This is a genomic window from Algoriphagus alkaliphilus (assembly GCF_900103735.1).
Classification (GTDB): domain Bacteria; phylum Bacteroidota; class Bacteroidia; order Cytophagales; family Cyclobacteriaceae; genus Algoriphagus; species Algoriphagus alkaliphilus.
The window spans coordinates 1-57,671 of the sequence record NZ_FMXE01000024.1 but is presented as its reverse complement, the minus strand read 5'-3'; the positions used below and the strand labels follow the sequence as shown (position 1 = coordinate 57,671).

47 protein-coding genes and 1 tRNA gene are annotated in these 57,671 nt (G+C 43.7%); 24 read left to right on the top strand and 24 right to left on the bottom strand.

Annotation, left to right across the window (positions count from 1 at the left end; all coding sequences use genetic code 11):
* Positions 1-325: 325 nt before the first annotated feature.
* The 4 genes from BLQ81_RS15475 to BLQ81_RS15465 form a co-directional block, all read right to left on the bottom strand.
* Positions 326-1,630 carry an APC family permease gene (locus tag BLQ81_RS15475; RefSeq protein ID WP_092731699.1) on the bottom strand — a complete coding sequence of 435 codons (1,305 nt, stop codon included), beginning with the start codon at positions 1,628-1,630 and terminating at the stop codon, positions 326-328.
* 122 nt (positions 1,631-1,752) lie between these two features.
* On the bottom strand, positions 1,753-1,938 hold the full coding sequence (locus BLQ81_RS22770) for a hypothetical protein (protein WP_245693278.1): 186 nt from the start codon (positions 1,936-1,938) through the stop codon (positions 1,753-1,755).
* A 118-nt stretch (positions 1,939-2,056) separates the two neighbouring features.
* On the bottom strand, positions 2,057-2,284 hold the full coding sequence (locus BLQ81_RS22765) for a hypothetical protein (protein WP_245693277.1): 228 nt from the start codon (positions 2,282-2,284) through the stop codon (positions 2,057-2,059).
* 61 nt (positions 2,285-2,345) lie between these two features.
* Positions 2,346-2,885, bottom strand: coding sequence for a DUF4924 family protein (locus tag BLQ81_RS15465; RefSeq protein ID WP_092731696.1), 540 nt, complete (start codon positions 2,883-2,885; stop codon positions 2,346-2,348).
* Between the two features lie 400 nt (positions 2,886-3,285).
* Between BLQ81_RS15465 and lepA the strand changes: the two genes are divergently transcribed.
* The 6 genes from lepA to BLQ81_RS15435 all read left to right on the top strand — a co-directional run bounded on the left by lepA (position 3,286) and on the right by BLQ81_RS15435 (position 9,819).
* Complete coding sequence (lepA, locus tag BLQ81_RS15460) at positions 3,286-5,073, top strand: translation elongation factor 4 (protein WP_175454245.1); 1,788 nt, start codon at positions 3,286-3,288, stop codon at positions 5,071-5,073.
* A gap of 85 nt (positions 5,074-5,158) precedes the next feature.
* On the top strand, positions 5,159-5,521 hold the full coding sequence (locus BLQ81_RS15455; protein WP_092731690.1) for a four helix bundle protein: 363 nt from the start codon (positions 5,159-5,161) through the stop codon (positions 5,519-5,521).
* Positions 5,522-5,593: 72 nt separating this feature from the next.
* On the top strand, positions 5,594-6,478 hold the full coding sequence (gene folD, locus BLQ81_RS15450) for a bifunctional methylenetetrahydrofolate dehydrogenase/methenyltetrahydrofolate cyclohydrolase FolD (RefSeq protein WP_092731687.1): 885 nt from the start codon (positions 5,594-5,596) through the stop codon (positions 6,476-6,478).
* Between the two features lie 78 nt (positions 6,479-6,556).
* Positions 6,557-6,640, top strand: a tRNA-Leu gene (locus tag BLQ81_RS15445).
* A gap of 90 nt (positions 6,641-6,730) precedes the next feature.
* Entirely contained in the window at positions 6,731-7,273 is a 543-nt protein-coding gene (locus tag BLQ81_RS15440) for a DsrE family protein (protein ID WP_092731684.1), read from the top strand.
* Positions 7,274-7,320: 47 nt separating this feature from the next.
* Positions 7,321-9,819, top strand: coding sequence for an ATP-binding response regulator (locus tag BLQ81_RS15435; RefSeq protein ID WP_092731681.1), 2,499 nt, complete (start codon positions 7,321-7,323; stop codon positions 9,817-9,819).
* Between the two features lie 2 nt (positions 9,820-9,821).
* On the opposite strand, the gene BLQ81_RS15430 is transcribed toward BLQ81_RS15435, so the two are convergent.
* Positions 9,822-11,240 (bottom strand): sigma-54-dependent transcriptional regulator, encoded by a 1,419-nt coding sequence (locus BLQ81_RS15430; RefSeq protein ID WP_092731678.1) that lies wholly within the window; start codon positions 11,238-11,240, stop codon positions 9,822-9,824.
* Positions 11,241-11,321: 81 nt separating this feature from the next.
* Positions 11,322-11,639: a hypothetical protein gene (locus tag BLQ81_RS15425; protein WP_092731673.1), complete on the bottom strand. Its 318-nt coding sequence runs from the start codon at positions 11,637-11,639 to the stop codon at positions 11,322-11,324.
* A gap of 328 nt (positions 11,640-11,967) precedes the next feature.
* On the opposite strand from BLQ81_RS15425, the gene BLQ81_RS15420 reads away from it, so the two are divergent.
* The 4 genes from BLQ81_RS15420 (at position 11,968) to BLQ81_RS15405 (ending at position 16,818) form a co-directional block, all read left to right on the top strand.
* Positions 11,968-13,851 carry an amidophosphoribosyltransferase gene (locus BLQ81_RS15420; RefSeq protein WP_092731670.1) on the top strand — a complete coding sequence of 628 codons (1,884 nt, stop codon included), beginning with the start codon at positions 11,968-11,970 and terminating at the stop codon, positions 13,849-13,851.
* A 156-nt stretch (positions 13,852-14,007) separates the two neighbouring features.
* Positions 14,008-15,060: a M42 family metallopeptidase gene (locus BLQ81_RS15415; protein WP_092731667.1), complete on the top strand. Its 1,053-nt coding sequence runs from the start codon at positions 14,008-14,010 to the stop codon at positions 15,058-15,060.
* 165 nt (positions 15,061-15,225) lie between these two features.
* Positions 15,226-16,011, top strand: a complete 786-nt coding sequence (locus BLQ81_RS15410) for a 3-keto-disaccharide hydrolase (RefSeq protein WP_092731664.1) — start codon at positions 15,226-15,228, stop codon at positions 16,009-16,011.
* A 282-nt stretch (positions 16,012-16,293) separates the two neighbouring features.
* Entirely contained in the window at positions 16,294-16,818 is a 525-nt protein-coding gene (locus BLQ81_RS15405) for a PRC-barrel domain-containing protein (RefSeq protein ID WP_092731661.1), read from the top strand.
* Positions 16,819-17,044: 226 nt separating this feature from the next.
* Here the strand turns inward: BLQ81_RS15405 and BLQ81_RS15400 are convergent, their stop codons facing one another.
* The 4 genes from BLQ81_RS15400 to BLQ81_RS15385 form a co-directional block, all read right to left on the bottom strand.
* Positions 17,045-19,678, bottom strand: coding sequence for a valine--tRNA ligase (locus BLQ81_RS15400; RefSeq protein WP_092731658.1), 2,634 nt, complete (start codon positions 19,676-19,678; stop codon positions 17,045-17,047).
* Between the two features lie 125 nt (positions 19,679-19,803).
* A complete protein-coding gene (locus BLQ81_RS15395) occupies positions 19,804-21,183 on the bottom strand; it encodes a RagB/SusD family nutrient uptake outer membrane protein (RefSeq protein WP_092731655.1) in 1,380 nt (459 codons plus the stop codon).
* 12 nt (positions 21,184-21,195) lie between these two features.
* Complete coding sequence (locus tag BLQ81_RS15390) at positions 21,196-24,174, bottom strand: SusC/RagA family TonB-linked outer membrane protein (protein ID WP_092731652.1); 2,979 nt, start codon at positions 24,172-24,174, stop codon at positions 21,196-21,198.
* Between the two features lie 291 nt (positions 24,175-24,465).
* On the bottom strand, positions 24,466-26,349 hold the full coding sequence (locus BLQ81_RS15385; RefSeq protein ID WP_092731649.1) for a CocE/NonD family hydrolase: 1,884 nt from the start codon (positions 26,347-26,349) through the stop codon (positions 24,466-24,468).
* A gap of 414 nt (positions 26,350-26,763) precedes the next feature.
* On the opposite strand from BLQ81_RS15385, the gene fahA reads away from it, so the two are divergent.
* The 3 genes from fahA (at position 26,764) to BLQ81_RS15370 (ending at position 30,754) form a co-directional block, all read left to right on the top strand.
* Positions 26,764-28,032 (top strand): fumarylacetoacetase, encoded by a 1,269-nt coding sequence (fahA, locus tag BLQ81_RS15380; protein WP_175454244.1) that lies wholly within the window; start codon positions 26,764-26,766, stop codon positions 28,030-28,032.
* A gap of 269 nt (positions 28,033-28,301) precedes the next feature.
* Complete coding sequence (locus tag BLQ81_RS15375) at positions 28,302-29,807, top strand: hypothetical protein (RefSeq protein ID WP_092731646.1); 1,506 nt, start codon at positions 28,302-28,304, stop codon at positions 29,805-29,807.
* A gap of 206 nt (positions 29,808-30,013) precedes the next feature.
* Complete coding sequence (locus BLQ81_RS15370; RefSeq protein WP_092731643.1) at positions 30,014-30,754, top strand: Dph6-related ATP pyrophosphatase; 741 nt, start codon at positions 30,014-30,016, stop codon at positions 30,752-30,754.
* 3 nt (positions 30,755-30,757) lie between these two features.
* Here BLQ81_RS15370 and BLQ81_RS15365 read toward each other — a convergent pair whose 3' ends face one another.
* The 7 genes from BLQ81_RS15365 to BLQ81_RS15335 form a co-directional block, all read right to left on the bottom strand.
* Complete coding sequence (locus tag BLQ81_RS15365) at positions 30,758-31,162, bottom strand: sulfatase family protein (protein ID WP_175454243.1); 405 nt, start codon at positions 31,160-31,162, stop codon at positions 30,758-30,760.
* Between the two features lie 36 nt (positions 31,163-31,198).
* On the bottom strand, positions 31,199-31,528 hold the full coding sequence (locus tag BLQ81_RS15360) for a sulfatase-like hydrolase/transferase (RefSeq protein WP_092731637.1): 330 nt from the start codon (positions 31,526-31,528) through the stop codon (positions 31,199-31,201).
* 133 nt (positions 31,529-31,661) lie between these two features.
* Positions 31,662-32,558, bottom strand: a complete 897-nt coding sequence (locus BLQ81_RS15355; protein WP_092731634.1) for a sugar phosphate isomerase/epimerase family protein — start codon at positions 32,556-32,558, stop codon at positions 31,662-31,664.
* 99 nt (positions 32,559-32,657) lie between these two features.
* Positions 32,658-33,437: a glycerophosphodiester phosphodiesterase gene (locus BLQ81_RS15350; protein ID WP_092731631.1), complete on the bottom strand. Its 780-nt coding sequence runs from the start codon at positions 33,435-33,437 to the stop codon at positions 32,658-32,660.
* Between the two features lie 149 nt (positions 33,438-33,586).
* Complete coding sequence (locus BLQ81_RS15345) at positions 33,587-34,831, bottom strand: DUF4153 domain-containing protein (RefSeq protein WP_092731628.1); 1,245 nt, start codon at positions 34,829-34,831, stop codon at positions 33,587-33,589.
* A gap of 152 nt (positions 34,832-34,983) precedes the next feature.
* The gene (locus BLQ81_RS15340) at positions 34,984-35,289 is read right to left on the bottom strand and encodes a winged helix-turn-helix domain-containing protein (protein WP_092731625.1); all 306 of its coding nucleotides are present in this window, start codon (positions 35,287-35,289) and stop codon (positions 34,984-34,986) included.
* Positions 35,279-35,893 carry a hypothetical protein gene (locus tag BLQ81_RS15335; RefSeq protein WP_092731622.1) on the bottom strand — a complete coding sequence of 205 codons (615 nt, stop codon included), beginning with the start codon at positions 35,891-35,893 and terminating at the stop codon, positions 35,279-35,281. The genes BLQ81_RS15340 and BLQ81_RS15335 overlap by 11 nt, the downstream gene beginning before the upstream one ends.
* A gap of 111 nt (positions 35,894-36,004) precedes the next feature.
* On the opposite strand from BLQ81_RS15335, the gene BLQ81_RS15330 reads away from it, so the two are divergent.
* Together BLQ81_RS15330 and BLQ81_RS15325 are read left to right on the top strand one after the other, a co-directional pair.
* Positions 36,005-37,696: a GMC oxidoreductase gene (locus BLQ81_RS15330; RefSeq protein WP_092731619.1), complete on the top strand. Its 1,692-nt coding sequence runs from the start codon at positions 36,005-36,007 to the stop codon at positions 37,694-37,696.
* Between the two features lie 122 nt (positions 37,697-37,818).
* Positions 37,819-38,478: a hypothetical protein gene (locus BLQ81_RS15325; protein WP_092731616.1), complete on the top strand. Its 660-nt coding sequence runs from the start codon at positions 37,819-37,821 to the stop codon at positions 38,476-38,478.
* A 239-nt stretch (positions 38,479-38,717) separates the two neighbouring features.
* Here the strand turns inward: BLQ81_RS15325 and BLQ81_RS15315 are convergent, their stop codons facing one another.
* The 6 genes from BLQ81_RS15315 to BLQ81_RS15285 all read right to left on the bottom strand — a co-directional run bounded on the left by BLQ81_RS15315 (position 38,718) and on the right by BLQ81_RS15285 (position 46,858).
* Positions 38,718-39,875 (bottom strand): esterase, encoded by a 1,158-nt coding sequence (locus BLQ81_RS15315; RefSeq protein WP_092731610.1) that lies wholly within the window; start codon positions 39,873-39,875, stop codon positions 38,718-38,720.
* A gap of 18 nt (positions 39,876-39,893) precedes the next feature.
* Entirely contained in the window at positions 39,894-41,087 is a 1,194-nt protein-coding gene (locus BLQ81_RS15310) for an esterase (RefSeq protein ID WP_092731607.1), read from the bottom strand.
* 178 nt (positions 41,088-41,265) lie between these two features.
* Positions 41,266-42,084 carry a tetratricopeptide repeat protein gene (locus BLQ81_RS15305; RefSeq protein ID WP_092731604.1) on the bottom strand — a complete coding sequence of 273 codons (819 nt, stop codon included), beginning with the start codon at positions 42,082-42,084 and terminating at the stop codon, positions 41,266-41,268.
* A 106-nt stretch (positions 42,085-42,190) separates the two neighbouring features.
* Complete coding sequence (locus BLQ81_RS15300; protein ID WP_092731601.1) at positions 42,191-43,618, bottom strand: M20 family peptidase; 1,428 nt, start codon at positions 43,616-43,618, stop codon at positions 42,191-42,193.
* 788 nt (positions 43,619-44,406) lie between these two features.
* On the bottom strand, positions 44,407-46,242 hold the full coding sequence (locus tag BLQ81_RS15295; RefSeq protein WP_092731598.1) for an alpha/beta hydrolase-fold protein: 1,836 nt from the start codon (positions 46,240-46,242) through the stop codon (positions 44,407-44,409).
* A gap of 385 nt (positions 46,243-46,627) precedes the next feature.
* Positions 46,628-46,858, bottom strand: a complete 231-nt coding sequence (locus BLQ81_RS15285) for a hypothetical protein (protein ID WP_092731592.1) — start codon at positions 46,856-46,858, stop codon at positions 46,628-46,630.
* A 335-nt stretch (positions 46,859-47,193) separates the two neighbouring features.
* Here BLQ81_RS15285 and BLQ81_RS15280 point away from each other — a divergent pair, with 335 nt between their 5' ends.
* Positions 47,194-48,648: a hypothetical protein gene (locus tag BLQ81_RS15280; protein ID WP_139183646.1), complete on the top strand. Its 1,455-nt coding sequence runs from the start codon at positions 47,194-47,196 to the stop codon at positions 48,646-48,648.
* Between the two features lie 113 nt (positions 48,649-48,761).
* Here the strand turns inward: BLQ81_RS15280 and BLQ81_RS15275 are convergent, their stop codons facing one another.
* Positions 48,762-49,313, bottom strand: coding sequence for a glutaminase (locus BLQ81_RS15275; RefSeq protein WP_092731586.1), 552 nt, complete (start codon positions 49,311-49,313; stop codon positions 48,762-48,764).
* 178 nt (positions 49,314-49,491) lie between these two features.
* Between BLQ81_RS15275 and BLQ81_RS15270 the strand changes: the two genes are divergently transcribed.
* The 8 genes from BLQ81_RS15270 (at position 49,492) to BLQ81_RS15225 (ending at position 57,426) form a co-directional block, all read left to right on the top strand.
* A complete protein-coding gene (locus tag BLQ81_RS15270) occupies positions 49,492-49,749 on the top strand; it encodes a type II toxin-antitoxin system ParD family antitoxin (RefSeq protein ID WP_092731583.1) in 258 nt (85 codons plus the stop codon).
* A complete protein-coding gene (locus BLQ81_RS23155; protein WP_092731579.1) occupies positions 49,736-50,026 on the top strand; it encodes a type II toxin-antitoxin system RelE/ParE family toxin in 291 nt (96 codons plus the stop codon). Before BLQ81_RS15270 ends, BLQ81_RS23155 begins: the two co-directional genes overlap by 14 nt.
* Positions 50,027-50,632: 606 nt before the next feature.
* The gene (locus BLQ81_RS15255; RefSeq protein ID WP_092731573.1) at positions 50,633-51,430 is read left to right on the top strand and encodes a WD40/YVTN/BNR-like repeat-containing protein; all 798 of its coding nucleotides are present in this window, start codon (positions 50,633-50,635) and stop codon (positions 51,428-51,430) included.
* Positions 51,431-51,783: 353 nt separating this feature from the next.
* Positions 51,784-54,138: an ABC transporter permease gene (locus BLQ81_RS15245; protein ID WP_092731567.1), complete on the top strand. Its 2,355-nt coding sequence runs from the start codon at positions 51,784-51,786 to the stop codon at positions 54,136-54,138.
* Positions 54,139-54,450: 312 nt separating this feature from the next.
* Positions 54,451-54,636: a type II toxin-antitoxin system HicA family toxin gene (locus BLQ81_RS15240; protein ID WP_092731564.1), complete on the top strand. Its 186-nt coding sequence runs from the start codon at positions 54,451-54,453 to the stop codon at positions 54,634-54,636.
* Between the two features lie 28 nt (positions 54,637-54,664).
* Positions 54,665-55,099, top strand: coding sequence for a type II toxin-antitoxin system HicB family antitoxin (locus tag BLQ81_RS15235; protein WP_092731561.1), 435 nt, complete (start codon positions 54,665-54,667; stop codon positions 55,097-55,099).
* A gap of 399 nt (positions 55,100-55,498) precedes the next feature.
* A complete protein-coding gene (locus BLQ81_RS15230; protein ID WP_092731732.1) occupies positions 55,499-56,347 on the top strand; it encodes a carbon-nitrogen hydrolase in 849 nt (282 codons plus the stop codon).
* A 2-nt stretch (positions 56,348-56,349) separates the two neighbouring features.
* Positions 56,350-57,426 (top strand): agmatine deiminase family protein, encoded by a 1,077-nt coding sequence (locus BLQ81_RS15225; protein ID WP_092731558.1) that lies wholly within the window; start codon positions 56,350-56,352, stop codon positions 57,424-57,426.
* Positions 57,427-57,671: the final 245 nt, after the last annotated feature.

Below are 57,671 nucleotides of genomic sequence, written 5' to 3'. Positions count from 1 at the left end.
CCTTTAAAATTTTCTAGTAAAAATCCTGAGAAAAGTTGCTTAATCACCCTGATCAAATGTACAGCGTTGACCTTTCTTAAAAATACCCAGTACTGGGTATTTTTTGTTTTTACAGAGGTAAAGTTTTCCACAAAATTGTGCTTTACCTATATTGATTTTAATCGAAACAAGAAAAAAAAATTAGGTTATTTCCATTGATTATTGAAAGTTTCAATCTTCCCTCCCTGTTCCCAGGTATCGGGATGACTTATATTCTTTGTCAAATTCTCCGACATAGCCTAAAACCAGAGAGACCTGGTTTTTAAAAATGAGCAAACAATTATGGTCAGGTATTTCTTTTTCTACCCAACCAATACAGTCCCGATCCAATTGCAATAAATAAAGCTGTCATCCAGATAGAGCGCTCACTGACTTGAAGCATCAGCCATAAGCAAGCAAAAATTCCCAAAACAGGGATAATATAACCTCCCTTAAGAATAAATCTTCCTTCCCCTTCAAATCTGGATCTCAACCTGGGAATAGCGGCGCAGCTCATAATGTACAGGAATAGCCGGGATAAAACAGTCATTGCCGCCAATACGGTAAATGAACCGAAGGCTGAAAGCAAAAAGGCTGAAACGCCAAAGAAAATCACAGAATTGGCGGGTGTCAGGAATTTGGGATGGACTTCACCAAACCATTTTGGAAGGGATTTATCCAGGGAAAGCGCGTAAGTCAGCCGTGTGGAGGAGAACATCGATCCCAGCAAATTTGCAATCACCGATGCGGCCACGCCGATCATCAAAATCACTGCTCCGGTATTTCCAAAAAGTGCTGCCGATGCATCAAGCAATGGCGTTTTGGAATCTGCCAAATTTGGAACGGCGGCCTGGGTTACCAGTTGGATTACCATGTACAAGATGGCCACAACCCCAAGTCCAAGCAATAGTCCCAAAGGCATGTCCCGCTCGGGACGCTTTGCTTCGCCAGCGGGTACCACAGCACCCTCAAACCCCACAAAAGCATAGATCAATAACAAAGCTGCACTTCCCAAATCTGAAAATGGCGGAACAGGAGTGTCAAAGCGCGGAATCACCTCAGCACCCAAAAGGATAAATCCTCCCAAGGGCAGCAGAATCAAAACCGCGAATTTGACAATGGTAAATACAGTCATCGAACGGATCGACTCAACTGATCCAAGCACATTCACCAAACTCAATGCAAGGCAAATGAGCGCCAGAGAAATCAACCGACCCAAGCTTTCGGCGGCTGCCGGAATGAAATAGGCAATGCTGTCAGTGAGTAAAACTGTATTGGCTGAAAAGGAAATCAGTCGGGCTAAATAATATAGCCACCCCCCCTGAAAACCTATAAATGAGCCAAAGGCCAAGGTCCCGTATTTGATGGGACCTCCCGTTCCTCGGAAATAACTCCCCAATTCCGCAAAACAAAGAATCACCGGAAGAATCAACAAGGCGCAAAAACCATAGACTAAAATGCTGTATTCTCCGGCCAGTGCTGCTGCTCCGCTGGGAAGCCCAAAAATCCCGGCTCCGATCAATCCATTCACGACCAACATCCAGATTCCCCACAGTCCCAGATTTCTGGGTAATTTTTCTTGGATATTTTCTGTAGTAGAACTCGTGATCATGAAGGGTTTCGAAGAAATTCAGTTGGATTGATTCAGAAAAATATAAAAATTAGTCCAAGGCCAACCAATTAATCTGATCAGGGGCAATACATTTTTCAAAAAGTCCAGGCTTCATGCCTAAGTTATACTGAGACCAAGTCTTTTGCTGCGTCCTCCTTTGCCAATAGGTAGTTGTAAATGTAAGTCACCAATAGTACCATCAAGCCTGCGATCACTGCCAAAAGTACATTGAAATAGGCAGGTGCAGACAAGGTAAGACGAAGGGAAATTGTGGCTAAAGCAAAGGATGAATACCGGAACAGATTCAAATATTTGATTGTGTAGTGTAAGGAAAAAAGCAATATAAATACATCCTTAAATATCAACAGGTTATAAAAAAGCTTGACACTGGAGATGAATGTCTGATTTTCTCAGGCGCTGAACAGGTCATAAAACCCGATCAGGACAAAGAAAAAAACCAGATATATTGACATCTCCTAAATAGTGGCCGAATTCCTTGAATGCATCCCGCAGTAAAATCAATGAAATGATTTCAAACTGCTTGCCGACAGAATCTGCCACGGAATCAGGGAAAAGAAAAATCAGACTCATTGCCTCAAAAATCAGCAAAACATTAAATGCCAATTCAATGGAAAAGAAAATGTTGATTTTCATTCCCTGAGATAGGAAACCTTTCAATTTTTTTATTTTCAAATTTTCCAATCTTACAATCACCTCAATTTGGCGACATAAAAATTCGTTGTTGGTAATGAAAATTCAATAAGCTGAGTACATCTCCAAAAGCTTCTGCAGCTTTCACTTGCTCGTTCGGTACTTTTCTGCCTAAAAGCCTACAAAGCAAAAGTCCATAGATGCCGTTGAGGCAGATCTGAATTTCGTTGCCCGGATTTTCATTGGCTGAGTTGATTATCGCTTTCAGAATATAGGGCTTTGCCTTGGAGTAGGTTTCGAAATAGGTTTTGTCCGTTTTCAGGAGTTTCCAATGGATATGGGCGAGGGTTTCCACCAAATCTTTCAGCTCATTCAAATGTCCTTGCTCCAGGGATTTCTCCGCCCGCATCTTGTTCAGAATCCCTTCAAACCAGGTTGAAATTTCATGTTTCTCTTCTTCCGACACCGGATAATGGGAAATCACATATTGTCGGATCTCATCCATATTTCCCTGATAGGAGCGAATCAAATCTTCCATTTGATACATGTAGATCAGGTATTCTCCGATGTTTTGGATTTTTTTCTTTTCGGCTATGAATTGCATGGAATTGGTTTTTTGCGAGGTAAAGGTAGAAAACAATGGAATTACGGTAGAAAAACTGTTGAAATATGATGGAAATACAATAGAGATATACCTCGCTGTACTCGGTGAAATAGGCATAGCGAAGTAGCAAGCCTAAATCCATTTGGTTCACTTTATTTCGCCGTAGGCGTATTTCTTTTGCGAAGCAAAATCTATTTCCATTGTATTTCACTTTAAGTTATTTCAGCATAGGTGTATTTCCTTCTGCGCAGCAAAAAGTATTTCCATTGTATTTGACCGAAGATCTTTCTCATTTTCCCTTTTCCCAACAAATTATTTTAACAAAGTGTATTTGATGCAAACACTGAAACGGATAGACTAATCATCCCCCTTTTTCACTACTTTTGCGACACGAATAGCTATGAAAAACATAAGAAATTTCTGTATCATCGCCCATATCGATCATGGGAAGAGTACATTGGCGGATAGGTTATTGCAGACAACAAACACGGTTTCAGACCGGGATATGCAAAACCAGTTGTTGGATAACATGGATTTGGAACGAGAGCGTGGTATCACGATTAAGTCTCATGCGATCCAAATGAAATACTCCTACGAAGGCGAGGAATACATCCTCAACCTGATTGACACGCCCGGACACGTTGATTTTTCCTATGAGGTCTCCCGGTCAATTGCAGCGTGTGAAGGCGCACTTTTGATTGTGGATGCTTCGCAAGGGGTGGAAGCCCAGACGATTTCAAATCTTTATTTGGCACTGAACCATGATTTGGAAATCATCCCTGTTTTGAATAAAATAGATTTACCCGGTGCAGATCCCGAAACTGTCGCTGATGAGGTGATTGATCTGATCGGTTGTAAAAGAGAAGATATTATTTTGGCCTCCGGCAAAGCAGGTTTGGGTATTGAGGACATTCTCAAAGCTGTGGTCAACAGAATACCGGCTCCAAAAGGTGATCCGGACGCACCACTTCAGGCGATGATTTTTGATTCAGTGTACAATCCCTTCCGCGGTGTCGAGGTGATTTTTAGGATATTCAATGGCACCTTCAGCAAAGGAGATAAAATCAAATTTGTCAACACGGGCAAGGAATACGAGGCTGATGAAATCGGGATTTTGGGATTGAACCAAATTCCGCAGCAAACCATGAGTGCCGGTAACGTAGGCTACCTGATCTCCGGAGTGAAGGTGGCTAAGGAAATCAAAGTGGGTGATACGATTACCCATGTCAAACGTCCTTGCGAGGCTGCAATTCAAGGTTTTGAAAACGTAAAACCGATGGTTTTTGCCGGGATTTACCCGGTTGAGACCACCGACTATGAGGAGCTTCGCTACTCGATGGAGAAACTCCAATTAAATGATGCATCGTTGGTTTGGGAACCTGAAACTTCCATGGCTTTGGGCTTTGGATTTCGTTGCGGATTCTTGGGAATGCTCCACATGGAGATCATTCAGGAGCGTCTGGAGCGTGAATTCGACATGACGGTGATCACCACTGTTCCCTCGGTGCAGTTCAAAGCCCTCATGACCAACGATACCTATCAGCTCATCAATGCGCCCTCTGATATGCCTGATCCTTCGCGGATGAAACATATCGAAGAGCCTTATGTAAAAGCTTCCATCATTACCGCATCAGAATATGTCGGAGCAGTGATTACTCTATGTATGGATAAGCGTGGGCTGATCAAGAATCAGGTTTATCTCACTGCTGAGCGCGTAGAACTTTCTTTTGATATGCCTTTGGCTGAGATTGTTTTTGATTTCTTTGACAAGCTGAAAACAATCTCAAGAGGCTACGCTTCGCTGGATTATGAGTTGATCGGATACCGGATTTCCAACATGGTGCGATTGGATGTGATGCTTAACGCGGAGCCGGTTGACGCCTTGTCCGCAGTAGTTCACCGGGATAAAGCATACGATTGGGGCAGAAGACTTTGTGAGAAACTGAAGGATTTGGTTCCAAGACAAATGTTTGAAATCGCCATCCAGGCGGCTATTGGTCAGAAGATCATTGCCAGAGAAACCGTAAAGGCCATGCGTAAAAACGTATTGGCAAAATGCTACGGGGGTGATATTTCGCGTAAGCGTAAACTCCTCGAAAAGCAGAAAAAAGGAAAGAAGCGAATGAGACAAGTCGGCAACGTCGAGATCCCTCAGGAGGCGTTTATGGCAGTGTTGAAGCTGGACTAATCTGAATTAAGAAATACGAAATACGAGGTACGAGATACGAGGTACGAATAACGAGATTTAAGAACTTCAGACCTGAAATTGTAAAATGAGCCAAGCATTAAAAGATCGAACCAAAAAATTCGCTATTGATGTTTGGCTTCTTTGTTCGAAAATCCCGCATTCGCGGGAGTACAATAATTATGTTAATCAGTTGCTTAGGTGCTCAAGTTCGATAGCTGCAAATTATCGAGCTGCAATGAGAGCAAAGTCAAATGCTGATTTTATAAATAAATTAAAGATTGTGGAAGAAGAGGCTGATGAAAGTCAATTTTTCTTGGAACTCCTTCAGAAATTCAATCATGACGAATCTTTGAGAATTGAATTTGATCAACTGCTCAAAGAAGTAGATGAATTGATTTCAATTTTTGTAGCAAGTTTAAAAACTGCCCGCTCCAATTTCCCGAAATGAGGTTGTAAGAGGACTTGGGCCGTATTTCGTATTTCGTACTTCGCATTTTAAATTAAAACTTAAAAGATAAATATGCCTACAATCATCGACGGAAAACAAACCGCTCAAGAAATCAAGTCAGAAATCGCAGTCCGTGTAGCTGAAATAAGAGCAGGGGGTGGAAAAACCCCACATTTGGCGGCGGTGTTGGTGGGAAGTGATGGGGCAAGCCAAACCTATGTAGGTGCAAAAGTAAAAGCCTGTGAAGAAGTGGGCTTCAAATCCACGCTAGTCCGTCTGGAATCTGATGTAACTGAGGAGGATCTCCTAAACATGGTGGAGGACATCAACAATAACCCGGATATCGACGGATTGATTGTTCAACTGCCGCTTCCCAAGCATATTTCCGTTGACAAAGTCACCAATAAAATCAGGCCAGAAAAAGATGTCGATGGGTTCACCCCGGCAAACGTTGGTCGGATGACTTTGAATTGGCCTGCCTATGTAGCTGCAACTCCCTACGGGATTGTGGAATTATTGAAAAGATATGAGATCGAAACTGCCGGCAAACACTGCGTAGTCATTGGTCGAAGCCATATTGTGGGCAGCCCGATGAGTATCTTGATGGCCAGAAATGGCTATCCCGGAAATGCCACGGTGACCCTGACTCACAGCAAAACTCAAAATCTTCCTGAAATCTGCCGATCTGCCGATATTTTAATAGTAGCGATTGGAAAGCCTGAATTTGTAACTGCGGATATGGTGAAGCCAGGTGCTGTGGTGATTGATGTGGGAATTCACCGCATCCAAGACGCTTCCAAGAAGTCAGGGTTCCGATTGATCGGAGATGTGAAATTTGATGAAGTAGCAGAAAAAGCAGCAGCAATTACACCAGTTCCCGGTGGAGTAGGACCTATGACCATCGCAGCGCTGCTTTACAACACGCTTCAATCAGCTGAAAAGAAGGTTTTTGGATAAATTGGAAAAAAAGTAAAGAAATCCCTGATTCCTGTTTGTTTCAATTGGCTTGGATTTCTACTTTTGCAGACCCTAACCGCGCACGTGGTGAAATTGGTAGACACGCCACTTTGAGGGGGTGGTGCCCTTACGGGTGTGGAAGTTCGAATCTTCTCGTGCGCACAAAGCCTAATCGTTCTTCGGTTAGGCTTTTTTTACTAACGGACTTTTTGAAGTTTGATTTTTAGTTACTTTTCGCCAAAATTCTTCCTGATGCGAACAATCCTTAAATTCACGTTATTCGTTTTTTCCCTTTTCCTTGCTGTACTATCTCAAGCCCAGACTCCCCAATTTCCTATTGTCAATGGTTTTGGAGGAATTTATGAAATAGCTGATGCAAAAGAACGGCCTGATCCATCTTTGGAATATAAAATTATTGTAGACCTTACTTCAGCCGCTGAAGACAACAAAGAGATCTCCCGCTGGGTGGACAATGTCGCACGAATGATGAATCTTCACGGACTTGCGGGAGTGCCAAAGGATAAAATGAAAGTGAAAGTCATCATTCATGGCGGCGCAATTTTCACCTTGCTCAATGATGAGAATTATCAAAAAAAGTTTGAAGTAGCCAACCCTAATCTTAAAGTTTATGAGGCTTTGAAAGAAGCTGGAGCGGATGTTTATGTCTGTGGACAATCTCTGATCGCTCGGAATCTTAAAACTGCAGACCTTTGGCCGGGAGTTACGATTGCACATTCTGCCTTGACTACCATCACTACCTACGTTCCCCAAGGGTATGTTTTATTGAAGTTTTGACAAGCTTGGAATAATTATTGAATAATTGAGGGTTCCTACCTAAATGTATGAAGCCCTTTAAATCAATTATTTCTACTGGAAAGAAAGTAGCCGCCGGATTTTTTTTGGCTACGTTTATTCTCGTTAGTGTTGCGGGCCTGACTTATTATACCCTAAATCAATTAGAGGATTCCGTCAGACAGTTGGCACAGCCCAACAAAAAGTTGGAACTCCTGAATAACCTTCAATCTGAGATTTTTAGAATCACCCGTGTTGGAGGAGATAACCTAAGGACAGATGCCCGTGTCAATGACTCCACAATCGCTCAGCTTCAGATTAAGCTTGACCAGCTTGATACCTTGGCTGTCGATACCTTGGAAAAGCAAAGTGTTCAAATCATCAGAGATAATCTCGCTGTTCTGATCAATGGCTTTGTAGACTTGTATGAAGTCAAAAGGAATCTTGACACCCGGAATTTTTCTCAGGAAGCACTCAACAAGGTGGAAATTGGAATCCGCCGCCGTGCTCAAAATCTGGAATATAGGCCATTGAGGGAATTGAACCCTAAAAAATTTATATACAACGAACTTAAGGAACAAACTAACAGCCGTCAGGAGCTGAGGAAAGGGATTATTTCCAGAGACGAGGATCGTTTGATCACCTATCTGAAAAAACTGCGGGATGAGAATGCACAAAACTTCTTGCAATCCTCGCAAACTGAAAATTTGGACAGTGTATTGTATTCCTTGCGGGGAGTGATCAACAAGATTTACAAAGAGGAGACTTTCCAGCGACAAAAATTGGCCACTTTGGAAGCCTCACTTTCCCAAAAACAAAATGAAATTGGAATCACAATCCAAACGTTGATTGCAGATCTTCAATCCAAAGCGATTTTGGCATCGAATGAGCAAAGTGAACAGGCCTCGGGGCTCGTCTTCGATGTTACTTTTTTCTTGATTATCGTGGTAATTATTGCGGTTTTAGGAACCGCTTTTCTTGTACTCTCTATTCTGAAGGAAATCAACATCAACAAAACTTACCAGGAAGATTTAGAGGTATCCCGAAGGAAGTCGGATCAATTGGCGAAATCCAAACAGGAATTTTTGGCCAACATGAGCCATGAAATCCGTAATCCATTGCACGTAATTCAGGGTTACAGAGCGATTTTGGAAAAGTCATCCCTGGAATCAAATCAGCAGTCACATTTGAAAATGATCGGTTTTGCCTCCGATACCCTGATGGAGATAGTCGATGACATTCTTGATTTTTCAAAGTTGGAAGCAGGAAAGCTAAAGTTGGAAAAATACCCATTTGACCCATTGGAGCTTTTTGGGGCAATTCAGAGTTTCTTTGAGTTGACAGCAAAAGACAAAAAGCTGGAATTTTTATGGGATTTGGAACTGCCTGATGCGCAATGGCTAGTTGGTGATGCCTTAAGAATCAAACAGGTGATGAATAACCTCCTGAGCAATGCATTCAAATTTACTCAGGAAGGAAAAGTAGAAGTTGGTGTGAAATGGGCGGAAAATCAACTGGAGATCAGCATTCAGGATTCAGGTATCGGGATGAATCCGGAGGAGCTTGTCAAAGTTTTCCGGGAATTTGATCAGGCGGATGCTTCGATTTCCAGGAAATTTGGAGGAACTGGCTTGGGCTTGGCGATCGTTCAGCGCTTGGTTACCCTGATGGAAGGGGAACTCAATGCTGAAAGCGTCCCGGGTATCGGGACCACGATGAGGATCGTAATTCCTATGGAATTGAGCCCTGTCCAGATTATCCCGGAAATCCCCGCAGAAGGCAAATTCATTGACTTGTCAGGATTGAATATTATGGTAATCGATGATGATCGGGTTGGCCTGAAGTATTTGGAGACGGTATTGCGCTATTTCGGAGCCAATGTGATTTCTTTTCCGGGAGGTCGCTTTTTTAGGGATGATTTTGAACCAATAGCTTTGGATTTGGCCATGATCGATATACAGATGCCTGAATTTTCAGGATTTGATGTGGCAAAATCAATCCGGAATTTCCCCAAATTCCTAAAATTGCCGCTGTTGGCTATGACTGCAAATGTCTTTGTGGAGGAGAAAGAGCGACTGGTTGCAGAAGGCTTTGATGAATTGATTTTGAAGCCATTTCAGGAGAAAAAGCTTATTTCGGTTCTCGGTAATTTTTTCCCGGATCGTTTGAAGGTTGCCGATCAGGAGTTAGACCAAGTGGAAATTACTGCTGAAGTTGTTAACCTTTTCGATTTGGATAAATTTTGCATGGGAGATCAAGAATTACTGGCCGATATTATCCGTGATCTTATCCGCGAGACCGAGACAGATCTACAAAAAATCACACGGGCAAGACTGAATGATCGCTGGTCTGAAATCCTCGAAATCTGCCATCAATTAGGGAGTAGACTGGGCCAAATCAAAAGCCAAGCCGGACCTATTGCGCGCAAAATCGAAAACAACCTAAAACTTAACAACCAACAGGGCATTCAGGAAATGCTCAATCAGCTGGACGCAGAAACACGGGGAACCCTGCTGGCGCTGAAGGATAAAATTTCAGAAATGGTCTGAGATCACTCCAGGCCGTATTTTTCGATTTTGCTGTATAAGGTTTTCCGATCCATGTTCAAGATTCGTGCGGTTTTGGACTTATTAAACCGTGTGTCTTGAAGCACTTTTTGAATCAGTTCCTTCTCTTGCTCTTTCCATTGAGACTTATAGTCCGTAGCTGAAGCTGGTTGATTTATAGCAGAACCCCCGGTGTTGGAGGAGAAGGTTGCGCCGGATTGTGTGGATCGTTCCGGTAAGAATGCGGAATCATAAAGCTCCAGCGGTAAAGCCTCTTTTTCTATTTTTTCACCGGTGGAGAGCAGTACTGCCCGCTTGATGATGTTTCGAAGTTCACGGAGATTTCCGGGCCAGTCATAGTTGTAAAAAATATCCCAAACAGCCGGACTCAGACTCTTTATCGATTTTTGGAGTCGCTCATTGCTTTCTTTAAGAAAATCACCTACGAAATATTCTAAATCCGCTTTTCTGTTTCGCAGAGCAATGGCATGAAGTGTGAATTCATTCAGTCTATGATACAAATCTTCTCTGAAAATGCCCTCACCGGATTGGGAGATTAGATTTTCATTGGTGGCAGCAATGATTCGCACATCGATTTCTATTTCTTTGTTTCCACCGATTTTTCGGATTTTCCGCTCCTGAATAGCTCTTAGCAACTGAATCTGAACTTCATAGCTGAGATTCCCGATTTCGTCCAGAAAAATGGTGCCTCCGTTTGCGGATTCAAAATGTCCGGTTTTATTGTCCAATGCACCGGTGAAGGCTCCTTTGACATGGCCGAATAATTCACTTCCGGCTAGTTCTTTGGGCAAAGCCCCACAGTCAATGGCTACAAAAGGTCCTTCTTTTCGGTTCGAAAATTCATGAATCCGTTTTGAGATCAACTCCTTACCTGTACCTGTTTCGCCTAATACCAACACACTCAAATCCGTCGGTGCTACAAGTTGGATGTGTTTTTCCAGTTTTTGAGCTTCTTGTGATTCTCCAAGTACATAGGGATTGTGAGATTTTGGTTTGGAGATTTTATGCGGTCTTTCAGGTACGGTTTCGCTTTTTAATTCGGTTTTTTGAGCCAGAGACTCCTTGACGGTGGCTAGCAATTCATCCGGGTTGATGGGTTTGGTGATGTATTCAAATGCCCCGAGTTTCATGGCCTTGATGGCAATACGGATATCAGAATAATGGGTAATGAGAATAACTTGCAATTGTGGGAAGTTCGCCTTTGCCCATTGAAGAAGTTCCATGCCGGTACCGTCCGGTAATCTGAAGTCAGCGATGATCAGATCGTATTTTGCAGAATTAAGGATGTTCTGCGCCTCTTTTACTTTTACAGTGGTGGTGACCTCAAAATTATTTTTTTCCAAAAAAGTCTTTACAATTCTGGAATACGTCAGGTCGTCTTCAACTAATAGTATATGAGCCATCTCTAGTATTTTTTTAGCTTATCAAACAAAAAAAGCACCAGACTGGAGTCCGGTGCTTTTTAAATTAGGGGAATTAGCAACTTACTCTTTTATCTCGTTGCCCTCTGCATCATAGGTTTTCCAAAGTAAGTCTTCAGTTCCATTATCAAAAGCGACTTTGAAATGGACGACTCCGTCGACTTTTTTTACCTGCCATGCTTCAGCAAGAGTCAATTCTTTCAATGTATCATCACCTGCAATCGTAAGTTTTACGGGAGTTGGAAGTTCATCAGGTTTGATTTGAGTTTTTTCTTCCTGCAGCGTGATTTCCATTGGGTTTGAAATCACCTTGGCAATAGTTGGTGTTACAAAAGAAGCACCTGCTACCATCATAGCTGACATTAAAATGATCTTTTTCATGGTGTTATTTAATTTGGTTTAGTATAAAAATCAGAATTTGGATTCTGATTCCGGAAACTTGTTTTCCGATTCTGATGAGCTTACTGCTAAGGCTGTGCCAAGGCTTTTTTGGGGCAAGGAAAGCCCTTTTGTGGAAACTTGACTAAGGAATTTTGGGTAGTCAATCCCCTAGCTGGGGAGAATAGAACACATTTGTTCTTGCAACTGTCACTTAATTATCAATAAATAGCCTGCCATATATTATTCTTCACAACAGAACTTTTATTCAGGAATAAATCTTTTGAAAACACCTACCTTTGACACACCAAAAGAACATTCGCCTTTCTCCATGAGTGACGCCATCAAACATGAATGCGGAATTGCCATGATTCGGCTCCGTAAGCATCCTCAATATTACATCGACAAATACGGCACGAATGCTTTTGCAGCCAAGCGCATGTATGTGCTGATGCAAAAGCAGATCAACCGGGGTCAAGATGGTGCGGGGGTAGCCAACGTCAAAATAGACACCGAGCCGGGAACCCGATACATCAGTAGGTATCGATCTGTAGAAGCCTCAGCCGTTAATTTCATCTTCGATAAGATCAACGCAAAGTATAAAAAGGCCAAAAAGATCGGTGGTAAAAAGGTTCTTGAAGATGCTGAATGGCTCAAAAAAAACATTGCATTCACCGGAGAAGTTTGGCTTGGTCACCTTCGCTACGGAACACACGGGGAAAACAGCATCGAAACTTGTCACCCCTTTTTAAAACAAAATAACTGGAGAAGCCGAAACCTCGTCATGGCAGGCAACTTCAACATGACAAACAACGAGGAACTTTTTAGCAAACTCGTCCAACTGGGACAGCACCCGAAAGAAAAAACCGATACTGTCACCGTGATGGAAAAAGTCGGTCACTTTTTGGACGAAGAAAATCAGCGGATTTTCGATAAGTACAAACACCAATTCAGCAACGAGCAAATCACTCAACTGATTGAAGATGAATTGGATGTGGTCCGTATCCTGAAAAGATCCTGCCGAGATTTTGACGGTGGATACGCAATGGCGGGAATGGTCGGAAACGGTTCATCCTTTGTCGTTAGGGATCCCTCAGGTATTCGCCCCGCCTTTTATTATGCAGATGAGGAGATAGTGGTGGTTGCTTCGGAAAAGCCGGCGATTAAGTCCGCATTTAATATTGACTTCAAAGAAATTAAGGAAATTAAGCCCGGTCACGCCATTGTAATCAACAAAGACGGTTCGTACACCGAATCGCAGATTATGCCAGCGAGAGAGAAAAAATCCTGCTCATTTGAGCGTATTTACTTTTCAAGGGGGACGGACCCGGATATTTACCAAGAACGTAAAAATCTTGGGAAGGCCCTGATTCCCCAAATTCTCAAAGAGATCGATTTCGATCTGAAAAACACCGTTTTCTCATATATTCCAAATACGGCTGAGACCGCCTTTTTGGGAATGATTGAAGGATTGGAAGACTACCTTAGTGCAAAACGAAGAGAGGTGTTTCTGGAAGGAAAGCCCCACGTCGGAGATTTAGACGACCTGCTCAATTTCCGTCCGAGGGTAGAAAAATTGGTCAGCAAGGATGTAAAGCTGAGGACCTTCATCACTAATGATACAGATCGTGATGCCATGGTGGCCAATATTTATGACACCACCTATGAGGTGATCAAGCCGGGAGTAGATACACTTGTGGTGATAGATGACAGCATTGTAAGGGGTACTACCCTGGAGAAAAGCATCTTGACGACTTTGGATAAGTTAAACCCAAAACGAATTATCATTGTGTCCTCAGCACCGCAAATCCGCTTCCCGGATTGCTATGGAATAGATATGTCACGAATGAAGGACTTTATTGCTTTCCGTGCTGCCATTGGATTGCTTCGGGATCGGAAGATTGAACAAGTTCTTGATCGGGTCTACGATTCATGTGTGCAAAACCCGATGTCATCCGAAAACTTCGTGAAGGAGGTTTATGATGCTTTTACGGATGAAGAGATATCTGATAAAATCGCCGAAATTGTAACTACGCCTGAGATCAATGCTGTGGTTAAAGTGATATTTCAAACTGTCGACAACTTGCATAAATGTATTCCCAAACACCTGGGGGACTGGTATTTTACCGGAGATTACCCAACTACAGGGGGAACCCAAGTTGTAAATCGCGCTTTCGTGAATTACATGGAGGGAAAGACTGTCAGGGCTTATTAAAGTCTGAGTCTTGATTGGATCAGTTCGTATACCGGAACATTCAAAAAAGAAAATATGGAAAGGCGCAGAGAGCAATCTTTGCGCCTTTTTGCATTTATGGAAGAATGCTTTGAAGCCAAAAGGTTTAATTTGGAGCAGAAATGAATTCAAAGAAAAATGGAAATAAATGTCGCTTTATTAAAGCAAATCTGTGAGATCCCAGGAGCACCCGGATTTGAAAAAAGAGTAAGAGATCTGGTGATTGAATTAGTCACCCCACTGGCAGACGAAGTGAGTATTGATAACCTTGGGAGTGTGATAGCCATTAAACGGGGAACCCGGAATCCTGAAGGGAAGCGCGTTATGGTTGCTGCTCACTTGGATGAAATCGGGTTCATTATTACCCATATTGATGAGCAGGGATTTTTAAGATTTCACACATTGGGAGGATTTGACCCCAAAACATTAACTGCCCAGCGGGTGATTGTGCATGGAAAAAAGGACATGGTAGGCGTGATGGGAAGTAAACCTATTCATGTGATGTCAGTGGAGGAAAGAGCTAAACTCCCCAAGACCACAGATTTTTTCATCGATATGGGTATGTCTAAAGAAGAGGTGGAAAAGTATATTTCCATCGGCGATCCGGTCACCCGTGATCGGGAACTGATTGAAATGGGAGACTGTGTCAACTGTAAATCAATCGATAACCGTGTGGCTGTTTTCATTTTGATAGAGACATTGAAACTATTGGATAAGCCTGCCTATGATGTCTATGCCACTTTCACGGTGCAGGAAGAAGTGGGTATTCGCGGCGCAAATGTGGCAGCTCATAGCATCAACCCTGACTTTGGAATTGCTTTGGATACGACGATAGCCTTCGATGTTCCCGGAGCTGCAGCACATGAAAAGATCACCGAGCTAGGCAAAGGGACAGCAATCAAAATCATGGATGCCATGACCATCTGCGATTACCGAATGGTGGAATTCATGAAGCAAACGGCTGCAAAAGAAGCCATCTCATGGCAACCCGAAATTCTGACTGCCGGAGGGACAGATACTGCCGGTGTCCAGCGAATGGGGAAGCAAGGCGCGATCGCTGGAGCCATTTCCATCCCAACCCGCCACTTGCATCAGGTGATCGAAATGGCGCACAAAAAGGATATTGCAGATTCCATTGCTTTGCTCAAGGCATGTCTGGAGCAGATGGATGGGTATAACTGGACGCATTAAGTAATCCAAACTTCGAAATTCATCATTCTGCTTTCGGTGTTCGATATTTTAAGTTTTTGAATATCGAATATCGAATGATGAACATCGAATAATGAAGGTAAGAGACCAAAGCCCTAGGCTATAGCCTCACAGACCACTATTTTCCAAACTAAACTCCAAAATTCCATGAAATCCATCCTTCCTTTCTTCGCCATCCTTCTTTTCATTTCCTGCCAAAAAGCCGAAAAAGAAGATGTCTCGGCTGGGTCCGAATGGCAAGTACTTTTTAACGGGCAAGATCTAAACGGCTGGATTCCCAAAATCCACCATCACGAGTCAGGGGAGAATTACGCCAATACATTTAAAGTTATAGATGGTGCGATCGAGGTCAATTACGACGACTATGGAGCCTTTGAGGATCGATACGGACACCTGTTTTATGAGAAGCCGTTTTCATCTTTTCATTTGAAATGGGAATACCGATTTACAGATCAATGGCTGAAAGATGCGGCGAGCTATACCTACCGCAATTCAGGGGTTATGTTTCATTCCCAATCCCCAGCATCGATTTTGAAGGAACAAGATTGGCCGATTTCTGTCGAATATCAGATGCTTGCTGAGGAAAAAGAAGGAGTCGCCCGACCTACCGGCAATATGTGTTCTCCGGGAACTGATGTGGTTTATGAGGGTAAAATAGATGAAAGGCATTGTATCAATTCTACCTCGCCAACTTTCAAATGGGATGAATGGGTGAAAGCCGAATTGATCGTATATGGTGACTCCATTGTTCATCATTTAGTCAATGGAGATACGGTATTAACGTACCGCTCACCGCAAATCGGTGGAGGAGTGGCTAATCGATTTGATCCTGTGATCAAGGTAGACGGCACACCGCTGAAGTCCGGGTATATCGGTTTGCAAAGCGAAGGACAGGGTGTGATTTTTAAGGAGATTAAGATTAGGGAGTTTTAAGAAACCTTTGAGGTTTTTAATAACCTCGAAGGTTTGAAAAATTCAAAAGAGTAAGGAGAAATTTAAATTTCTCGTCTGCCTCTGTCCATCTTGGTATTGTAGTTCCAGATTTTAAAGAAATTCTCATAAGATAAAAGGGCATTTCAGACCTCGAAGTGTGGAGCTCTTCCACTAGTGGGAACTACTGAATGAAGTCTATTAGCCATTGAGAGGCGATTTTTCCCTTGGCATACATGTGGGATACTGTGAATCAAATAAATTTTTCACTTAACTAAAATAACCATGTCACATCATTCCCAAGTAAGTTGCGGTACCGCAACTTCATGTAAAGTAAAAACTGCCCGTGATGAATCGGTAGGATCCATCAAGGAGTTTATGATCAATATTCAATCCGGCAAAGTGGATTATATCGTTCTGAAGGTTGACGAAGGATTTTTGAACTTAGGTTCAAAGCTGCTGGCTTTGCCTTTTGAAGCTTTCGAATTCAACAATGCGCAGGAGGATATCATCATCGTCAAAGAATCAAAGGAAACATTGGAAAATGCGCCCGGATTCGATAATGATAATTGGCCAAGTGGTCCGCAGTCGGAGTTCCTTCACAGTATGCGTACCTTTTACAGCCAAGAAGATCGAAGTCTTCATGGTCGATATGATCATGAGAACGAATCCTTTTTTGCACAAGATGACCGATTTGACATGGAGTCAAAAAGCATCAAAAACCGTCAATTTGGAGATGGATTCTTAGAAACGGATCATCGGGGCGATAGACAATCTGACGTTCGCAGAGGTGGTCAGCCGCTTTTGTAGAATTAATAACCATTGGCAATAAAAAAGGCTAATCCGAAGTGGGTTAGCCTTTTTTCATTCCAATATTTGTGTACCCGTAAATTTGTACGTAGCAGGTGGAGGGCAGATTTGCTAAGCCATGGACCATAGACTATAGTCCATGGTCGAGGATCCGCAACTTACTGTGCCAATTTTCATACAATGTCCATCCTTGACGATACTCATTTAACAAATAACTCAATAACCACTATCCCAACTTCGCCAAACTCTCCTCCAAAGTCTTGATCTTCGCCTCGGCATCTGCCTGCTTTTTTCGCTCCATTTCCAAAACCTGAGCCGGGGCTCCGGCCACAAAGCGCTCGTTGCTTAGTTTTTTCATTACCGAAGCAAGGAAGCCCTGTGTGTATTCAATCTCCTTTTTCAGATTGGACTTTTCTTCTTCTACATTGATGGGATCACCCATAGGAATAAAGCATTCATCAGCTTTCACCACGAAACTCATTGCGTTATCCACCTTCTCGGCAAAATTCAAAGAAGACAAGTTGGCCAGCTTGGTCAATACCGATTCGAAGCCGGCATAGACGTCCGGGTTTTTGGTATTGACACTTAAGTCCAACGCTTCCTTGGGCGACATTCCCTTTGAGGCTCTCAGATTTCGCACTTGCGACACGACTTCAAAAACTTGAGCCGCTTCTTCGATAATCTTCTGATCAAAGGCTCTTGCCTCAGGCCAAGAAGCCAAAATCAAAGATTCAGCAACCGACCTCTCCTTAATCTGATGCCAAAGTTCCTCCGTAATGAACGGCATGAACGGATGGAGAATCTTCAGGATTTTTTCGAAAATCTCAATTGTCTTATCATAAGTAACCTGGTCGATCGGGTGCTGATAAGCCGGCTTGATCATCTCCAGATACCAGGAGCAGAAGTCATCCCACACCAATCTGTAAGTCGTCATCAAGGCATCAGAAATCCTGAATTTCTCGAAATGTTCGTTGATCTCGGTCAAGCCTTGGTTGAATCGGTTTTCAAACCATTCGAAGCTGGATGCATTTGAAGAACCTGACAGATTAGGATCGATTTCCCAACCTTTGACCAATCTGAAAGCATTCCAGATCTTGTTGGCAAAGTTTCTTCCCTGCTCGACCAGTTTGTCGTCGTATGGCAAATCATTTCCCGCAGGGGAGGAGAAAAGCATCCCTGTTCTCACACCATCTGCTCCATTTTGAGCGATAAGATCAAGTGGATCCGGTGAATTACCGAGCGATTTGGACATTTTCCGGCCCAATTTGTCCCGTACAATACCGGTGAGGTAGACGTTTTTAAAGGGCTTTTCACCCGTGTATTCATAACCCGCGATGATCATTCTTGCCACCCAGAAGAAAAGAATCTCCGGTGCTGTCACCAAATCATTTGTCGGGTAATAGTATTTCAGTTCCTCGTTTGGCTTTCCAGTCGTGAAGACATCTGTGTCGAAAACCGAAATCGGCCAAAGCCATGCGCTAAACCAAGTGTCCAAGACGTCTTCATCCTGTTTTAGGTCAGACAAGGAGTAACTCGTGCCGAATTGAGCATTCGCTTGATCCAAAGCTTCTTGAGCAGTTTTCGCGACCACGTACTCACCATTTGGAAGGTAATAGGCCGGAATCCGGTGTCCCCACCAAAGCTGACGCGAAATACACCAGTCTCGCACATTCTCCATCCATGAGCGGTACATGTTCTTGAATTTTGGAGGATAAAGTTTGATCACATCATCCATCACGGAGCTCAAAGCTGGCTTGGTGATGTCCTCCATCTTGAGGAACCACTGTAGCGAAAGCTTCGGTTCAATCACGGCATCTGTTCGCTCGGAGTGACCGACGTTGGATTTGTAGTCCTCGATTTTCTCGAGTTGATCGGCTTCTTTCAATCTCTTCCCGATCATCTTTCGGGCGACAAATCGATCTTCGCCGACAAGGATCTGTGCTTTTTCGTTTAGCGTTCCATTATCATTGAGGATATCTATGACTTCCAATTTATGCTTTACGCCAAGTTCATAGTCATTGATATCATGGGCAGGAGTCACTTTGAGGCAGCCTGTACCAAACTCCATATCCACGTATTCATCTTCGATGATCGGAATGGCACGGTTGATCAATGGGATGAGTGCTTTCTTTCCTTTGAGATGGATGAATCTCTGATCCTTTGGATTGATGCAGATCGCCACATCAGCCATGATGGTTTCAGGGCGGGTGGTAGCGATGGTCAGGAATTGATCTTCGGTACCCTCAATTTTATACTTGATGTAATAAAGTTTTGAGGGGATTTCCTTCATGATCACTTCATCGTCCGAAAGCGCGGTTTGGCCTTTCGGATCCCAGTTGACCATGCGGATACCACGATAGATTTTACCTTTTTTATGCAAATCCACAAAAACCGAAAGCACAGCATCGCTCAATCCCGGATCCATGGTGAAAGCCGTCCTATCCCAATCACAAGAGGCTCCCAATTTTTTCAGTTGCTCCAGGATGATTCCGCCATATTTTTCTTTCCATTCCCAGGCATATTTCAGGAATTCCTCACGGGAAATAGACTTTTTGTCGATCCCCATTTCCTTAAGCATGTTGACTACTTTCGCTTCAGTTGCGATAGAGGCGTGGTCAGTTCCCGGAACCCAAAGCGCATTTTTACCTTGCATTCGGGCGCGACGGATAAGAACGTCCTGTATGGTATTGTTCAGCATATGGCCCATGTGGAGCACGCCGGTGACGTTAGGAGGAGGAATGACGATGGTGTACGGTTCCTTGCTGTGATCCACTTTGGAGGAGAAAAGCTTGTGTTCCATCCAGTAAGCGTACCATTTGGCTTCGGCGGCTGCCGGTTCATATTTGCTGGCAATAGACATACTCAGGGGGGGTCGAAGGTGCAAAAATAGTGGAAAAAGGCCAAAAGGCCTTTATGGAATCGGAATGGGTGGAAAGAAAAAAGACCGACATTGTTGCCGGTCTTTAGTTTTAATATAAGTCTGGATTAGTTCCCTTTGTATTGATCCCAGTTCAATTCAGCTTGTGGATGAGGGAATTGTTTGAATATAGTCCCGCCGTCAAAGCTGGTCGGGATCTCATTTTGTCTGCCATACCTTCTGGTGTCAATCCATCGATGTCCCCAAGGCTCCGCCCATAGCGAATATCTTCTCTGATAGAGAATCTCATTGATCAGGGCAGCCTGTGTAGTTGCCCCAGTGTAAGGGCCAATTTTAGCGGCATTTCGGATAATATTGATGGCTTCCACCGCTTGCGCAACTTGATTTAAGTTGGCATGGGCTTCGGCTTTTAGCAAAATCAATTCCTCATTTCTGATAAATGGAATGGAAGTGATATTAGTAGCCCATCTGGCATCCTGATGTGTACCTACCAGAGCCCCTACATCCGTTGTCACAGTTACGGGGGTAGTTCTTCTGAAGAATTTGGATTTTACCCGCAAATCACCAGCCGTGGTATCTCTCAGTACCGAAGGATGTACCACGATGATGGTGTTTATCGCCGCATTTGGCAAATAAAATAAAGGGTTGAAAATATCCGGTGAAGCTCCGTAAGGGTGTGAAGGCCCTCTGTTCAGGTCTCCGTTCAAGTCCATAAAGGAGGCACTCAATGCTGTCAAAACCCCTTGCCAATCTTTGCGATAAGCATTGAGCCGGGCTGTGATGGCACGGTTTACCTGTCTTAATCCCGTATAGGTGTTAAATCCGTTAAATCCTCTTGTCAAAGCAAAAGGAAAGTTGCCGGAGCCTGCAGCTACCAAGTCTGCATCCCCTTCATCCAATATGCCTTTGATTGCGTCCAAAGCCTGTTCGTAGGGAACGAAAGGTCCCGGATTAAGCGGATTTGCCACGTCAATTCGGATTCCGTTTTCATAGACGAAATTGGCCGGAATCATAAACTGATAGCCCTTGATCGTTTTTGCAAAACCGCGAACAGCGCTTTTTGAAGTTTCAGGAATCAAAGAGGTATTGGCAGCTGAAGTAATCAAGACGTCCGCCTGCTTGATGGCTTGGTAAGGCAGGGCCCATGAACCCCCACCTGTGGTGCCAAACCCGAAATAGGCTCGATCCGGTACACGTCCATTTTGTCCTAACCAATCGGTTTGGAATCGTGGATCGGAGGCATTGAGGAACCAGATCTCTCGCCCGAAGGTATTCCATGCCTGAGAAATGTTGGTTACATAGCCTCTGTGTCTGGATTCCAGTCCAGTGATCAAAAACTGGATTTGCTGAGGTGTGGCATTGATTGATACAGAGGCTTCGGATGGGTTATTGGGATCTTTTACCTCGTCAAGTTGCAGCGGATTACAGCTGGTTAAAACTGCGGCGGTAATCAAGGCTGAAGCGAAATAGTTTCTTAGATTTTTCATGATTAAGCCGGTTTAGAAGTCAACAGTTAAGTGGAAAAACATCCTTCTTGGTGTTGGATATGGCGCAATATCTACGTTGTTGGCAATGGCTTGCGCCCCAAAAGTGGATGTTTCAGGGTCATAACCCTCATACTTTGTGAAAAGGAAAGCATTGTTTACTGAAGTTCCCATACGAATATTTGATACTGAGGAACCAAACCATTCTGAAATTGTGGTTTTGGGAAGGGTATAGTAAAGTCCGATTTCCCTTATTTTCACAAAACTTGCATCTTGTACCCATCGTCCTGCATTATTGAAAGGTGCAGGTGGTCTCTGACGCCCGTTGGGTATTCCATCTCCGTTGTCATCATCAAACCAACCTTTGGTAGTTCCCCCTCCATCATTAAGGAATGATGTCAGGTTGATGTTGTCCCCGCCTTTTTTCCAATCAACCAAGAAGGAAAGTTCAAGGCCCTTCATTATTCGGATACTATTGAAAAATGACATATTGAATTTTGTCTGTGCGTTACCCCAAAAAGTAAATCCTCCGGGATTACCTGGAACCGCTGGTGCTCCAACGATCGTGGTTGGAGAGTAGCCTTCAGCATAGAGGAAGGTTCCCAGTCCTGTTCCAAAAGCACCCGCTATGTAAGTTGGGATTCCTAGTCTAGTCATCAACAGTTCATTTTTCCAAAACATCACCCGGCTAAACCAACGGAAATTGGCCGTTTCGATCGGAGTTCCCGAGAGTGACAATTCAATTCCTCTGTTTTCCAATTCAGCCTCATTACTTGGAGTGGTATTCACACCGGTGGAGGGAGCGAGGTTAAGGTTTTGAATGTTGTTTTGAGTTGATTTGATGTAGTAGGTAGCCTCTAATGAAAGTCTATTGTTGAAGAAACCAGCATCTACCCCAAATTCAAGTTCTTTAGCTGTCTCGGGTAAGATCAGGGTGTTTCCGATTTGAGTACTCACTACAGAACCCAACAGGCCGCCAATATTTGTCCCTCCGAGAGGAGTAAATGTTGCACCAAAATTTACCGGACCGGCAGTCTCTCCATAGGCAATTCTTGGCTTCAATTGATTCATAAACCCTACATTCCAAAAGTCAAAGTTTGCGATGTTGAAGGCAACTGAGGCCCGTGGAAACGCATAGTATTGTTGTGGGTCTCCATTCAAAGTTGACTTATCCCATCGAATACCCAAAGTACCGATGATTTTGTCTTCCCAGTTTGCTTCCTGCTGTAGGAATATGCCTGCATCTTGAATTCTGCTATTGAATTCCTGATTGATTTCCTGAATTGCTGCCTGTTGCAAGTTCCGCTGACCCGGTACCAAGCCTCTGCCTCTGTTGAAGAGTGCGTTGTCAGCAAAATCCAATCTCACCAAACCAGCGGATGAATTCAGGTTTACGCTTCCTAGATTCCAGTTGTAAACCAATGCAGCCTGAAAATTGGTATTGAAGCTTTCCTGCTTTCCTTTGAATACATCACCGGGATTTGCCTGTGCTCTTTGAAACTGGAGAAATTCAGGTAAATAGACCAGAGAGGTGTTTTGCAAGTAATCCAAACCTCCCGAGAATTGAGCTTTTAGGAAGCTATTCTCAGTCTTCAATAGATCGATGTCCAATGTGAACGCTTGGATGAACCGGTTGACCAAGGTGTTGTTGACTCCATGGTCTGTCACAGCTACGGGATTTTCTGAGAAATAGGGATTGACTGGATAAGTTCCATCATCCTTTTTTCTCAAATCATAATAATTTGGAACGTAGGCAATTGAATACCCTATAGAAGCACCTGAATTATTCTGATTTCCGGTGAAGCCTCTGTCAGTATTTGATCGAATGTAGTTTGAAGATACGCCGATCTTAATTCTGTCTGTGATCTTATGATCGATGTTTGCACGGATAGAGTAGCGGTTGAAGCCGGTATTTTTCACAGTACCATCTTCGTCCGTGATGTTTCCTGAGACGAAGAATTTGGTCTTGTCAGTTCCTCCACTCACGTTGATTCGCGTGTTTAGCAAAGTTGCCTGATTGTTGTAGAAATAATCTTCATAATCAATGAAGGTCCCACTGGATTGAGCCGCTCTGAATCTTTCCAGTTCAATTGGTCTTCTGGATTCAGGGAAGAAGAAGTTGATTTTAGCCTCATTCCAATTATCCACTCCGAGTAGTCTGAGTGGCTGGGCAAAGCCTACATCCTGTGAAAGTGAAACAGTGGTTTTTCCTTCCTGACCTCTTTTTGTGGTGATGATGATAACCCCGGCATTTGCACGGGTTCCATAAATTGCGGCAGCAGAAGGGCCTTTTAGGATTTCAATGGTCTCGATGTCAGCAGGGTTGATGTCTGCCAGACGGTTAGAGCTGTCATCCTGGTTGCTACCACCTGCACCGGAGACAGTCGCCCGACCTGATCGTTGGGAAGCGTTGCTGATGTAGACTCCATCTACGATGATCAAGGGCTGGGAAGCTCCCGATAAGCTGGAAATTCCCCGCAGTTGAATGGAAATACCACCCCCGGGTGCACCGCCATTGGAGCGAATAGTTGCTCCCGGTACTTTTCCGTACAGCGCACCGTCGGTAGTTTGAATAGTAGTGGTTCCCGTCAAGTCCCTTGCAGAAACGGATGTAACGGCGTTGGCGAGGTTACTTCTTTTGACCGAAGTTGCGAGACCTGTCACCACTACTTCTTCCAAGTTGGTAGCGTCCTGCCTTAGTCTAATATTAAGAATACTTACTCCTGGAGCTACGTCCACACTTTGAGTAAGGAAACCAATGGAAGAGAAAATCAAAGTAGCCGGATCATTAGTCGGCAAGTTGATCGAAAATCTACCATCGAGGTCAGTGATCGTACCTGTGGTAGTCCCTTTTAGCAAAATGCTGGAGCCAATCAAGGCTTCTCCAGTCCGTTCGTCAACCACTGTTCCGGAGACTGTGTATTGGGCAAAAGCCCAACCTACAGACCCCCAAAGGAAAGCCAGTGTGAGGATTGTTTTGTAAAGTTTGAACATAGGATAAAGAATATTTGGTTTAGGACTAATTTCTTAAAAAAAATTCAATGAGCCATGCTTCATTGCGAAAAGTAGATTAAAAAATTATAAATGGAGTTTAGGCCTGATTAATTGTTTTTAAACCATTTCAAGAGAGATTGATTGAATATGGAGAATAATAGATGAAGTAGTTGAAGCTTTGTGATTTGAAATTCAATTCCCGGTAGGAATCAAAAAATCTAAATTTATAATTTTAAGAGATTAAGAAAAGACCGACATCGCTGCCGGTCTTTAGATCCGAGTGTCCAGTAATTATTTCTTAATAATCGGCAGTACAATCCTACTCAAGCTCTTTCCTCCATGATGAATCGAGTTGGTGGCGACTTTACCTTCGGTTTCATCATAGGTATTTCCGCCGGTATTCATATTGCGATCGAAGCGTGGGAAATTGGAGCTGCTGATTTCGATGCGGATTTTGTGACCCTTAGCGAAGTAGTTAGAGGTGCTCATGGGTGTCATTTTGACCTCATAAACTTTTCCGTTTTCCATCCAGACTTCTTTATCATATCCTTCACGATAGCGTACCCGTTGGATGGTTTCGTCCAGATTGTAAGCTTTTCCATCAGGATAGACATCGATCAGCTTGATGGTGACATCGGTGTCTTTCGCATCGGATGAAAGGTACAAGTAGGCATCTATGAAGCCCGAGACCTCGATTCCCTCCTCCAGGACATCCGAAGTATAGACCAAAATATCGTCTCGCAGTTCCATCTCGCTCTGATCAAATGAACCGCCCACAACGGCATTGCCGGTACAGCATACGTTGCCTCCATAGGACATCACCGGATTCATCGGATCGTATTTGAAGGTATCGGGGTTGTCTTTTTTAGGCTTTTTGGCAGTGAGTTTACCGTCTCCGTTCAGCGTATTTGCATTTCCTTTTGAGTCAAGGAACATATCAGTCATGACCGCATTGGCCGGAGGCCATACCTCGGATGTTTGCCACTTGTTGCTTCCCATGGTGTAATACTGGACGCGTGGCATTTTTTCCATGGTATCAGATTTTTCACCTTTCAGCCAAAGGTCAAACCAAGCCGTAATGATCTCGTCGTAATTCAGTCTTGCGTCACCGACATTAAGATCTCCGATCATGGTATTTTCAGTAGCTCGGGTGAACGAGCAATGCATCACAGGAGCGATGACTAAGTATTGATTGTCTCTGGCATGCTGCGAGACCGCATTTTGCCGTGCATGGTTGAACAAGGCGATGTTTGGCCCTGCAGATACGTCAAACCAGGAGACAAACCAAAAGCTTGGCTTGTCAAAGGGCATTTTGTCGTGATACAATCCTCCATTGAACCATTTGGGATCGTTGGGCTTTCGGGTGATCATTTCTTCGTAGATCCCCATCGGGCCTTTTTGATTTCTAATAATGTCCTGAATCGGCAGGTGGCTCAAGGCAGCCTTAGAGTCGATTCTAGGATATTCAGGAGACATATCATAGAAGCGCTGCAATCTCAACAAATCTTTCTGCTCAATCCCCTTGGCTAATCGAGGAGCCATTGGATCGTGCTGTACACTGTACAACCAATTCGTGAAAAGCATCTGTCCGGCACCACCGCGATACCAGTTACCCTGCTCCCAGAAGTCCCCGACTTTGCCCACGCCAGCTCCATAAGCCTGAGGAACCAACGCTCCCAAAGCCGGATGATCCAGGGAAGCGACCGCCATTTGCCACTCGGCAGTGGAGGAGCAGCCCAAAAGGCCTATTTTTCCATTACTCCAGGATTGCTTGGCCATCCAGTCAAAGGCGTCGTTGCCATCGGTCAGGGGGACCCCCAAGATATCCCAGTCTCCTTCGGAAAAATAACGGCCACGTTCGTTTTGGACGACATAGGCGTAGCCTTTTTTGACCCATTCCAGAGCAGATTGCATGGTGCGGGTATTCATTTCACCGTCTCCCCAAGTGTTGAAGTTGTAGGGCGTGCGGGAAAAGACAATGGGGTACTTGCCATCGCCTTTCGGACGATAGATGTCTGTGGCCAGTCTTATCCCATCGCGCATGGGCATCATGACTTTTTGGTCGACAATGGCAACTTCTTCAAGCTGAACCAGAATTGGTTTTTCCTGCGAGAATGCTTTTGGAGAGGTCGCCAAAAGAAATACAGCGAGTAAGATTTTAAAATATGTCTTCATTTGGGTTGGATTTAGAATTTCAAGATAAGAAGTCTGACTTAGTTTGGTGCTTGTTTTTTACGAAAGGTTTTGGCCTGCCGCAACTTGCTTCTTTTTTTAACTGTAGAGACCGCAGAGACAGCAAAGTGTCAAAAAGGAAAATGACTGGGATTCATTCCTCCTCACCGGATTTAACTGAGTCGCTGTCGCTCCGGCAGAGGGCGCAAAGATTCCGGATTTAAGCGTTAATCTGACTTACCGCTTACTCATCACCACTTACAGCCCTCTGTTTCTCATGCATCGGTCATCGGACATCGGACACCGGTCATCTGTTCCACCTGCAATTCGGAAAATGAGATTTTAAAAACCATTTGGCAATTCGATTTTTCATTTCCCACAATCGGGTTAAATTTGCACCCCTACTAATTTTTGAACATGAGCGACAGCCCCATTCCCATCCTGAGTACTTGGGTGGAAGTACCTAAAAATTCCGATTTCTCGATTTATAATCTACCCTTTGGTGTTTTCAAGAATAAAAAGCTCAGTTCCAGAATTGGGATCGCCATTGGAGATAAGATTGTCGACCTGAGTGTGTTGGATCAGGAAGGTTTTTTTGCAAATATGTTTTTGCCGGAAGGTATTTTCATCAAAGATTCGCTCAATGAGCTGATTGCATTGGGCAAAGTTCAGACAAAAAAAATCCGTGAACGGGTGCAAAGTTTGCTTCTGGCTGACAATGGTGAGCTCCGTGATCACTCAGCACGTGGAAAAGTAATGGTCACCAGAAAAGAGGCAGAAATGCTCCTTCCGGTGAAAATCGGTGATTACACGGATTTTTACAGCAGTATCGAACATGCCACCAATGTGGGTAAAATGTTCCGCGATCCTGAAAATGCCCTGTTGCCAAACTGGAGACACCTTCCTGTAGGTTATCATGGCCGGGCTTCCTCCATTGTGGTTTCAGGTACGCCAATCCATCGTCCAAAAGGTCAATTCAAAGACCCGGATATGGATGTTCCGGCATTTGGGCCGAGTAAGAGGCTGGATTTTGAGCTTGAATTGGCTTTCATCACAGGCAAGCAGACCAAGTTGGGAGATTCGATATCCACAGAGGAGGCAGAGGAATACATTTTTGGTTTTGTGCTGTTCAATGACTGGTCGGCCCGGGACATTCAGGCATGGGAATATGTGCCTTTGGGCCCATTTCTGGGGAAAAGCTTTGGTTCTTCGATCTCTGCATGGGTAGTGACCATAGAGGCGCTGGAGCCATTTAAGTTAGCCGGTCCGGTTCAAGAACCAGAAGTGTTGCCATACCTGAAAAGTGAAAAAAAACACAGCTTCGATATCAATCTTGAGGTCCTGATTCAGCCAGAAGGTAAAAAGCCTTCTAGAATTTGCACTTCAAATTTCAGACACATGTATTGGAATGTGGCGCAGCAACTTGCACATCACACCTCCAATGGATGCAATATCAACGTGGGGGACATGATGGCCTCGGGTACAATTTCAGGTCCTACCGCCGATTCCTTCGGTTCAATGCTTGAGCTAAGCTGGAAAGGAACCCAACCTGTAAAACTTGAAGACGGGGAGGAGCGAAGGTTTATCGAAGATGGTGATACGGTGATTATGAAAGGCTTTGCGGAAAAAGATGGAATCCGTGTAGGATTTGGTGAAGTGACCGGGCAGATTTTGCCGGTGAAGTAAGTTTCTCTTTGAAAAATTATAAAAATCCACTGATAAATAATGTCAGTGGATTTTTCTTTGATTTCAGTAGCTTTTTATCTTTTTTAATCCTTACTTTTAGGCAACATGTTGACAGGCAATTATTTGCGAATTAGTTTCGTGCTAATGTTCTTAGGTTCCCGAAAAGTTTAGCTTTTAAATTCTAACCGGGATTGAAGTTTCAAGTCTAAGCTCCGTTTTTTTGGGTGGAGCGTATTTTATGTTTCTCACTTTTCTTAATCCAAAATGTTATGGCTAAAATCAGAAGCCTTTCCATTACAACGCCCCTTTTATTCGCTGCACCTTTCAAAAGCGAATGGGCCCAGACTCCAATAGACATCAATACCCCGCTGAGCGCAGGTGGCTGGGAAGATGCAGGAAGTCTTAAGTTTTCCAGAGGATTCGTCCTTGCAAAAAATGATGCGAAATTCTTATATCTCGCATTGGATGTCGTTGATGACTTAGGAAATGACACCGGAACCAACGACTATTTCTGGCTCAGTTTTGACAAAAACCGGGACCGGGCCATTACCGCAAACCAGGATGTGAACTATGGGCTCTATCCCGGTCAACCCAATAAGCTAGGGAGGCAATATTACCTGGGGCCGGGTACTTGGACGGCCTTATTGCCTGATCCTTCGCTTAGTGAAGTGAGGCAGGAGTTTGGTTCAAGCGAGAATTCCTCTGCTTCCCACAGGATCTGGAAATTCAAAATTGACCTTCAGGAAATCAATGTGGCACTTTCATGGCCGCTAAGTACCCCCTTTACGTATTTCGGATTTCGGGTAAGGTCATCCAATCCTGCCTTTACCACCGATTTTCCGGGAGACTTTTACAAGGATTTTACCAAATTGAGGCAATTGGTATTTTCAAGAAAACCGGTTATTTCCCCTTCACTGTTAGGGCCTTTGATCGGCAGTGTGGGGCTGATTCCGACAACAAAAATCGACACCACAGGCAGGGCGACTACTGATCCCGGATATTTTATCGCTGTTCAAAATGCAGCCTTTGGAGGCACTTTAAACTTGATAGGAAACCGGATGAAAACCCAGCAACTTTGGAATGACGGGATCAAAAAGTATAAAGTGGAGATTACCCCTCCCGGAGGAAGTGCTCAAAAGTTGATTTCCAATTGGTCCAACTACCGGTGGACGGGAAGCACCTATGCCTTGGAATCCTTTGCGGCTTCCTCACTTGGGTTTTATGAGTTGGCAAATCCAAGTATCGACTATTCAATCGATGATTTGCTGATCCAGTTTCCAACTTCGGCACTATTGCCCGGATTGTATCAGATCAAGGTGATATTCTATAAAAGGGTAGGACCATTGGATGTGGCAGTGGATAATCAGACCATCGGCTTATTTATAGACAATCACGTGCCTGCGGTCAATATAGACAGCATTAAGCATGGTGCCAACGAGGTGTCTGCCTGTGCGATAGAGACAATAGGAGCAGCACCTGACGGACTGAAATTCAAAATCACTGCGAATGATCCGGAAGGAAATCTTCTGGCAGCAAACTTCTATGCTACCTATGGTGCAGGTCTGGCAGTGGGGATTTACAGTGAAAATTACACTCCTGCCCTTGGGCATTGGATGGGCTTCAGTGGAAAAACAATTCCTGCATCAGGCAATTGGAGGCCTCCCCAGTCCTGTGCATACAGTTTTATTATCGTTGCCTCTGCCCGAACGACCAATGGCTACGGATACATTGGGCAAAACTCAACCCACCGAAACCTAACTTTATTATTGAGTTGAGTTGATCTGGTTCTTTTGGAAAATACCACCTGGGTGATACTTGGGTGGTATTTTTTGTTTTTGGAAGGGGATTAAAAAATCAACATTTTTTAAAGTTGATCCTCAGAAAAGGGGATAGTTTGTACCAAAATTTAGGTTTTGGGACTTGCTTTTAGAAAAGTCAATAACCTAAGTTTAATTCTGGATAATCCTTAACCTTTCATTTTATGAAAAATCAAACTACCCCTTCCAAAATTAAAGTTTCCTTCTCCTGGTCCGGAGGCAAAGACAGTGCATTTGCTCTTTGGAAGATTCAAAATGACAGCATTTTCGAAGTCAGGAGGCTGCATACTACATTTGGGGAAGAGACAAGGCGGGTAGGTTTGCATGGGATCCATGAGGATCTAATTATGGCGCAAGCTGATTCATTAGGGTTGCCGCTGGATAAGATTTTCTACCCGGCAATTGGAGATAATCAGGCCTACGAAAAAGCCATGAACAAATACCTTGATGTTCTGGAAAGCGAAGGAATCCGGCATATTGCTTTCGGAGATATTTTTTTGGAGGATCTTCGAAAGTATCGGGAGGAAAAATTAGCCGGGAGGGGATTCCATGCCATTTTTCCTCTTTGGAAAATGGACACCACGGTTTTGGCAAATGATTTTATTAAGGCAGGATTCAAAACGTTGATCTGTGCTGCCATTGCGGATTTGATTTCAAAAGAGAAAATAGGGATGGATTTTTCTAAAGAGTTTTTGGAATCCTTGCCGGAAGGTGTTGATCCCTGCGGAGAAAACGGAGAGTTTCATAGTTTTTGCTATGCAGGACCGATTTTTGAAAAAGCTTTGGAACTCGAGGCGGGGGGAATTTTAAGCAAATCCTACGACATCCCCCTGGCTACCGGTGCTGTGGATAAAAAGCATTATTGGTTTGCCGCTATCCATTCACTTGGCAGCAAATCACATTGATTTTCAGGATCTCACTTTTTTCTTCCATTCCTCAAATAATGCCTTCAGTTCTTGCGCTTTTTCAGGGAATTTAAGGCTGACATTTTGGATTTCGGAAGGATCTTTTTCAAGGTCATAAAGTTCCCAATCTGCATCTTTTCCATGTTTGACGAGCTTCCAGTTTCCTTTTCGTACAGCCCTTCCTACCGCCCATTCCCAGAAGAGTGGCTTTTCACGAATCGATTTATCACCCCGGATGGCGGGTAGAAGACTTTCGCCTTCTGCCGGCAGAACGGATTTCCCATTCAGTTCAAGTGGATAATTCGCTCCTGCGAGCTCGGCAATTGTCGGAAGAATGTCGATCAAATGAGCAGGATAATGATTGAGCGGAGTTTGATTTCTCAAACCCTTGGGCCAGGAGATGATCAAGGAGGTTTTGATTCCCCCTTCAAAGGAATAATTCTTTTAAAAACGAAGCGGTGTGTTTTCTACATTAGCCCAATCCTGTCCGAGTGATGTCCATTGCCCGACAGTCCCGATTTTTCCGTCTCCGGGGATGTTGACCATTTCCGCGGAGGTCCCGTTGTCAGACAGAAAAATGAATACGGTATTTTCCAACTTTCCCAATGCACGTAACTTTTGGATGATGTCCCCGATTTTTTGATCCATTCGGTCGATATCGAACCAACCCAAATCATCCGCCAAAATCAAGACGATATTGGGCTGATCCGGCAGTTTTGTTTCCAGTGGAGCTATGAACAGCCACAACAGACCAAAAAATATGGAAAAAGGCATAGGCTATTGGAGTTTGATGGATTGAAATCAAGTTTAAGAAAAAGAGCGGATATACGAATCAGGTCCTGTCCTGCTGGGACTAAAAAAAAGCCAACCCGAAGGCTGGCTTTTGAAAGGGAGAATTGAAGTCGGCTTATTTAAATCCAATTTCTTTCAGTCCTGCGTGGCTGATTTTGATGGCTTCCAATGGATCCAGTCCAAAGGTGTTGTCCTGTTCCACTAAGTAAAATTCCATCCCTGATTTAGACCTTTCGGCCAAAATCCGCTTGAAGTCAATGTTTCCTGTTCCTACCGGAGCAAATTGACTGGAATCATTCATGTCTTTCACATGCCAAGCCTTGAAGCGTCCTGGATATTTTTCGAAGTAGGTCAGTGGATCCACTCCTGCCTTAGTCACCCAGAACAAGTCCATCTGGTAATTGACATGAGCAGGATCAGTATTTTCAAGGATATAATCCGTCAAAATTGTCCCATCCTTCATTGCAATAAATTCAAAGTCATGGTTGTGGTACAATAATTTCAATCCGGCTGCTGAGCATTTTTCACCGATTGTCTTTAGGATAGAAACCAGTTCAGCCGGAGTGCCTTTCAAACCCATTCCATCAGGGCCAAAAGTAAACATACCCATAGGTGGAACAGGGATCACAAAATACTGGAAACCCGCGGCTTTTGCTGCAGCAATCTGCTCATCCGCATTGTCCAAAGTCACGCCACCCATGTGTGTACTTTTTGGTTCCAGTCCCAGAGAGTCCAAAAAGCTTTTGAATGCTACCGGCTCCATACCGTAGAATTTTCCATCAGCAAAGCCAGCAGCTTCTACATAGGCATAGCCTGCATCGGCTACTGCTTTTAATGTTCCTTTTGGATCTTTGCCCATGGCATCGCGAACGGTGTAGAGCGCTAAGCCGCCAAATTTGGCAGGTGACTCTTCGATGACTTCGGTGGATTCCTCCACTTTTGGACTACATGCGGAGAACCCGAGTATGATTGCCAAGAGGAAGGAAAGTGAAAGGTTGAAATGTTTTCTCATAATTGGGGTAAGGTTTGAATAAAGCGAAGATACCCAAAACTGTATTAAATGAGCCATGCTATTCTTTCTCTTCCCTAAATGAGGTGAGGAAAGGTTTGTTTACTTCTTTCGAATCAATTCAAATAGCAGCTCGGGTTCATCGGTAGTGATGAAATCGGCCTTCTGCTCGAGCAGCCACAGCATGTCTTCGGGATTGTTTACGGTCCAGGCATTGACTGTCAGTCCCAGATCCTGCGCTTCTTTGATCCATTCCGGTTTCGCTCTGAGCACGCGGATGTTGTAGTCAAAACCAAAAAAACCATCTTCTTTGAGTTGGGCTGGGGATTTGTCCCCATTGAGGTAAGCTACATTGGCTTTGGGATCGGTTGCTATGGCTTTCTTTCCTCCTTCGTAGCTGAAGGTGATGTAATCCACCCACTTTTCAGCTCCCATTTCCATGACAGTTTTTACAGACATTTCTCCCACTCTCTCACTTCGTTCTTTGCTGATTCGGGAAGGCTTGAATTCAAGGATCAATTTCGTTCCTGTTTGCTTCATACCTTCAGCTAGGTATTCTTTCAGCGTTGGAATGCTTTCACCATTGGGGAGCTTTTGAGCCAATAGTTGCTCGTAGCTGACATGCTCAATATCCAATCCCATAAATTCCGGATCGTGGTTTACTACCAAAACTTCATCCGCTGTCATCCAAACGTCAAATTCAGAACCTTCACAACCCAGTCTAATTGCTTCATTGAGTGAGGCAAGGGAATTTTGGGGAAAACCTTGGGCTTTCCAAGCACCCCGGTGGGCGATGACTTTGTTTTGGTGAAACATATCTTGAGAACAGGAAGAAAAGCTGATCAGTAAAAAGGCTAGGCAAGTCAGTTGAATTCGAATCATTTTCTACAAGTTGAAGGTGAAATTGATTTCCTAAAGTATCAAAACTCCTGCAATTGCCTTTACCCGTGAGTCGGATTTCACAAAAACTTCATCAAATGACACTTGGAACTTTTGATTGTCCCTCCTTTTTAACCAGTGGTTCAATTAAATTACTCAAACCCGAAAATCACCGGAAAAAGAAACACTACGATCGCCGTCCAGATCAAATAAATGGGAAGATATTTGACCAGCGTTATTCCTACTTGATCAGGTTGTGCATTTTTTAGGGCAGTTTGAATCAATTTTTTGGCAACCAAAAGAAGATGGATCAGCATCAGTAAATTGACTCCCAAAACGGCCATCCGATTGGGGGTAATTCCCCATTCCGCAATCCGAAATGCAATCGCTGAAAGTGCCACACCATTGACCACGATCGTGATCAGAGAAAGTAAAACCAAAATCCAAATGCCGGGCCCTGACTTTTCATCCTTGGAAGACTCTGCCACAGAGAAAAAAATCAAAGCCATCACCCCGATCAATAGCATGTTGAAGATCATTAAAAACTCCCGGTCGTTGTAAGGATCCTTGCCTGCATAGACGATCGCTCCCAGATAGATCACCAGCATGATCAGGACCAGCGGGCTAAAGATTTTTGCGATGATGGGAGGGACTTTGTTGACCAGTTGGGGATTGGTTTGGGTCAGATGCGTGGCTACCAATGGGGCAGAAGCCAAGCCAAAAACCACGATGTATTCGAAGTAAAACTTCTCGATCTGAAGTCCGATCAGGCTAAAAAGCCCAATGGTGATTCCGGACATCAAACCTCCGGCAAGAAGGAGAAGCGCTCCCATGATCACCGCGTCTCCGTTAAAATTGAGATAGGCTAGCCGGCGGGAAAGGTCCCGGATTTTGGCTGCCGAAAAAACAAAGCCGAGCAAGCCCCAAAGTAAAAGCGGCAGGTGAATGCAAGCAAGGATGAAGGTGTCGCTTTCCTGATTTTCCGGAAGTAGGTTGATGTACAGAGCTGAAACCAGCATAACCCCAACAGGGAGGACGAGGGAATTTATCGATAGTTGATTCTTCCAAGCAAAATAGGCGGTGACAAATGGAAAGGCGATAAATCCCAAATTCCGGGGATAAAAGAACTCCTCGTCTATTGAAAAGAATGCCGGAAATTTGGCTAAAATTCCGGCCAGGAGTGCGGCAATCACCACGAACTTCCATTCGGCTTGACTTCCCCAACTGATGCGATCGGAATCAAAGTTTAGTCTTTCATGCCAAAACTCAGCAGCAGGTTGACCCTTCATTTGTGGATAAAGAAGGCTAAACTCCTGCCTGAATTCGGATTTATTTTTTCGATAATATTTCTCAAGGAGATTGGGATTATCCCAAAGAGATTGAATGGATTCTTTCATGGTTTCAGGGGTTGGTTTAAGTTAGATATTTTAAATGGTTTTGAGTTAGGACTGCTTGATTGAGGCAAATTAGAGTTTGAAATTATTTCGGGTGGTATAAACTGTTTTATTTGAAAGCACTTTGAATTTCAAAGTGAACTTCTAAATTTTTTTTAGACTTTGTTTTGGTTGATCAAATTTTCAAGGAAATCAAGATGCGATTGGAAGGCTCTTTTTCCAGCAGGCGTAGCTGAATAGTTGGTAAGAGGTTTTCTTCCTGCAAAGGTTTTTTGAACAAAGATGTATTCGGCATTCTCCAGATTTCTTAGGTGTGAAGCCAGATTTCCATCGGTGACCTCTAAGATCTCTTTAAAGGAATTGAAATCGTACTGCTCATTTACCATCAGGATGGACATGATGCGCAGTCGGATCACGTTCTCGAACGCCTTGTTGTATGTTCCCTCCACCTTACCTATCATGTTTGTAATACATCATCGAGCCATAGATCACATGCAGGATTCCAAATCCAATAGCCCAATAAATCAACCCGAAATCCGGAAAAAATGCCGCCAGAATTCCCAGAAACAATTGCCCAATTCCGAGATTTTTGATCTCCCCCAAGGTGAAATGCGAGGCATTGATTAAGCCAAGTCCATAGAAAATCAGAGTTGCCGGAGCGATTAGCTCATAGGCGCTTTGGTGAATCAGAGCAAAGGAAAAGAGTCCGCCGGAAATCACTGGAATAAATAAAGCCAAAAGAAACCTTTTGCTGGCCGGAGACCAGAATTGCTGGGAATTGCGCTGACTTTTCTGTTGGCTGAGTAGGTAAGCAGTACCTATCGCCAATACCAAAACAACCAAGGCAACAGCAAGCAAATTGACTTGAAGCTCAGCTCTGTTTATCTGGACTGTTTCTTTTCCATAGGTTGAAGCGGGAAAGTAAATCCAGTAATACGCGATCCCTGCTCCTACAAATGCATAAATCCCCGCCAGCACTCCTGCTAATCCACTGAGTGAAAGGAAGCGCGTGCTCCGCTCCATCATGGACTTGATCTCAGCTAATTCTTGTTCCGGTTTTCTCATATTTAAAAGTACTTTGTATTGCAAAGTAAATTAAGATTTCAGATTATTACCAAGCACTAGGGGATTATTTTAGAAAAATTTAGAATATCGAATATTGAATAAACCCTACTTATGGAAATAACCTTTGATGCGATCGTAGTTGGTTCCGGAATCTCCGGTGGCTGGGCGGCCAAGGAACTTTGTGAAAAGGGGCTGAAAACTCTGGTTCTTGAACGTGGCAGATCTGTCGTCCACAATAAAGATTACCCAACAGCCTTGCTTAAGTCTTGGGAAGTCCCGCATCGGGGTCAGGTTACTCAGGAGTACCTCAGGGAAAATCCATTGATCAGTAAAGCAGCCGGATTTGGAGAGGAGACCAAGCATTTTTTCATTCAGGACAAAGACCATCCCTATATCCAGGAAAAGCCCTTTGACTGGATTCGTGGATATCAGGTGGGCGGTAAATCCCTGACTTGGGGTCGTGCCACGCAGCGATGGAGCAGTCATGAATTTAAGGCGCCAGAACTTCAGGGATACGGCATGAACTGGCCCATCGGATACGAGGACGTGGCGCCTTGGTACTCCCATGTCGAAAAGTTTATAGGGGTCTGCGGTTCCCGCGACGGGATCGAGGCTATGCCGGATGGAGAGTTTCAAAAACCGTTTCTTTTCAATTGTGCTGAGGATTTCATGAGTAAGAAAATCAGGGAAAATTACCCTGACCGACACATGGTTCATGCCCGATGGGCTCACCTGACTGATCCCCAGGAAGTCCATATCCAACAGGGGAGAGGACAATGTCAAGCTCGGAATATGTGCATGCGGGGCTGTCCGTTTGGCGGGTATTTCAGTTCGGTTTCCTCCACCTTGCCTTGGGCAAAACGGACCGGAAATCTGACCATCCGCCCCCATTCGGTCGTGCATTCGGTGATTTATGATGAGGTAACTGGAAAAGCATCCGGGGTGAAAGTAATCGATGCCGAAACAAAGGAAGTACACCAATTCAACGCAAATATCATTTTTCTCAATGCATCAGCCTTAAACAGCGTCTTGGTTTTGCTCAATTCCAAATCCAACCGATTCCCGAACGGACTGGGAAATGACAATGGTCTCCTGGGCCGTTATGTGGCTTTTCACAATTACCGGGGTTGGGTTTCCGGCGAGTTGGATCAATTCCAAGACAAGTATTATTTCGGCAGAAATCCTACCGAGCCTATCATTGCCAATTTCCGGAACCTGGGAAAAAGAGATCCAAACTTAGATTTTGTGGGAGGCTATACCATTTTTTCCGGTGCATGGCGGGGAAGGGGCAAAGAAATGTCCAATCCTAGCTTTGGAGCAGCATTTAAAGAAGCCCAAACCGAACCTGGAAACTGGCATGTCTATATGTACATGCAGGGGGAAACTATTCCCAAATACGAAAACCATGTAAGATTGTGTGAAACCGAAACCGATCCTTATGGAATTTCCCAGCTGATCACTTCTGTGGGATATGACCAAAATGACGAGAACATGCTCCGTGATTTTTTAACCCAGGCTCAAGAGATGATGGAAAAAGCCGGAGTGAAAAATATCGAGGCCAGTGACAGTGAGCAGGCCCCGGGATTGGATATCCATGAGATGGGCGGAGCGAGAATGGGGACCTTACTGGAAAACTCCATACTCAATGGGTGGAACCAGCTTCATGGATGCAAAAATGTCTTTGTCACCGATGGGGCTTGTATGACCAGTACCGGAAATCAAAGTCCGTCTTTGCTTTATATGGCATTGACAGCCCGAGCATCAAATTTTGCGGTAAGAGAGCTTAAGGCTGGCAGGCTTTAATCTTGATTTTATTGAATTTTCTTTTTGGCAGTGAGCCCTAGTTGTCAGAATAGGGCATTTGCCGTATGGCCTTTTTTTGCCTAATGCCTTTGTTTTGAATTGGATCAAAATAAAAAATACCTGTGAAAAAAATATTGTTTATTTGGATAGGAATCTTTTTGTCGGCAGTTCTTTTACTTTCTTGCACTGAAAGTAGTGATATAGATCCTGATGATCCTCAGCAGGCTACCAACGATCTCAACTTTAATTTTACTCTGACTGGGGATGAAAGTAGCTACTCCATGGAAATCGATGGGGTAGAGCTAAAGAACTATGCTGAGATTCTAAATACTTTAAATGTGGACAAGTCGATCTCTTTAAATTTTTGGGGTCAGGGAAATGATTTCAATTTTGCTGGGATTAATTGGATTCCGCTCGGCAAAGGGACTTATGAAGCAGGTCATGATTTGGGTCTGGGGAATGGTACGTTTGGCAACAACCTCTTCATGATGGCTTTTGTAAAGAAGAACAATGTCAAGCATTTTGCTTACTCAGCGCATGATTATGGCTATTTGGCAGAAGAACGGATTCCGGGTTCATCCTGTACAGTGAAGATTATAACTTTCGAAGGAAAGCTGACAAGATATAGTTTTATGGGAGGTACTTTCAATCAGTTTATCGGAACAGTAGAAGGTCAGTTTGCAGGTACTTTCAAAACCAAGGCAGGTCAGGAAGTCAAAGTCACCAAAGGTCAGTTTCGAATTATTCAAAATTTGCCCCCGGGTGCAGTGATTTTAGGTTAATTTTCCAAAAGGCTGTCTCAAAAAGGATTTCAAAGTCAGCCTGACACTTCGACTTCGCTCAGTGTGATTGGAGTCGAAGGCGGTTCCTGTTGAATCAGACCACATTTCGAACTTCCAAACCCTAGTTGGTAAGTTGCTCAATGTGACCTCCGGATTTATGAGACAGCCTCTTTTTTTTACCGATTTCTCCCAAATGGGTGAATTTGAACCCTTTTTCGTACTTGAGACCATTGTTCAAATTAGAATAACATCGGAGCAAACATGGAAAGGTAAGTTCTCCAGTTGGCCCAGGTGTGTCCGCCTTCGTTTTCGAAGTATTCGTACTTAAATCCGGTTTTGTCAAGGACGCTCAGCAGTCTTTTGTTGGAATCCATCACAAAGTCTTCTTTGCCGCAAGCCACCCAGTACGTATTCACTCCGCTATTTTTCAAAGCCAAGAATTTCTTTTCCATTTCTGCCATGTCAGCATTGGCATCGAAGATCCCGCTGCTGAAGACTCCGATGTAGCCGAAAGTGCCCGGATAAGTGATGGAAGCAGTGATTGTATGTCCGCCTCCCATGGATAGGCCAGCTAAAGCCCTGTGATTTTTGTCTGCTTTGACCCTGAAGTTTTTTTCGATATATGGCACTACATCCTCCACTAAGCTTTTTTCAAACTTACCTTGAAACTGCCCGAAAGTTTCCCGAGTTGGGGTAGGAAGTCCAGGGATTTGACGAAGGGTAGACGTCTGCCAAGCGTTGCCGTTGGTCATGACCACGATCATAGGTTCCGATTCTCCTGAAGCAATTAAATTGTCAAGTATCAAATTAGCCCTTCCCAAAGAGGACCAGGCATCCTCATCTCCACCTGCACCATGGAGTAGGTACAATACCGGATAGGAATCTTTCCCGCTGTCATATCCCGGAGGGGTGTACACGTACATTCTACGGTCGGTACCCAGCGTAGGGGATGGATACCAAACTTGCGAGATATTGCCGTGGGGTGTGTCATTGAGCTGATAAACAGAAGATCCTTCTCCCGGAATCATCAGCAAGCTGGCATAGCGGGTTCCGTCTCTCAAAGCTTGTGGATTGGTGACATCAATAGCCGCCACCCCATCGATGAAGAAATTGTAGTGATACATGGAGGAGGGAAGCGGCTTGACTGTCACCGACCAAACGCCATTTTCGGCTTTGGTTAGGGGCAATGTCTCACGGAAACCCATCCAGCTACCATTGAGGGCGACCTCATTGGCTTTAGGAGAAAACACCCGGAAGGTAACCGATAGGTCTGAGGCCACTTCAGGAGACACGACCTGAGGTGCTTGCATGGCACTGATTTCCTGAGCTTGGGTTTTTAGTGAAAATCCCAAAAAGAGCAGGAAAATTAATGGTTTTAGAGAATAAGGAAACTTCATAGTGAAATAGGTTTGGGGTTATTGAAATAATCGTGGCGCAAACTGCGTCAAATACACACGCCAGTTTCTCCAGGTGTGCCCGCCTTCGCTTTCTACATATTGGTAAGGCATTTTCATCGCGTCAAGTTTGGTCCGATACTCTTTGTTGGCATCGTAGAGGAAGTCGGTTTTGCCGATCGCGATCCAGTACAACTTGTACCCATTATCCATCTGGGTTTTGAGCGTTTGGTCAAAGTTGCTGTACACCTTGCCGGTAGCATCTTCCCGAGCCATGATTGCAGCGGAGAATAAACCCATGTAATCAAACGTGTTGGGGTAAAATCGCGAGATGTGCAAGGTGTGGTAACCTCCCATGGAAAGGCCCGCAATGGCTCGGTTGGCTTTGTCAGCTTTAACCCTATAGTTGCTTTCTACAAATTTGATGATATCGCCAAAAGCCCCCTCGTAGGTTCCGTCCATTGTCTTCGGAATCATGAACTGCGGCTTGTAGAAGTTTTGGCTTCCCTCACCGGGTGCGCCGTCTTGGATCACATTTCCGTTTGGCATGACCACGATCATGGGCTTGGCTTTTTTCTGCGCAATCAAATTATCCATGATTTGAGCGGTCCGACCAAGGGCTATCCATGCTTCCTCGTCGCCACCAGCTCCGTGAAGGAGATAAAGCACAGGGTATTTTTCAGTTGAGGTTTCATATCCTGCCGGGGTATAGATGGTGATCCGACGATCCATTCCCAATCCGGGAGAGTCGTACCAGCGACGGGTCACGCTGCCATGCGGGATGTCGTTGGTTTTGAAAAGGTCGGCATGACCGCCACCGACAATGAAGATGTTTGTCACCGAAGCCACGTCTCGAATAAGGAATGGGTTACTTGGATCGGTAGTGGAAAACCCATCCACGATAAAGGAATAATTGTAAAGCTCCGAGCCTAAAACCGGAGTTTTGAATTCCCAAACGCCATTTTCTCCTTTGGTAAGGTTAGCTTTTCCGGGCCCGTCCATTTGGCCCATCGGTGTTTCCATTTTTACCGAGGGAAGGAAATCGCCAGTTACCTGAACTGCCGTGGCATTGGGAGCATGCAGTCGGAAGGTGACTGAATTGTCGTCATGGATTTCCGGGGAAACGATGTTTTGTGCGCGGAATAGCGCTTCCTGAGCTTGAACTCCAAGTGCAAGCAGGAAAGCATAAAGAATTAGGAAAAGATGTTTTCTCATGGGATAATTTTTCTATTGTCTCAAAGTGTGAAAATAGAATAAGGTATTGGAAATCCAAGCGGAATAGTGGTAAAAAGTATAATCACAGGAGTTGAATGGTTCCTAAAGGAAATTGATTTTCAAAATGTTAAATAAGACTTCCGTGGCAGAGGTCATTTGAAATCCGGAAAAATATAGCTTATAAATCCTTTGATTTTTGGTCCAACCGCTTTTTCAACCGCTGCGCCAGCGTATGATTTTTGTCGAGGATCAGGGTTTGATCTAAAAATTTTCCAGCTGATTCAAACTGTCCCTTTTCAAAATAAATAAAGGCATTCGTGAATGAAATGATGGGTAGTTTGGGATTGTTGAGCCTCCTTTCCGATTCACTTGCAGTCTGAAAAGCATTTTCAAAATCCTTCAGATCGGCCTGCATCTGAGCAGTGTAGCTAATCAAGAAGGGATTTAGCTTATTGCCTTTTACAACCTGACTCTGGAGGGAGTCCAATGCTGGCTTAGAACCATAAATCCCATGAATCACCTCCACATATTCGGAATAGACATAGATTTCATTCGGATAAACTTTTAGAAAACCCGAAAAGTGATTTTCTGACAAAGAGTAAAAATCACTGATTTGCTTTCGGCTTATTTGGATTCCTCGGTCTCTTGCATCAATCAGTTCCAGACTTCCCAGATATACCTCCAATAGCTTCTTTTCCCATCCGGTTAGACGACTTTTTTTGTCTGAAAGCTGCTTAAAAATCAACGCTCGTTCTTTGGGATTTTGACTGATTCGGCCCACCTGAGACCAGCCCAAAAGAAAATTGGAATCCAGTTCCACCGCTTTTCGGAAGGAAGCTTCGGCTAAAGTCCATTCTCCCCGATCTAAAATTTGTTCCCATCCCTTCTGATAGTGAGCACGTGCTTCGGGTAATTTTGTCCCATAGTTGAAATGCTCTTTTCCCTGGGAAAAACGGAAAAACACAATTGGAATCAGTAGCCAGAGCGAGACTTTCATGGTGTCAGGGTTCAGGGTAGGGATCGAGTCAGCCGTTTTTTTCTAAGGGTTGTAGAAAGTCAAAGCCCCATTTTCGTCAAAACATAAAACAGTTGGGATCCTCAGATCAATTGAAGTTCTTGATCAAGTAATAGCTAAACTCGATGATCTCCTTGTAATTCTCCTTGGAGATTTTTTCATCGATGCCGTGGAATCGAGTCATCGATTCAGGATTGATTCGAATAGGATAAAACCGATACACTTCTTCCGAGATATCATAAAAATTACGGGAATCGGTGCCTCCTCCCAATAATCCGGGAACCACGATAGCCTCAGGATTCTGGTTTCGGATAGTTTTGGCCAAAATCTGAAAGGCTTCAGATTCCACGGTGGAAACTGGCGATGGCTCTGTCAAATGGCCCACAGGCTCTACCCGGACTTTTTCGGATACCATACTTACAATGTGCGCCTTTACTGATTCGATGCTCTCTCCCGGGAGAATCCGGAAATTGATCGTAGCCTCGGCCACTGTGGGAATAACGTTGTTTTTTACGCCTCCATCGATAATGGTAGGTGCGGTTGTGGTATGAGCGTTGAGCGATTCGAGAATAGGTTTTTTGAAAAGCCAAGGATTGGCAAAAGCTAATCTGGTGAAAAATGGAAGCTCTGGCCCCAAATACTCCAGCTGGGAATCAATTGGCTTGACCATTTTGTAGGGCAATTGATTGTTTTCCAGATCTACTATCGCCTGCGCAAGAATCCCGATGGTGTTTTCACGGGGAGGGGCAGAACTGTGCCCGCCGTTTGTTTCCACGATGAGCCGGAAGGAGGCAAAGCCTTTTTCCGCCAGATTAATCATCGCCACAGGTTTGTCCACTCCCGTGATCATATTTTCGGCAATAAATCCTCCTTCGTCGATGGTCATGGCTGCTTGCACCCCCTTTTCTTTCAGATAGGCTGCGATTTTCACTGCGCCATTTGCTCCACCCACTTCCTCGTCATGACCAAAAGCAAGGTAAATGGAGCGAGAAGGAACGAATGACTCGGTAAGTAATCGCTCAACTGCTTCCAAAAGGCCAATCATCGTCCCTTTATCATCCATCGTTCCCCGTCCGATGATGTGGGTATCGGTGATTTTTCCTTCAAAAGGAGCCGCTTCCCAATCTCCCAAAGTCGGTACATCCACGGGCACTACATCCTGATGCGATAGCAAGATGATTGGTTTTTTCGAGGCATCCGAACCTTCCCATTTGAAGAGTAAGCTGTATTCAGAGATTTTCTCCAGACTAAGATTTGCATGAGTGAGGGGAAAAGTTTCTGCCAAGAATCGATGAAAGCCAAAAAATGCCGCCGAATCAGGAATTGCGTCTTCATTGTATGAAATGGTCTCGAATTGAATGGCTCTGGATAGGTTTTGAAACACCTCATCCGAAATTTCCAATTTTTCAATGGGTTCGGCAGCGACTTGCTTTGAACTCAACCGAAACGTATTGAAAAGCAGAAAAGCAGCTAGAATGACCAGTGCGAGAACTAGTCCAAGGATAATTTTCTTCATAAAAAGGCGGTGGTGAAAGAGCGCATTAACTGGTTGGTTTGGTCAATTTAGGTAAAAATGTAAATATGAAGAGTTTACCTGCGAAGAATATAAAGTGTTTTTACCACGGAGTACGCCAAGTATCGCCAAGTATATTTACCACTGAGAAAAGGAGGTATCGATTCTTTTTGAATTTAGCTTAGTGTGAACCTCAATCCTTGCTCCTCCACAGACATTTTTCAAGAACACAGAGGCAAAATCTTCGCTTTTTTGCAAAAATATCTGCGGGAATCTGTGCCCTTATCTGTGATCATCTGCGGGAAAAATTTACCATCAAGAGCGCCAAGTATATTTTCCACAGAGAAAAGGATGTATTGATTCTTTTTGAATTTAGCTTTGTGTGAACCTCAATCCTTTGCTCTACCACAGGCATTTTTCAAGAACACAGAGGCAAAATCTTCGCTTTTTTGCAAAAAGATCTGCGGGAATCTGTGTCCTTTTCTGCGAACATCTGCGGGAAAAATTTACCGGCAAAAGCCCCAAGTATCGCCAATGATTTTTACCACAGAGAAAAGGAGGTATGGATTTTTTTTGAATTTAGCTTATTGAGCACTCCAATCCCTTGAATTTCCACAGGCATTTTTTAAGGACACAGAGGCAAAAGCTTCGTTTAATTAGAAAAAAGATCTGCGGGAATCTGTGTCCTTTTCTGTGATCATCTGCGGGAAAAATTTACGTTAATGAATCAAAGTCCATAAAAAACGACAAGTGCTTTTTGGATTATACCCTTTGCATGGAGCTGATCCTCATTAATCCATATTCTTCTTATCCACTACCCAACCTTCTGATTGAGCAAGACCAGGTTTCTTTCCGGAAAATAGTTTTCCCGCTTCTTTGTCTCCCTTGAGTTGCCACTTGTACCATGCTGTAGCCACCTTGGCAAATTCACCGCCATAAGGTTTACTATAGGTTCCGCCATGACCGACATCTAGATTGCCCACGAAAATCGGCACATGATTTATCCGCTCAAAATCATCCATTCCATTGCCATAGGCGATATCCGATTCTCCTCCAAGCAGGTAAAGCGTGGGGACTTTGATGTTCTTCAATTGCTCTTTGGTCACCTGCGGCATGCCCGGCATTCCTCCTCCTGGATTTCCCAAGACTCCACTGTTGAATACGCCTACAGTGGTGATGCGTGGATCACCTGCAACTTCCAATGTTTGCAATCCTCCGCATGACATACCACTCACTGCGATATTGTCAATATCGATTTTTTGGTAATAAGGGCTCTTTGAATCAGCATTCTGAGCAATTGCCCAATCGATCGCATCCAATAATTTATGGGATTTGGAGCGAACATCTGATTGCTTTGGCATCGTGCCAATAGCGATGACCAAAAATCCATGAGAGGCCACTTCATTTAGGAAGTTGACATGTTCCCAAGGGGAATCAAAGCAAGCCCCATTGCCCCAAGCGATAATTGGGAGTTTTTCAGTGGAACTAAATTTCGATAAATCCTGAGGTTTGAAGATCGTGTGCCTGGGAAGAGATGCCTCATTCATCATGATGGCAGGGTATTTACCTGTTCCTCCGTTTTCGATGATTTCAGATACTTTTTCAGGCTGAAACACGAGATTTTTGGAGAAGAAAGGCAATGCTTTGGTCTGAATTCGCTCAGCGATACGATTGAGGTGATCGCCTTCATAGCTTTCATAGTAATGGGGGACTTGATAGGAGTCCAATAACTCATGAAGTTTTTTTGTGGCTTCGCTGATCCCCCGATCCTGTATTCCTGCATCTATGCCGATAGCTTTAAGTTTTTTTAGATTAGGAATGTATTGATCGACGATAGACAGCGTCCGGTTGGCGATGATTTTATTGATGACATCTTGACGGGGTTCTCCATCTTTTGTAGGGAGATCAAGGTAGAAAGGAGGATTTTTTGGATTTGGAGCAAAAGCTGCTGAAGTAGCCAGCGTGGCGATTTCAAAAAATGATGCACCCTCAATCTGATCCGCAGTGAAGCCTTCCAGTTTGGTGATCAATTCCGTATTTGTCGTGGCCCCACCATCCATACAGCAGGGACTCAAGGCATAGATGGAGGAGAAAACATCGGGATACTTCATGCCCAACCGCATGGTTCCATATCCGCCCATGGAATGTCCTGCCAAGCCACGGCTTTCTTGCTTGGCCAAGGTTCGGTAATTGGCATCGACATGGCTGACGAGTTCTTTTGCGACGAACGTTTCCCAATCTCCGACGGTCGCCGAACTTGCATACATGCTTCCTTTGAAGCGGTTGTAGGCATTGGGCATGACGACGATCATCTCCTTAGAAAGTCCCTCAGCGATGGATTGTTCGATTACATCCTGCAGGTTAATCCAATGCTTTTCCCAGCCAAACCACTGGGAATCCGTATCGGTAAATCCATGCAGCATGTAGAGTACCGGGTAGCGCTTCTCTGGATTGGACGCATAGGAGGGAGGGAGGTAAACAGTCACGTCCCGGTCGGCTGGATCGCCGGCTAGATTTCCTTCAAGTGCGATGCTGTGCAGTTTGATACGTTCTTTGGTGCCCTTTTGGGAGAATGCTGTGAAAGTCCCCACGCAAAGTAGGAGAGTAAACAAAAAAAGCTTTTTCATAGGTTAATGGGTTTAGGTTGGGGCTAAAAGTATGCCTTCTGTTGAACTCGTGCAATATTTGTCATTGGCAAATAGGTGCTGAAATATCAGTTATACCTTTAAAAGTTCCTACTCTTAGGATTTTGCCAAACATCGAAAAATGCCAATATTAGAATATAGGCTGGCTTAATGTTGAAAAAAACTCTAGTTTGGCTCGTAAGCTGAAATCCACGAATATTTTTCTCGGGAAATTCTAATGCCCAAATTTCAGGGAAGCTTTCCAAAATATCCAGAAAGTCATTAGTGATTGATTTGAATTTTTCAACCGACCCCAAGGCCCAATTATACTCCAGATATTTTAAAATCTTCAAAAAATCTTTATTTGCTCGTTTGCTGACGAGGATTTTCATTTTTTCGAATTCAAAAAATCTTCTCTGGTAATCAGGGTTGATTGATCGTCTGACTCTTCCAAAGCCAATAAAATTTCCTGTTTTTTACCTTCTGGCAATTCTTCCCAAAGTTTTCCGGGCTGAGTTTCTTTTCGTAATTCAAGAAAATCCCTAAGTTTAACCAAGAGTTGTTCATTTTCGATCTCATCCACGAGTCGGTGTACCGAAGATTTAAGCGTTGTTGACATCACTCTTTTTTGTTGATTGGTTTTAATGTAGTGAACGTGGACTTAAAAGTAAAGATTTTTAAGTCGGTTTTTTGCCTGTGGATTGTCATTTGGAATAGCATCCTATTTACATTTAGTCAGACAAAGAAGAAAACTAAAGATTTTTGGTTTTTTTACCGCCGAAAACACTAAGTTTCTCAAAGGAATTTTTTGTCAAGGAAAAACCGAACGTTGCTTTTTATTTATCTCCTTGGATGCTTACGGTTTAATTTTCTAACTATTTGATAAAGATTAATTGAAAAAATGGGTTGATATTTTTGAAGGAGATTTTACCTTTCAGTACAAAAATTCAAACCATGGCGAAGAAAAAATCAAAACCCCAAAAATCTTCTTTTAATCCCATCACATATTTGAAAACTGGAAGTGCTCGAAAACTGTCGATTTTCGAGTGCCTTCTGCCAAAAGATTGGGAAAAAATCAAGAAGTTTCCGGTGATCTTCTCCAGGAAGCATGTGAATGGAAATGTCACCTTCACTTCCGTTTTGGTAGATTTATTATGTACAGGGGCCAAGGATGTCCTGTTTTTTGTCAACGAACCCGAATCCCTCTATCGGGAAATTTTGGATACTTATAGGGAACAGTTGATGTTGGATTTTGAACCTGTATCCTACGAGTTAATCCATAATGTAATTTTTGAATCCATCGCTTTTGCTGATGAATATGGGATTGCTCCACATGAAGATTTTAGGTATGCAGAGATGATATTGAATGAGGATTCGGACGATTTTCCGAGGATCGAAGTGCCTCTTGGCGAAGGTGGAAAAGCGCAGCTTTACTTGAATTTTGATGATGAACGAGCCCCTTATTTTGAGCGGCAAATATTGAAATATGGGGAAGCCGGTTCGTATGAAATTATCCGAAATGATTTTGATCCTTTCTTGGATGAGGATGAATTTGATGATGAGGATGATTTCGATGAGGAAGATATGGATGATAAATATTCAGAACCATGTTTCACTTGGGATGAATGGGATTGGAAGGAATTTTATGAGGAGGGAAATTTTGTAGAGTTAACCAACGAAATTGTGATTTACACGCTTACCAGGTTACCCGAATACTCTTATTTTGAAATGATCGAGGAGCCAATGTTTGCTCCATTTTTGGAGATTTTTCACACTGACGAGCCTACCTCCAAGTATTCCTTCACGAAGGAAGAGCAAAAATACATGGCTGAGGTCTATGAAAGACTCGAATTTTCTGATTTGGAATTTGATGAGGCTGATCTGGAGCTACTGAAAATGATTGAAACCGGGATCAAGAAGTATCCCAAAAACAGAATCTTGCATCAGTACAAATGGGAGTATTTTCAACGAAGCGGAGAATTGCCTCAATCTTTGGAAGTCGCTTTGGAGATGAAAGCGAAATTCCCCGACTACTTGTTTGGTTTATCCTGTCATGCGCAAACCTTGATTGAAATGGGTGAGGTCGATTCCATTCCAGAGGCGATGAACGATTTCACGAAAATCCAGGATTTTTTACCTGAGAGAGAGAAATTTCATATCACAGAGTTACAGTCCTTCTATTCGCCTTGGATTTACTATTATGCCAAAACAGGGCAACTGAGGGCTGCTTCTTTTCTATTTGACCTGCTCGAAGATCATTTTGTACTCATTTCTTTTCCTTTGCATCCACTTGTCGAAACTGCACTCGCTGAGGCTGCACTTAAAGTCGTCGAACCTTTTTACAAGAAGGTCAAGGCAGGTGAAGTCTCAATTGAGGAGTTTTTAGATCTGATGATGGGGGAAGACTAAATCTATGTGAAGCGAGGAGTTTCCGGCAGTTTCGGTGCCTAAAAATTGAGAATCTATGGTTTTGCCTACGATTCCGAAGCCCCATTTTCCAAGGAAGAGCATCCTTCAGCTCCCTAAAACAATGAAAACTTCAGCTTATCCGTCAGCAGTTCCAAAGCCATAATCGATTTAACTGAATTTCCTTTTTCATTGAGTTCAGAATCCATCACTTCTTGGTTGATTTTGATGCATTCTTTGCCTGTGATTTCATTGATAAACTTGCTTATTTCGGAAATAGGATCCTTGAACTTAGAAGTCAGGGCATCAGTAATCACCAAAGCACCGGCATTGATAAATGGATTTCTTGGGATGCCTTTCTCAAATTCCAGTTGCGCGATAGAATTAAATGGATCCCCGCTAGGCTCCACATTTACTCTTGACCAGAGTTTGCTTTCAAAAATACGAGCCACCATGGCGAGCGTGTAAACTTTGGAAATACTCTGGATGGAAAACTGTTCCTCAAAATCGCCCGCGCCGAAGATATTTCCTTCCAAATCTACCAGTGCTATTCCAAATTTATCCCCATCCACGCTAGCAAGTTCAGGGATGTAATCAGCCAGCTTTCCTCTGGGATTTGCCGATTTTACTTCATGATAAACTTCGTCTATTAACTCCTGATAGTCCATGTGGGAAAAGTGGTGATTTTGCTATCTAGTATCAAATTCTAAGTTGAATATGTTCGAAATATTCTGCGAACAATTATTTTTTTGAAAACTCGAGAAAAGCCAGAAGAGCTGATTGACTTTTGAAGTGTAAACACTAATTTGCATCAATCGTATGAATATTGGTGTAAATTAACTTACTATGTCTACAATTAGAAAAACATTGACTTTCACAGATCAACAGGATTTATGGATCAAAGCTCAAATTGAAGGTGGGGATTTTACCAATGAGTCTGAATACATTCGACATCTTATTCGCCAAGACCAAGATCGAAAAAGTAAATTTCAAGATTTGAAAATTGCAATTCAGGAGGGAATAGACTCGGGTGTATCGACCAAGTCTTTTTCCGATATTCTTAAAAACGTAGAAGTTCAGTTGAGGGCTGATGGCAAGCTATAGGTTATCGGTAAAGGCTGAGGAAGATCTTACTGAAATTTACACCTATGGGATCTTGCAATTTGGATATTCTCAAGCGGGAAGATATACCGCAGGGTTAGAAGAAACTTTATTGAATTTGGCTCAATTCCTTTATTTGGGAAAAGAATCCAATTTTTTGTATCGAGGTTTAAGGGAGTTTATTTACAAGTCCCATCTGATTTTTTATCTTATTGAAGAGGAAGGGATTTTGATTGTTAGGATTTTGCATCAGAGCAGAGATTACAAAAATTTCATCTGAATGATTTTAGAATAATAAAGACTGGGACTTCTAATTGGGGCTTTTGTAATAATTGGCTTGCAAGGATTCCATTGATATGAATTTTTTGCCTCTTGGTGTAGCATATTGATTCTGTCATTCGATTTTATGTGTATCCGCACTGATGCACGTGGACTAGATTTGGGGTATTTTGTATGCGGATACACGTCCACAGACGACTGTCAACAGTCCACAGCACATTCAATTGGAACTTAATTCTACCTTTATTTGGGTACGTGCAGCTAACCGAATACACATATTCGATTTAGACGGTGAAAACAAAACCAATCGCAATGAAAAGGAAAAAATTTAAACTGCTACTCAGTACCCTATCCCTAGTTGTTTTTTGTGGGGATGCAGCGAAGATGCTGAATTTACACCAATTAAAACCGGTCCATTTACCTTGGTTTCACACGAACTAAATGGGATCACAATAAATGAACTGCTGATCAAAAATGACTGGATCTTTGCGGCTACCTCAGATGGGGTTTATGGGAAAAATCTCAAGTCCACCAATTCGAAATTTATATCGCTGGGTTTGAAAGGAAACAATGTGCTTGACCTCCACCATTTACTGATTCTGAAATTTTGTCATCTGTAGTCAATCTAAAAGAGAATGAAGGCTTAGTTTCCAAGTTGTACAAGACGAATGACACGGGAAACACCTGGAGTGTTTTCGAATCCAATTTTGGAGGATCGGACCCTCGATTTAGAGATGGGCTTAGTGATTTTGAGGAGGTTCTGGGCCACCCCAATCACTTATATGCAACCGGACAATCAGTGATCGCGAAATCTCTGGATAGAGGTAAGACATGGCAACCGATTTGGGGAGAATGGGGAATGGTAGCCCAACCCTCTATGAACATGGCCTTAAACCCGATCCTTCCCAATGAGCTGTGGGTAGGAGGTCAGGGCCCTATCGAAAATGGTTACCTTGTTCACCTAAAAAATGACAGGGAAGAAAAATCCTGGAATGACTTAGTACCAAATCCAACTGTGGTCAAAGAAATCGTGATTGACCGTGACAATCCTCAAACGATTTATGTAGGCTGGGAGGGGGAGCTTTCCAAAACCACCGATAATGGAAAAACCTGGAAGACGCTGATTGATAGACATGCAGAATCTCATTTCTTTTTTGGAATTGGGATAAGCCCCGGCAATTCCAATATTATTTATGCGGCCAAATGGAAAAAAGCCATGGAGCGGCAAATACTGGAGATTTATCACAGTAAAGACAAGGGACTGACGTGGGAGACTACAGCTTTCCCCCAAATTGCACGAGGCGGAGTTTGGGATTTAAAGGTTATCCGCTCAGGAAATCAGGACAGATTATACCTCGGATTGGACAAGGGTGGCATTGCGGAGGTGATCGTTGATAATTTATAGGATGATCCGCAGTGATGTCAATTAGCTTAAAAATATCCTAAAGCAATATTCCTATCCGAATGATTGAGTTCAGAATCCATCACTTCCTGATTGATTTTGATACATTCTTTTCCTGGATCCAACCATTTATAAAGAACTACACCTTTTCAGGGGCGCTAAGAGGAAAATCAAGTGCTTTTCTTTGGGATACTTTACCTTTATTTATTTCCCAAAATCGAACAATATTGTCCGTTGAAAAATTATCCAACGTTTTCAAATATGCCTTATTATTGCGTCTTGGCCTTTTTGAACAGGCATGGCTTTGGCTCAACCACTGACTAAAACTCGAATTCCAGTCCAAATCCGAAAATTCAATGTGGAAAAATTACCTGAAGACATCTTTTAGAAATCTGCTTCGTCAGCGGGGTTATACCCTTATTAATATCCTCGGACTAACTTCAGGTATCGCAGTGAGTATTTTTATCCTCCTGTGGATCCTGGATGAAGTGTCCTATGATCGTTTTTTCGAGAATGGTGACCGCATTTACAGCGTCATGGTGAACAGTACACTGCCCGACGGAAATATTTCCACTCATCCTGTTCCTCCAGCCCGGCTCAAAGACGTACTGCTGGATGAGATTCCAGAGATCGAAGCAGCGACCAGATACAGCTTTGAAACGCCAATGTTGGTTAGAAACCAATCAACCGGCTATAACGAAACTGGAATCTTTGCCGATTCTGCGTTTTTCAAGGTTTTCAACTTTCCATTTTCAATCGGTGCATCAGAAAATCATGCCGCAGAACTCAATTCCATTGTTATCTCGGAGGCCTTGGCAGACAAACTTTTTCCACGGGAAAACCCAGTAGGAAAGTCACTCAGTCTCGATCAAAAACTGGAACTGACCGTAAGCGGAGTCTTTGAAAATCTCCCTGAAAATTCCTCGCATCAGTTTGATTTTGTCGTTCCATTTGAACTGTATCTGAAGGAAAATCCATGGATGCTAAACTGGCAAGCCGGAGGTTCCCGAGCAGCGGTTTTGCTCGTGGAAAACAGTCCAAACCCTGACTCTAAGATCGCCGGACTAATCAAGTCCAATTGTGCCGATTGCACAGGTGTTCCTTTTCTTTTCCCCTATGAAAATCTCTGGCTTCACGGCAAGTTTGAAAACGGCGTAAATGTCGGAGGCAGAATCCAGCAGGTCTATCTTTTTGGTGGAGTGGCACTCCTGATCCTCCTGATGGCCTGCATCAACTTCATCAATCTGGCCACTGCCAGAGCCGGAACCCGTGGCCGTGAAGTCGGTATCCGCAAGTCCATCGGAGCAAAGCGAGGAGAACTGATACTCCAGTTTATTACGGAATCAGTCCTGCTTTCCTGGATTGCTCTGATCTTCGCCTTATTACTGGTGCAGTTGCTTCTGCCATTTTTCAATGAATTGACTGGCAAAGCTGTCATTATTGAGCTCGGAAATCCGGTTTTACTCTTGGCTCTTTTTGCGATTACCCTACTCACGGGATTACTTTCAGGAAGCTATCCTGCTTTGGTCCTATCCGGATTCAATCCCATCAAAGTTCTCAAAGGAGACAGCCGGTCCATGCACAGCGGAAACGGGCTGCGCCGGGTGCTGGTCGTAGCACAATTTGCAGCCTCAGCGATTTTAGTAGTGGGGAGCATTGCTGTCCACAAGCAAATCACCTTTATCAGTGAGCGAAATCTGGGTTTTGATAAAGAAAACATTCTTGTGATTGATCAAAACGAAGGGATTGTCAAGAACTACGCAGGCATCAAAAATGACCTACTCCAGCTTCCCGGCGTTTCATCTTTCGCCTTTGGAGGAAACAGTATTTTCACGGTGCCGATCACAACTCCAGATCCTGTATGGCCGGGAAAACCGGAACGATCCACGATCAACTTCAAGATTTTCCGCTGTGATGAGGGCTTTATCCCTACGCTGAATATCCCGATCCGTGAGGGTAGGAACTTTGCTGGAATCCAGGACACTTCCAACTACATCATAAACAAAAAAGCCGTAGAAGTCATGGGACTGGATCCTGAGACGGCCGTGGGAACTGAACTGGAAATGTGGCAAGGCAAAGGGCGGATCGTAGGGGTCACCGAAGACTTTCATAATGACAATTTTAGACATGGCATCGAGCCTATGATTTTTATGTATTCCGAAAATGTGGGTTACCACTACTTCCTCAAAGTATCCGAGGAGGCTTCTCTTCCTTCGGTGGTGAATCAGATCGGTGCGATATTTAAAAACCACAATCCGGATTACCCCTTTGAATACAGTTTTCTGGATGAAGTATTTGAACGGGAATATGAAAGCGAGCAGGTTATCGGCAAGCTCTCTCTTGCTTTCACCTGCATCGCCAGTTTAATCTCAGCCTTGGGTTTGTTTGGTTTAGCCTCGTTTACCGCAGAGCGAAGGACCAAGGAGATGGGAATCCGCAAAGTGCTGGGGGCTTCTGCAGGAAGCTTGTCCCTGCTACTCTGCAGGGATTTCGCCATCTTGGTAGTGGTAAGTTTGGGGCTGGGATTTCCAATCGCTTGGTATTTTGTAGAGCAGTTTCTTTCGGGATATACTTTTCATGCGGAGATCTCTTGGACGCTCTATTTCTTTACGGCAGTTCTGGTGTTGGGACTAACCTTCATCTCTATAGGCTACCATTCTCTCAAGGCTGCCTGGAGCAATCCGGTGAATTCGCTGCAGAATGAAGGTTAATAACTTCCGGCTTCCAGATTAATTTGATTGCTTCAATTAGCTGACCGGACGGAAAATCGAAAGTAGAACTCACTTCAGAAAAAACCTGGTATCGAAAAGTATTCGTGGTAGATTTTAGAAAAGGAGAGCACCAATTACAAATTGGTTAGAATATTAGGGTTGAATTGCAAATTCCACCCAGCGCATCCGAAGACCTCAATTTAGAAAGGCAGACTACACTTAGAAGGGATTTTTTTAGAAAAATCCTTCTCAAAAGGAACAAAATTGTTCCTTTTTTTCTTTATGTAACAATTATGATCCTTAAATTAAGGAATGAAAATCAGTGAACTGCTCAAGCTTTTAACTGCGGATGGATGGTATCTGTATAAGCATGGCAAAAAGCATGATTTGTATCGACATCCTAGCAAATCAGGACAAATACCGGTTCCAAGACACCAATCCCAAGAGCTAAAAAAAGGTACAGAAAGAGCAATACTGAAAGATGCAGGGCTGAAATGATATTCACAGCATTAACCAATTCCAAATTATGAACATTAAAGCAATTCAAACCTCCTCTGAGAATGCCTTGAAAATCATTCTTGAAAAAACAGAATCTGGGTTCAGTGCCTATGCTCCAGCCCATTCAGGAATTTACACGGTAGGTGATTCGTATGAGGAATTAAAAGAAAATATCGAAGAGGTAATCGAGTATCAAGTCGATTACTTGAAGGAAACGGGGAAGAATGCAGAAGCTGAGTTTCTAAAAAATGCGAAAGTGGAATACTTTCTCGATGTTAAGCAGTTTTTCGAGCAATATCCTATCCTGAACAAAAGCGAATTTGCTAATTACATTGGTATGAACGCCAGTATGATGCGAAAGATTAGCAGTGGAATAATTCCCTTATCCGATGCGAAAGCCCAACAGATTCAGGAAGGTCTTCATCGCTTGGCAAACGATTTAAAGCAAATCCATTTTGCATAGAGAGGGGAAACTCTCATTGAAAAGTCATTGAAAATCAATGGTGTCGTGGTAAGTTTGGGTCTAAGATTTCCTTCTGTAGGAAGGTTAGGTTGGTGGATCAATGGCAGGGAGTTGGATCGGTCGTTCCGTAGGAACGTCTGGTGTTAAATAACCATCTAGCTTTCCGATGGAACACTAATAAAACATCCGCTACGAATTTTTCCAACCAAAAGTACCGCTGAGTAAATAAGCTTTCGTTTTTTTTGAGATTATAAAAGATAGATAGCAGCAATTTTCCAATTTTTCAATTTTCCAATTTTACAATCCCGAAACTCATTTGCCATTCCCCCCCACCCAAGGTATCTTTGCACCTGAATCAAAAACGCCTTAGCCGTGTCAAATAAAACCGTCAAAGTAGGTATGGTCCAACTCAGTTGCTCTGGGAATGTGGCCGAAAATATGGAAAAAACCATCGCAGGCATTCGCACTGCCGCCCAAAAGGGTGCTCAAGTCATTGTCTTGCAGGAGCTTTTTAGATCGCTCTACTTCTGTGATGTAGAGGATTACGACAATTTCCTCCTTGCCGAAGCTATCCCCGGCCCTTCTACAGATACCATGGGAGACCTTGCAAAAGAATTTGGAGTGGTGATCGTAGCTTCACTTTTTGAGAAAAGAGCGGAAGGACTTTACCATAACACCACGGCTGTTTTGGATGCTGACGGAACCTACCTCGGCAAATACCGAAAAATGCATATTCCTGACGATCCTGGCTATTTTGAGAAGTTTTACTTCACTCCCGGAGATCTAGGCTACAAGGTTTTCCCAACCAAATTTGGCAAAATCGGCGTCCTCATCTGCTGGGATCAGTGGTATCCGGAAGCAGCACGAATTACAGCTTTGAAAGGTGCCGACTTCTTGGTGTATCCTACCGCCATCGGCTGGGCCCTGCATCAGGATGAACAGACGAATGATGATCAATACAATGCCTGGCAGACGATTCAGCGTTCGCATTCTGTGGCAAACGGTATTCCTGTCGTTTCAGTAAATCGAACCGGCATCGAAGGTCCGATGCAGTTTTGGGGAGGGTCTTTTGTGTCCAATGCTTTTGGAAGAGTAACCTACAAAGCCCCTCACTTGGAAGAAGAGATTCATGTGGAGGAGTTGGATCTGACAGGTTCGGATCGCTACCGCACGCATTGGCCATTCCTGAGAGACCGTCGCATTGACTCCTATGCACCGATTACAAAGCGCTACCTCGACGAAGAATAGGCATGAGAGACGTTTTTGAACTTGCCAGATCCGGAGCAGCGACTCCGGCAGAATTGGGCTACTATTTCCCTGCGGAATTTGCACCCCAGGAATCCATGTGGCTGAGTTGGCCGCACAAGGAAGAAAGCTGGCCGGGAAAAATCGATACGATCTATGCGCCTTATTCCCAATTTGTCAAAGAATTAGCTGCAAGTCAGAAGGTTAATATCAATGTGGCCGATTCCGAAATGAAAGCTTTCGCCCTGAAGCACCTGAAGGAAGCTGGAGTGAAACTCAGTAATGTGACTTTTCACTTATTTCCAACCAATGACGCTTGGTGCCGGGATCATGGTCCTGCATTTCTAATTAATCCAGAGGCTGAATACAAAAAGGCTTTGGTGAAGTGGGAGTACAATGCCTGGGGTGAGAAATATCCTCCCCACGATCTGGATAACATGATTCCACTGCACATAGCGACGCATTTGGGCATTCCCAGCTTTCGACCAGGGATCGTCATGGAAGGTGGTTCGGTGGAATTCAACGGAAAAGGAACCCTGCTTACTTCCAAGGCTTGTCTGCTAAATGAGAACCGAAACCCAACCCTGAACCAATCTCAGATCGAAAAATACCTTCGAGATTACTATGGAGTAAACCATATTCTTTGGGTAGGAGATGGGATCATTGGAGACGATACGGATGGACATATCGATGACATCACCCGATTTGTAAATGCAGATACGGTGGTCACGGTGATTGAGAAAAACAAGTCAGACGAAAACCATGAAATTCTGGAGGAGAATCTGAAGCTTTTGAAAAAGATGCGGCTGGAAGACGGAAAGCAACTCAATATTGTGGAGCTCCCGATGCCGGGGATGGTGATTTGGGAGGAACAGCGACTTCCGGCTTCCTATGCTAATTTCTACATTGGAAATGAGGTCGTGGTAGTTCCGACCTTCCGGGATAAAAATGACCAAAAGGCTTTGGATATTCTGAGCGATTGCTTCAAAGATCGAAAAGTTGTTGGCATTGACAGCACGGACATTATCTGGGGATTGGGATCATTTCACTGCCTGAGTCAGCAGGAACCGTTTGTGGAGTAGGTAGTTTACAGTTGCAGTTGGCAAATTTGTGTCAGGCTGACACTTTGACTTCCTGCCTACCGTCGGCCATAGCCGTCAGTTTAGCAAGCCAAAACACTGGTAGCGAGTTCATTTATGGTTAGGACGTAGATCCCCATTGGGATCTTTCTTCCTTTTGCCCATATTTGTATAATGTTTTTTTAGTTTAAAAAGGCGGTCGATTTCACGGTTTGTCGCCTTTTTTCTTCTCCCAATATACGGATTAA

Coding starts and splice junctions, on each gene's coding strand:
- BLQ81_RS15475 (WP_092731699.1), bottom strand. CDS start 1,630: ATGATCACGAGTTCTACTACAGAAAATATCCAAGAAAAATTACCCAGA.
- BLQ81_RS22765 (WP_245693277.1), bottom strand. CDS start 2,284: ATGAAAATCAACATTTTCTTTTCCATTGAATTGGCATTTAATGTTTTG.
- BLQ81_RS15465 (WP_092731696.1), bottom strand. CDS start 2,885: ATGCAATTCATAGCCGAAAAGAAAAAAATCCAAAACATCGGAGAATAC.
- lepA (WP_175454245.1), top strand. CDS start 3,286: ATGAAAAACATAAGAAATTTCTGTATCATCGCCCATATCGATCATGGG.
- BLQ81_RS15455 (WP_092731690.1), top strand. CDS start 5,159: ATGAGCCAAGCATTAAAAGATCGAACCAAAAAATTCGCTATTGATGTT.
- folD (WP_092731687.1), top strand. CDS start 5,594: ATGCCTACAATCATCGACGGAAAACAAACCGCTCAAGAAATCAAGTCA.
- BLQ81_RS15440 (WP_092731684.1), top strand. CDS start 6,731: ATGCGAACAATCCTTAAATTCACGTTATTCGTTTTTTCCCTTTTCCTT.
- BLQ81_RS15435 (WP_092731681.1), top strand. CDS start 7,321: ATGAAGCCCTTTAAATCAATTATTTCTACTGGAAAGAAAGTAGCCGCC.
- BLQ81_RS15430 (WP_092731678.1), bottom strand. CDS start 11,240: ATGGCTCATATACTATTAGTTGAAGACGACCTGACGTATTCCAGAATT.
- BLQ81_RS15425 (WP_092731673.1), bottom strand. CDS start 11,639: ATGAAAAAGATCATTTTAATGTCAGCTATGATGGTAGCAGGTGCTTCT.
- BLQ81_RS15420 (WP_092731670.1), top strand. CDS start 11,968: ATGAGTGACGCCATCAAACATGAATGCGGAATTGCCATGATTCGGCTC.
- BLQ81_RS15415 (WP_092731667.1), top strand. CDS start 14,008: ATGGAAATAAATGTCGCTTTATTAAAGCAAATCTGTGAGATCCCAGGA.
- BLQ81_RS15410 (WP_092731664.1), top strand. CDS start 15,226: ATGAAATCCATCCTTCCTTTCTTCGCCATCCTTCTTTTCATTTCCTGC.
- BLQ81_RS15405 (WP_092731661.1), top strand. CDS start 16,294: ATGTCACATCATTCCCAAGTAAGTTGCGGTACCGCAACTTCATGTAAA.
- BLQ81_RS15400 (WP_092731658.1), bottom strand. CDS start 19,678: ATGTCTATTGCCAGCAAATATGAACCGGCAGCCGCCGAAGCCAAATGG.
- BLQ81_RS15395 (WP_092731655.1), bottom strand. CDS start 21,183: ATGAAAAATCTAAGAAACTATTTCGCTTCAGCCTTGATTACCGCCGCA.
- BLQ81_RS15390 (WP_092731652.1), bottom strand. CDS start 24,174: ATGTTCAAACTTTACAAAACAATCCTCACACTGGCTTTCCTTTGGGGG.
- BLQ81_RS15385 (WP_092731649.1), bottom strand. CDS start 26,349: ATGAAGACATATTTTAAAATCTTACTCGCTGTATTTCTTTTGGCGACC.
- fahA (WP_175454244.1), top strand. CDS start 26,764: ATGAGCGACAGCCCCATTCCCATCCTGAGTACTTGGGTGGAAGTACCT.
- BLQ81_RS15375 (WP_092731646.1), top strand. CDS start 28,302: ATGGCTAAAATCAGAAGCCTTTCCATTACAACGCCCCTTTTATTCGCT.
- BLQ81_RS15370 (WP_092731643.1), top strand. CDS start 30,014: ATGAAAAATCAAACTACCCCTTCCAAAATTAAAGTTTCCTTCTCCTGG.
- BLQ81_RS15360 (WP_092731637.1), bottom strand. CDS start 31,528: ATGCCTTTTTCCATATTTTTTGGTCTGTTGTGGCTGTTCATAGCTCCA.
- BLQ81_RS15355 (WP_092731634.1), bottom strand. CDS start 32,558: ATGAGAAAACATTTCAACCTTTCACTTTCCTTCCTCTTGGCAATCATA.
- BLQ81_RS15350 (WP_092731631.1), bottom strand. CDS start 33,437: ATGATTCGAATTCAACTGACTTGCCTAGCCTTTTTACTGATCAGCTTT.
- BLQ81_RS15345 (WP_092731628.1), bottom strand. CDS start 34,831: ATGAAAGAATCCATTCAATCTCTTTGGGATAATCCCAATCTCCTTGAG.
- BLQ81_RS15340 (WP_092731625.1), bottom strand. CDS start 35,289: ATGATAGGTAAGGTGGAGGGAACATACAACAAGGCGTTCGAGAACGTG.
- BLQ81_RS15335 (WP_092731622.1), bottom strand. CDS start 35,893: ATGAGAAAACCGGAACAAGAATTAGCTGAGATCAAGTCCATGATGGAG.
- BLQ81_RS15330 (WP_092731619.1), top strand. CDS start 36,005: ATGGAAATAACCTTTGATGCGATCGTAGTTGGTTCCGGAATCTCCGGT.
- BLQ81_RS15315 (WP_092731610.1), bottom strand. CDS start 39,875: ATGAAGTTTCCTTATTCTCTAAAACCATTAATTTTCCTGCTCTTTTTG.
- BLQ81_RS15310 (WP_092731607.1), bottom strand. CDS start 41,087: ATGAGAAAACATCTTTTCCTAATTCTTTATGCTTTCCTGCTTGCACTT.
- BLQ81_RS15305 (WP_092731604.1), bottom strand. CDS start 42,084: ATGAAAGTCTCGCTCTGGCTACTGATTCCAATTGTGTTTTTCCGTTTT.
- BLQ81_RS15300 (WP_092731601.1), bottom strand. CDS start 43,618: ATGAAGAAAATTATCCTTGGACTAGTTCTCGCACTGGTCATTCTAGCT.
- BLQ81_RS15295 (WP_092731598.1), bottom strand. CDS start 46,242: ATGAAAAAGCTTTTTTTGTTTACTCTCCTACTTTGCGTGGGGACTTTC.
- BLQ81_RS15285 (WP_092731592.1), bottom strand. CDS start 46,858: ATGTCAACAACGCTTAAATCTTCGGTACACCGACTCGTGGATGAGATC.
- BLQ81_RS15280 (WP_139183646.1), top strand. CDS start 47,194: ATGGCGAAGAAAAAATCAAAACCCCAAAAATCTTCTTTTAATCCCATC.
- BLQ81_RS15275 (WP_092731586.1), bottom strand. CDS start 49,313: ATGGACTATCAGGAGTTAATAGACGAAGTTTATCATGAAGTAAAATCG.
- BLQ81_RS15270 (WP_092731583.1), top strand. CDS start 49,492: ATGTCTACAATTAGAAAAACATTGACTTTCACAGATCAACAGGATTTA.
- BLQ81_RS23155 (WP_092731579.1), top strand. CDS start 49,736: ATGGCAAGCTATAGGTTATCGGTAAAGGCTGAGGAAGATCTTACTGAA.
- BLQ81_RS15245 (WP_092731567.1), top strand. CDS start 51,784: ATGTGGAAAAATTACCTGAAGACATCTTTTAGAAATCTGCTTCGTCAG.
- BLQ81_RS15240 (WP_092731564.1), top strand. CDS start 54,451: ATGAAAATCAGTGAACTGCTCAAGCTTTTAACTGCGGATGGATGGTAT.
- BLQ81_RS15235 (WP_092731561.1), top strand. CDS start 54,665: ATGAACATTAAAGCAATTCAAACCTCCTCTGAGAATGCCTTGAAAATC.
- BLQ81_RS15230 (WP_092731732.1), top strand. CDS start 55,499: ATGGTCCAACTCAGTTGCTCTGGGAATGTGGCCGAAAATATGGAAAAA.
- BLQ81_RS15225 (WP_092731558.1), top strand. CDS start 56,350: ATGAGAGACGTTTTTGAACTTGCCAGATCCGGAGCAGCGACTCCGGCA.